Below are 57,671 nucleotides of genomic sequence, written 5' to 3'. Positions count from 1 at the left end.
CTTGAATTTGGGTGGCATCTCCAGACTCATCTTGCAGTCGCCATACAAAACCTAAACTCGCCTCCGCAATGCCATTGACCTCATCAAGATTATCAACAAAGTCTTTCATCTCTGGAGCTTCTAGTGGGTATTTACATTTTGCGATATTTAACTGTGCCAGTTTCATTTGCAATCTATTCCTTTAGCCTTCTATTTTTTAAATAACCGATTCTTTTGGCAGCCACAACTTAACGCTAAGTCCACCTTGTGCACGATTTTGCATGGTAATATGACCGCCGTGAGCTTCTACTATTTCACGACATAAAGGCAGGCCAATTCCGGTACCTGACTGTTTAGTTGAATAAAACGGTAATAACGCTTGAGACAGCACTTCACTCGACATACCGCTACCATTATCTTCGATAGTGATAATAATGCCTGCTAGAGGATGATTTACCTGTTGAAAGCTTAAGCTGACTTTATCTTTATCAGCTCCCGATTCATGGGCATTTTTAAGTAAGTTAATCAGTACTTGTTCAAGCTGAACGCAATCTAATTCAATTGCCATTGTTGGTAAATCTGAATTCAATTTAAAAGCGTATTGCTCAGCTAATTGTTCAATCAAGTTATCCCAATTGACAATGGTTTTTCGAGGTAAGGGTAATTTGGCAAACTCTGCATAATGAGAGATAAATTGACTTAAATGTGCCGTACGGTTTTCGATGGTGTCGAATATCAACTCAAGCTTGTCGTTATTAACGTCCTTGGTTAACACTCTTCCTGAATTCACCATAGACGCTATAGGTGCTACTGAGTTGTTCAATTCGTGGCTGATAATGCGGATAACCTTCTTCCACACCGCCACTTCTTGGCGATTAAGTTCTTTGGTCAGCTGCTTTAGTAATATTAAATGGTGTTGTTGATTGTTTTGGCTGAACTTGCCCCGTGAGATATGCCAGGTCTCAACGTCATCATCACTACTATTTGGGTTGTCACCATCAATTGAAAATAGCCCTTCATGCTCGCTATCGAGTGCTTGCTTGAGCGCATGAGGTAGCTCTGCAATTAAATCAGATAACAACATACCTTCAATGCGTACACCTTGGTTAAATAAGTGTCTTGCAGCGTCATTGGCATAGATAATTCGTTGATTGTCATCCACCAGCAACATAATGTTGGGTGAGTTTTGAATAACTTTATCGAGCATCAATTCACGTTGATAGATGAACTGCCGTTCATTACGCAGCTTTTGCGATGCTTGGTTATACAGCTCTGCAATGGCGTCTAATTGTGGTTCGCCATAGCCATGTAACGATACGCTAAATTCATTATCTTTAAAGTTGAGTAAACCCACTTCTAATGCACTTAAACTATCGCTCAACGTTTGAGTAAGCCACATACTGATTAAGAAACAAATTCCCGCACTAATGACAATCGCCAGCCATAATTGTTCAGGGCCAAATGAAAACCAAATACTCCAACCACATAGTCCGCTGACAGCCAGGCTTAAAAGATTACCAAGCACTAACTTACTTCGAAGTTGCAGCGTATTTTTCATTATCTATGTTCACTTTTATTCGCATTTAATAAAGTCATCGCCATGGGCTACTTAGCAGAAAGGCCGTATTTATCCATACGGCGATAAAGTGCTTGGCGGCTTAAACCTAAAGACTTAGCCACCCTCGCAATCACACCATTATGAGCGATAAGCGCTTGTTCAATTTGCAACTTATCGGGTTCAGATACTGGCATATTCTTAGTTGATACAGGCGTAATCTCTTGAACTGTTGTATTGACGATTACAGATGTCAGCCCTAAATCAGCGCTGGTTAATACGGCATTTTGTGTCAGTAAAACCGCCCTTTTGCAGACGTTTTCAAGTTCTCTGACATTGCCAGACCACGGGTGTGATAATAATGCTTGCTGAGCAGGTTTATCAAAGCTAAACCCTTCACCAACAAAATGCAGTGCTAACGGTAAAATATCATCCACGCGCTGATTAAGTGGTGCTAATGGCAGCTCAATCACGTTTAAGCGGTAGAATAAATCTTCTCTAAACAGGCCATTGGCAATATCATCTGCTAAGTCTGCATTGGTTGCGCTGATCACGCGGACATTCACTCTACGAGTTTGATGACTTCCAAGACGTTCAAATTCACCAGTTTGCAGCACGCGTAATAGTTTCACTTGCCCAGATAACGGCAAGTTACCAATCTCATCTAAAAATAGTGTTCCGCCGTCAGCGGCTTCAAAACGGCCTATGCGAACTTTGTTTGCACCAGTGAACGCGCCAGCTTCAGCGCCAAATAATTCGGCTTCCAGTAAATCCATTGGCAATGCGCCAATGTTCACTTTGATAAATGGCTTATGACTTAATAATGAGTTGGCTTGTAATATATCAGCAATTTTATCTTTGCCTGCACCATTAGGGCCCGTAATCATCACGGACACATCAGACTTGGCCACTTGTAATGCTAAATCAATACAGCGCTGCATTACGCCGCTGCCAAATACCATACCGCACAAGTCAGCATTGTTAATGGCACTCATGCGATCAGAATCCACGCGGGTCAGTTGATTATTTTGCTTAGAAAGGTGATAAATCGACAACAGATTATTGATGCTGGTGAGCAGCTTGGCGTCATCCCAGGGCTTGCCCATGTAATCGGCAGCGCCTGCTTTAACCAATTCAACAGCGGTTTCTAATTGTGTCCACGCCGTCATTAAAATAATCGGTAAATTGGGCTGCTGCTGGCGTAAGGCATAAAACAGCTGCTTACCTTCTTCACCAGAAGTTGTATCTTGAGTAAAGTTCATGTCTTGAATAACAAGACTAATATCTTGTTTAGATACAATATCTAAGGCTTGCTCTGGCGTTTCACAGCTCAATGCTCGATAGCCATGGATGTCTAACATCAACGTCAGTGCGCTGCATATAGCATGGTTGTCATCAACCACTAAAATACTATCCATGTGTATTATGTGTTCTCTTTGTATGTTCTGGCGTTATGTAATCCAGATAACGTTACTGTAAAAAGGTCTCTTTTGCGAGAAGCTTAAGCATGTATCAACCTAAGTTAGCATAAGGCCATAGGATTATTTTGAGGTTAATGGCGACGACTCACCATTAACCTCTGATGTTAGTTAAACGCTGCGAGTTGCCATTGCAGGTGATATTTTTGCCGCCTTCAACGCGGGGAAAATCACTGCCAATGTCGTCACGATTAACAAGCCAGCAATAGCGGCAATAGGATAAGTCATGGGTAACATGGGTAAACTATATAAACTCATTAATTGTTGACCTAATTGCAATGACAATAAGCCACCAATCACTCCACCAGCAAGACAAATCATGTAGTTTTCAACCATAAAGAAGTTAACAATATCGCGTTTTTTCGCCCCTAAAGCACGGCGAGTGCCAATCTGCTTAGTACGACGCTGAATATTGAACATCACCATCCCTGTTAACCCTAAAGCAGTAATCAACAGCAATAAAATCACCATCATGCTGAGTAAGGTTGCCATTAATCTATGGTTGCTATAAGACTCTTTCTTCATATCGAGTAGTGATGAAAAACCATCAATAACGCGATTAGGGTTTTCAGCATGAAACGCTTTGACAATGGCTTCTTCTAGAGCGGGAATATGTTCAGGTAAAGCACGTACCATATAGGTTTTATTCTTCAACCCACCGCCAAAATCAATATTTTGAATCACGCTATATTCAAAATTCTCATGATTAACCCAAGCCCCTTGTAGCTTTTCAATCACGCCAATAATTTCGATGGTTTGTGCACCTTGATACATGATTTTGCCAACGGGAGATTCATCTCCCCAGAACTCTTCAGCGAGAAGTTTCGATACCATCGCTACCATGCCGCTTTGATCAAGTTGAGTATTGATTTCTTCAGGACGAAAATTACGCCCTTCGATAAGCTTAGCGCCCATCACATTGAGTAAATGTTCATTACCTAAATACAAAGCAAAGCCAGGCATACTTTTGGCGGTGTCTTCATCGGCACTATCAACATAGCGATCCATCCAACCGCTACCACTGAGTGGCATCATGTTGGTTGAACTGGCATCAATGACATTGGGTAGGCCACGTAATATTTGTTGGTCGATAACATTTTGCTGAATGTTATCGATAGCAGGGTCAAAATTATAAACGTTAAAGCTTAAAACTTGCTCTTCCATTAAGCCCGAATCACGCTGCATCATGGTTAAACGTTCATGAATAATAAAGCTGGCATTAGCCACAATCGCAACTGACAAAATAATCTGTAACAGCAACAACACAGGACCACTTTTGCTGCGCATTAAACTCGATAAAATAGGTTTGATATGTAACATGTTGAATTCCTTTCTTTGCTCACTACTGCGCTTTTAAATACACGCTAGGCTTAGTGCGGCACACTACCCAAGCAGGATATACACCTGCCAGTACTGCCGTAGATATGGCAATTAGTGGTGTGATAATCCACATGCTGGTATCTAACCCTGTGACACTCGGGTCGACATTAAACTCGGCATGCAGCACAGTTAATGCCCCCCAAGCCCACAACAATCCTACAATGCCGCCAATAAAACCGATTAAGCCCACTTCCACCATATACTGGGAAAATATCTGCCCACGGCTGGCACCAATGGCGCGGCGAACACCCACTTCTGGCGCGCGTTTTAAAAACTTAGTTAGCAATAAACCTAAAATATTGACCAAACACACACTCAAAAACAGTACGCTGAGGCCGACTAAAATTTTGTTATCTCTTGGCACTACATCATTATTCTCAAGCCATAGCGCCACATCACTAATTTGAAAAGACTCTTGTGGAGTTTTAGCTGTATCAGTGAAACGACCAAAGCTGCGTTGTTGTTCAACATACTGAGCAAGCCAAGTTTGCAACTGTTGCTTGTCGGCAGCCGTTGGTAATAACGCCCAAAACTGAATCCAGGTTTTTTCAGAATTTAAGCGGTCTTGATAGGTCAACATTGGCTCAAATTTCCAGCCACTGGTATTGCCCCAAACATCAAACTCTTCTTGCTCAGTCAGTGAGAATGGAATGAACACCTCTTCAGCATCATTGAATGCACCGTTCAGAGGATCATAGTATTTAGGTTGTGGATTCCATTCTTTAATCACTCCCACCACTTGGTAAGGCTTACGATTAAGGTAGATGGTTTTACCGACACTGTTTTGTCCATCAAAAAACGTTTGATTGAGTTTCTCACCGATCACCACTTGATAAGCAGGCTGACTATCGACCGTTTTACTCCAACGTTCACCATATAAAAATGGCACCTCGAAAATGCTAAAAAAGTCTCTGTCTGTGATTCGAATACTTTTTAACACAGGCTCAATATCTTGATTATCAGATTGCATCGCCAGCCCAGTGCGAAATGATGCAGCCTTAAGCGCTAACTCGTTATTATTACGTAGATTAATGGTATCTGTGTAAGTAATATTTGACTGAAAATCATCCCAGGTATCTAAGCCTTGGCTCCAAAGCTGAATGGAGTTGATGCTATCACTTCTGTCTCCGGCAGGATTATATGACATGGTTTTGTAAACATTGAGCGTAGTAATCGTAATCCCAATACCAATTGAAATCGCTAAAACCATTAGCATGGATAGCATTGGGGTTTTCTTGATGCTGCGCCAAGCAAGATCGCAATAATATAAAAACATAAGCTTATCTCCTACTCAGATTATCCATTGCTACTTGCAGCTTGTTGTAAGCCAGCAGCTTGCTGTAAATCGGTTACAACAGATTGATCGGCTTTTTGATACATAGAGAAGTCACACACTTGGCCATCAACGATTTGAATATTGCGCTGGGCACGTCGAGCCAATTCTGCATCATGGGTCACCATAATAATCGTGGTTCCCGTTTGATTGATGTTTTCTAGTAGCTCCATCACTTGGCGCGCCATTAAGCTGTCTAAATTACCCGTTGGCTCATCGGCTAATAGAAACCTTGGCTCGCCAGCTAAGGCTCTAGCAATCGCAACACGTTGCTGCTGCCCACCTGACAATTGTGACGGTAAATGCTTCATACGCGCTGCTAATCCTACTTGCTCTAACGCTGATTCCACCCGGCGATTACGCTCAGCGCGATTAAAACCACGATAACGTAAAGGCACTTCAACATTTTCAGCTAAATTAAGATCAGGGATAAGGTTAAAACCTTGGAAAATAAAACCAATTTTCTCATTTCTGACTTTAGCGCTGTGGTTATCGCTTAAGTTAGATACATTGACACCATCAAGACAGAATTCGCCAGAGGTAAACCCTTCAAGTAAACCTGCAATATTCAAAAAGGTGGTTTTTCCTGAGCCTGATGGCCCTGTAACCGCAACAAACTCCCCCTCTTCAACTTCAAGATTAAAGTCACGTAAAGCATGAGTTTCTACTAAGTCCGTTTTAAATACTTTGCTAATATTTTTCATTGATAACATGTGTTCTTTCCTTGTTTAACTAGCTAATGCTTTAGCGCTAGTTATCATTATTTATTCTATAAGTTGGTTAATAAAATGGTTCTTTACAGTGCTAAAACTGCACAATAATCTGTATGGCAGTGGCAAAATCTAATTCAAATAGCACCTGCACTATGTCGCTGCTTAATCCATAACTAACCTGATCTGCGAGTTGATCTGTTAGGTCAATAATTTGAAAACTAAATGACAACCAGTTAAAGCTTTCATCTATGCGATAACTCACCGCTAAACTCAAAAACATCAACGCGATAAAGCCAGTGATTGGTTTTGTTTGAGATAATTTCATTGTGGTGTCCTTACTTAATGCTGTTGTAATCCAATAGGGTTAACATTTATCTAATTTGAATCTGTTCATCGTTTCTAAATGCTTCGGTGCCAGACACCACCCATACATCACCTTCTTTACCACCGTCGACGATTTCAACTTGGCTCATGCTTCTAGCGCCTAGTATCACTGGCGTTTTAACTGCCATATCTTGATTCATCACAAATGCAGTTGAACCACCACGATTTAAAAAGTCACCACGTTTTACCATTAATACATTCGGGCGATTCTCTAATAACACCCTTGCTGATAAACGTTGGTTTTGACGTAGTGATAAGCTCGGTTCAGGATTAAACCTAACTCGCGCGGTTACCTCACGATTTCTTACTTCAGGTGAAATAGAAGACAAGTGACCCATAACATTGACGCTGCCAAAACTCAGTTCCACTTCCATGCCAATACCTAAATCGTCTGCGTAAGACTCAGGTACAGCAAGCTCTGCTTCAAAGGCGCTTAAATCCACAACCGTTAAAATAGGCTGACTGGCACCAATTCGTGCTTTTTGTTCAACCAACCAGTTACCAATAATGCCCTTAACCGGTGCCTTAACTTCTAATGCTGAGATCTGACGAGCAAGCTCAGTCACAACCAAGGCTTGTCTATCGACTTCCAAAGCGCGATTTTTCAGTTCGAACGTTAAGGTATCGCGCATCAAATCGACTTCTTGAATCGCATGCTGATGCATTAAATTAGCTTTGCGTAACTCATCTTTACCTTTCTCAAAATCAATTCGGCTAATCAAGCTGTTTTGAATCAATTGATCGCCTCGGCGGCTTTCTCTGTCTGCGGCTTCCAAATCAACTTTCGCCATATCCAGTATTTGGGTGACTCGTAATTGCTCACGGCGTGCATCTAACTTGGCGCGCTCTAAATCACTTTCCATTGCGGCATATACCGATTGCTCTTGTTGAAAACGACTGCGTAATTTAGGGCTATCGATTTGAGCAACAACTTGGTTGGGTTCAACTTGATCACCAGGCTGACTCAATAGCGTCACGACACCTTGTTCAGTGCTATACAAAATAGGCGCATTGGCCGCAACGATTTTACCTGTGGTAGCGATATCACGAACCAAAGTGCCACGAGTTACCGTGGCTAAACGTAAGTCTTTGCTTTCAATTGAACGAATCGATGAATCATGTCCAATGCTTGCCCACACTAAGGCGCTCATTAACACACCTACTGTGCCAATAATGACTGGCATACGGAGTTTTTTAGAAGCACTTGGCTTAACGACAGTATCTTGTCCGCTGGTATCTTTAATCATCTCAGTTCCTTGAAACTCGCTAGATAATGTCCGTTAGATGGTTATCTAGTCCGCTAATTCGATATTGATACCTAACAGATAGCACAGGGCGTGCCAGAAAATTAAAAACAATTAAAATCATAAACTTAATTAAATTGTAGTTCTTTTAACGCAATAGAATGTGTCCGCGGACACACTGAAAAAGTGTCCGCATAAAAGGAAAGTGTCCGAGCGGACACTTTATTGGCAATAGGTGAATCACAACAGGAAAGGTTATGTCTTATACTTTAGAGCTTGGATCTTATCTCGCTGTGTTTTGATAACAGCTAAACATATCGCTTGTGAGTATAAATCAGATGTCATTGCGCTCTGACGTTATCTAAAGCGTCACAAAGTGCTTGCACACCTAGTATGGCTCTTGGGGAAGCGCGATGCAGTAAATCCGCATTAAGCTGATAGATATGATTATTTTTTACTGCGGGTAATTCAGGCCACGTTGACCAATCGACACCAATCACATTACCTTCATCTTGGCTTTGAAGAATCACTTCTGCACCGGTTAACAGTACATTCTCAACGCTTATCTGTGGGTATTCACTGGCAGCATCGATAAATACATTCTCGCCATGACAAGCACTGATAATATGCTCTATCCAACTGCCCTTTGATACCGTCATTAATGGCGTTGACCATAATTGATAAAAGACTTTCACAGCAGGCTTTTGTTGGTTTTCACTGCGAATGAGCGATAACTGTTTGCGGTAATCATTAGCCACTCGCTTAGCTTGCTGTTGATTCCCTGTTAGTTCACCTAATTGTTCTAGCTCTTTGGCCACATCATCTAGGCTTTTAGGATCGCTATTAAACACATTAAAACCTAGCTGTTTTAATTGACCAATGTCTTCCATTTTATTGCCACTTTCCCACACCACAATAAGGTCTGGATTTAGCTCAATCACTCGCTCCATCTGAATGCCATAATAGCCGCCAATACTCGGGATATTCTTAGCTTGCTCAGGAAAGTCTGCATGATCAGTGGTAGCAACAATCGTCTCGCCAGCTCCTATGGCATATAGCATTTCTACTGCATGAGGAGATAACGCAATCACCCGTTTAGCAGGAATACTTTTATCTACTAAAGCTTTGTTTACTATGTCTTTGTTTACTATATCTTTGCTCACTAAAGCTTTAGTTGCTAACACTTCTGTAGCCACTGCATTGCCACAAACGCCTAGTACCGATAACGCTAAAGTGAAACTTAAGGTGAATATAAATCGATGAGCAACAAAATGAGCCACTAAAAATCCTTTGATAAGTGAAGTCACGGTTAATGTAACCAATAACGTAAAAATGAATCCAGTTTTAATAAACCAGCGCTAAAACGCTATTCTAGCAATTTGTTAAGACTATTGAATGCGTTATAACACGAGTTCACTGGGCCAGCCATATTGCTCGATTAAGTCTTGAAGATTCTTAGGTCGGTATTTGGGGTCATTATCCCAACGATCTTTTACCGATTGATGGATCAACATTGGCAGACCCATTGGGGCCATATCTCGATACAGTTTACGTTTAATACGATAAAAGCTACGTCGCGAGTTATGCAATTTAGCTAAAGGGGTTGGTGAAACCTGATTAATTAAATGTGCCTCAATACTTAAGCTATTCGCTTGAGCTTCAGACAACATCCATAACAAAGCATTATCCGATAACATTTGCCCATTCTTGTCAGCTTGGTAGCTGCCACCAATATTACTGTGGGCCCCCGCAAACCAAACTTGTTTCATATCCATGGTATTTTTAGGTTGCCAAATTGTCGGCTCGAAATCTTGTCGATGCTCATCAATCGCCAGTGCATGGCGTGCCACTTTGACATTGCTGCCAATTTTCGTGTCATAAAACTCATCTTTATCTTCAAACAAGCCTAAAAACGAGCTGGGGATCCCCATTGCGCCCACCGTGTCCCATACACCAACAAACTCAATATCTCGCGAAGGATGCGAATGCTGCTGCCTAAATGCCAATGACTTCGCGCCATCTGGTGCATATGCTGAAGCTTGGGTTTTATAGTGGTCAAAAGCTTGTTGAATGAGCTTGGCATCAGGGCGTTTTACGATGCCGCAGTTATTAATCAGTCCACACAAGCAGCGCATGGTATACGAGCCTCGGCTGAAGCCAAATAAGTAAATGGCGTCACCCGCTTGATAATTTTGCACAATATATCGGTAGCCATCGACAATATTTTTATGCAGACCTCTTCCGGTTGCGCCACCAATGATGCCGTCGTAATAAGAGCCTACTCCCCAGTCATAAAATACCTGTTGGGGAGTGCCATCGGCAGCGACGGGGCTAATGGCTCTCGCTAGACGCAGCACATTGGTCGCTTGATCTTGGTTAATGTCTTCTTCAGGTCGGTTCCAAGTACCGTCGGCACATATAATAATTCGCTTGTTCATTACTCTTCCTTGAAGGCCCAGTTGCAGCTCTATATCGATATCTGTATCTATCGCAATAGCAATAGCAATAGCAATAGCAATAGCAATAGCAATAGCAACGCAGTCATAGCTGCTTAGCTATATCGATAGCAATAGCAATAGCAACGCAGTCATAGCTTATTAGCCATAGCCATAACAGCATCACCGTATTAGATTTACAGGATAACTCACTTACCGTTTAACGCTGATTAAGCTTGTTCGACTTTTCGACAATAGTCATTAGTGCAAAAGTATCGTTTACTCAATATGACTCATACACCTAATTCTCCAGTAGTAAGGAATGGCCATGTTAACCACAGATAAATCGGTATTAGTGATCATTGATGTTCAGGGTAAACTTGCCCAAGTCATGCAACAATCTCCCGAACTCCACAAACAACTGGGCATTCTTATTCAAGGAGCGCAGCTGTTTGATATGCCAATTTTATGGGTTGAGCAATTGCCCGATAAATTGGGCGGCACCACAGAGGAGTTAGCTGCACTACTGAGTAAAACGACTCAAGTTATTCCAAAGTCATATTTCAGCGCTTGGCAAAGTCCAGAGTTTCAGCAGCAGTTAGCCAGACTTAATCGCACAGATATTATTCTTGCCGGTATTGAAACCCACGTTTGTGTTTACCAAACCTGCCAAGATTTACTCTCTAATCGCTATAACGTCCATCTTGTCGCCGATGCGGTATCTTCACGCACTGTTGAAAACAAACAACTGGGTATTCAAATGATGACGCAATTAGGCGCACGAACAACCAATACTGAGTCATGCTTATTTGAGCTACAGCATCAAGCCAGTGGCGAGCGATTTAAATCACTGCTAAAGCTGATTAAATAGCCGTTAATAAATATAAAAACGCCAATATATGACTTTTGTCATCTGAACCCATGACAGTTCTCACTTATTTAGATTTACCTTCTTTTCTACACTGGCTGCATCTGAAAAACAACGTGACAGCCGTTAAGTTGGAACAAAAAGGAGCTAAACATGGGTTGGGAATATGTCGCAATATTAAGTCTTTGTGTTGGTGCTATTAATCAAATAGTGCCAGTGATTTTAGCCATAATCGAAAAAGACAACACGGATAGTTAAACTTACTATATTTGTTTGCTAACAATCGTTAATAGCAATTGTTAATAGCAATCGATAGCAGATTTATTTGTTAGGAATAGCTAGTCGAAATAGCCAGTAGCGGTCGCTAAGATACAATATAAAAGAGCACCATAATGTGCTCTTTTTTATTTTCAAAAGCCTAAAAATGAGAATAATTCAAAGCAACTGTCAGCCAAAGTGGACATTCAGATTATTAATTTTGTATTATTTTTATTCAATTTGAACATCTGAATTTTGTAATAAGCTAAACTAGTTGATAGTTTTATGGAAATGATTGTATTTCTGTTATTATTTATACCCATGTTACCTCAAAATGCTTTGTCAGGCACAAGCTCGGATAACAATGCAAGGCGTAAGCTGAGTTAATTGCTATTCACTTTTCAAAGCTTACAACGTAGCAATGGTTTTCGAGCTTGCGCCCCGTAGGGCAAGGCAAATAGCACCAATCTGCGTTGTTATAAAATATCTATGTAGAATAACTATACTTCAATTTTATGCCTAGCATCTTGGCACTATTTGCCTTGCTGACTTTGCATCTTGAAGTATCATGGGTATACAACCAAATAATCATAATTTAATGGATTAGCATCAGTCTATCCAAGTTCATATGCCATAGGTAAAAATATGATTAACCACTTCACAGTCCTCGGTGTTAAAGCCAGTGCCAAAGAAGACGAAATAAAAAAAGCCTATAAACGTTTATCAAATAAGTTACACCCCGATAAACTGATTAATGCTTCAGAAGAAGAAAAACATCTTGCAGCGCAGCAGTTGCATCGGGTCAAAAATGCCTATGATGTTTTGTCTGATAAAAAATTAAGAACTGCCTTTATTAAAGATTTTAATAATGTCATCGTGACCAATCCTACAGCGGCAATGACCGAGCTGTGGGACCAATTTTATTCTTGAGAAACCCATGAGCAAACCACTTAATATCTCACGTATTAATGAGTTAAAAAATAATGCCTATGACAATATCGAGTCGTATAACGATCCCGATAGCCCTGAAGCATTAGCTAAATTTACTGACTCAATGAAAGCGATCTTATTAGCGGATCCTTCGATGCTTGCCGCTGTGCCAGAATACTTACCTGTGGCGCTATTCAATCGAGTTCGCTTTTCAGATGCTGCCAAAACCAAGTGGGCAACATGGATTGATACTGCGACGATGCCGTCGTGGGATGAGTTTAAAGTAACGATTCAATTTAATAATGATGATGTGCCTTTAGTGCTGGCAGTACGCAAGTATAGTGAAGAATTACTGATTGAGAGCTGCGCCGTGGTGTACTTACTTAACACCCAAGATAATGTGGTAGCGCCGAGTAAATCATTCAGTAGTGCTTCAGACTCAGATTCATCTGACGACGGTTATGATCCATACAATGATGATGGTGATTATGACGACAGCGATGAAGAAGGCTATTACGATCAATATGATGACGAGGAGCGATAATGAACAACCTTATTGAACTCACAGCAGCAGAGATTAAAGATCTTGCCGATGTCGAGCCGCAACAAGCCAGTAAGCGCTTTGAAATTATTGCTAATACCATGTCGGATGATCAACTGGTTGATGTTATTGAGCACATGGATATTGTGACCTTAACGCAAATTAACAGTCACCATGATATTTCATGTCCATCAATCATGTCTGAGTTGATGTCGCCAGAACAAATCCGTGACATCGTTTGTCAGCAGCCACTGTATTGGGAAGAGCAAATTAAAACCAATGCCGATGAGCTCATGCACCATACATTTGAGTTTCTGACTTACCTCATTCGTATTCAGGGAACAGAAGAAAAGCAAACCGCTATTTTAGAATGTATTGCTGAAGATCCAGCTGGATTATTCTACTTGTCAATTCCGTTTATTGAGCTAATCCTTGCACCATCTGGCGAGCAAGATGGTAATTCGATTTACGAGAGTTTCGATGATGAAGATGATGGCGAAACTGTAGGCTACAGTAACTGGCAGGCAGATGAAGAAGCTCACAGCTTAGCGATGGACGACCCACGCAGCTTATTCGCCCTGATTAAACAACTTGCACCTAGTGTGGCTTCATCAATTAAGAACTTGCTACGTAATGAAAGTTCTGGCTGGGAGCAAATCATCGGTAAATTCGTTAATGAGCTTGTTCTACAAGCGAAAGAGAAAAACGAAGTAGCTGATGAATACGCTGAAGTCGATGACATGTTTACTTTTCTTGATTAAGGAATCGACTTAATGCAATTAGCATTACGTGATAATAACCAAGGTCCCTATTTTAGTCGTGTACTTGAATATGGACGTGCAGAAGAACGCTTAACCGATGAACATGTGACTCAAATAAAATCCAAAGCGATTTTAATGAGTTTGAAACTGGCAGATAAGTTTTATAACAAACACAAAATGCATTTGCTTGAGCATGCCGCTCACGATGTCATTGGTGTCGTAAGTATAGGACTTATTGCGCTAACAGGTGAAGAACCTGTCGCTTCAGTCGCTTTACTGCAAACGCCCGATGGCGTACTTAAGTGTTTTCAAAAAGGCTGGAGCATGCTGACAACTGTCAGTAAACACATGCACGGAAGTGATAATTCGCTTTACGGTGGTATCAATCAGCTCTTGTTAGAGAAAATCTCTACTCCACCCGATACTGAAGAATGGTTAGGCTGGCAAGATTATCAAACAGCGCTGAAAGATCATCAAAACCAAGAAGCCACTAAGGTTTTATTAGAAACCTTTTACGCTAAAGTGGAGCTTGATCCTTTATTTAGCTTGGGCTTAGAAAGCGTATTAGCTGAAGCCGTTTTGTACCGCATTATGTTTGATGACGCCAGAGTGCGTGAAGACATGAAAAAGCGTTTACGCAAAATTGAATTAGATGAAAAATGGTTCAGTGTTGATACGATTACGCTCCATACTGAGCGTGCGCTAAGTCATTTACCCGACGCTTTAGCACAAACCATACGCGAAGACTTAGGTAAGCATTTCTATAAAGAGTTATTGCGTACCCTCAAGTTTGCCAAGAAATATCGCGAGTTAGCTCTTGATGATGCAAGCCCTGAAAAACTTGAACGATATGAGCAAAAACATGGCATGCAAGGTGTACTTTTAGGCTGGCAAGATACTATTGAATTCTAGAGACTGAATTCTAGAAATTGAATTCTAGCGATCAAATGCTAACTTCGGAAATCAGCTAATTACTGAGACAAACTTTAAGGACAACGAAGCTAACTTCGTTGTCCTTTTTTATTGCGTATTCAATTTGCCGAAAGTATCTCACTCACTATCAGGTTGATCTAAATCCAGTTAACCACGTATTCTTAATAAGCCGTATTATTGAAGCAGATGAATGAAGAATGAGTCTTCAGCAGTACCTCTCTTTCCTTCAAAATGAGTTGTCACTATGAGTAAAGAAGTAGCCAAAGTTCCAAGTAGTCGTTTTTCCAGACTGAGTAAAATGGGTGGTCTTGCCTCACGTTTAGCTGGAAATGTATTGCTGGAAGGGGCAAAGCAGCTCAGTAAAGGCCAATCACCTAAACTTCAAGAACTGGTTCTTACGCCTAAGAATATTTCTCAAGTAGCAGAAAAGCTCGCCCAACTTCGCGGCGCGGCGATGAAAGTCGGCCAAATGATTTCAATGGACACTGGGGACTTATTACCCGCAGAATTAAGTGAAATCATGGCAAGGCTGCGTGATGATGCTAAAGCCATGCCTCATAAACAATTGGTCGAAATACTCAAACAACAATGGGGAAATGATTGGTTATCGCCATTTGCCCAATTTGAACTGCGCCCTTTTGCCGCAGCATCAATTGGCCAAGTGCATCTTGCTTATTTAGATTCAGGGGAAAAGCTAGCGGTTAAAATCCAGTATCCAGGCATTAAAGACAGTATTGATAGCGATATTGATAACGTTGCTACCTTACTTAAAGTGGCCCAACTTATCCCAGACCATGTGCAATTTGATAAATTACTCGCAGAAGCAAAAGCTCAACTGCATCATGAAGCCGACTATGAATACGAAGCTCGCTTTTTAATGCAATACCAGCAATGGGTTGCGGGTAATGAACAATTTATTGTACCTAGAATCTACCAGTCATTAAGCACGGACAGTATTTTAGTCATGGAGTTTATCGAAGGTGAAGCCATTGAAAATGTCGCTAAACTTGAGCAAAGCATTAGGGACAATGTCGCCACCCAATTACTAGCACTATTTCTAGACGAGCTATTTGAGTTCAAGTTAGTACAAACAGATCCTAACTTTGCCAATTTTATGTATCAAAACCAAAGTGACAAGATTGTATTACTGGACTTTGGTGCCACTCGTTCAATATCAGATGACCTGTCTGCAGGTTACCGAAAACTCATGCAAGGGGCGATGACCAGTGACAAAGCGTTAATGACACAAGCGGCCTCAGACATCGGTTTCTTTCAAAAAAATATCACCATAGAGCAGCAACAACTGATCGTTGATATTTTCCACCAAGCCTGTGAACCATTGCGATGCGACGGAGAGTATGACTTTGAAACCAGTAACCTTGCAAAACGCGTCACTGATGCCGCGAAATCAATGAGTACCAAGCCAGATGAATGGCATACGCCACCTACTGATGCAATTTTTGTTCATCGGAAATTAGCCGGAATATACTTACTAGCCTCACGTATAAAAGCAAAAGTTAACGTTCAAAAGCTGTTTTTAAAACATCAATGAACAGGTGACCGAATGCAACTGACAAGTGCAGCAAATTAGTGAAGCTAACAATTGCAGCAAACAAGTGCAGCTTTTGAGTTAAGTCTAATGGCAAATTAACAAGGTTTAATACCGACAACATATTCTAATCTGCGTAAATTATGGCAGTATTAAACACGACCTTTCATCATTTGAGTATTTTTATGTTCAACCGAACCACTCGCAAATCTATTAACTGGTTACTTATTTCACTTTGCTTCAGCGCTTGTTTAACCACGACATTGTTGTCAATGTCAGCCAAAGCAAACCCAAAGGCAGAGGCAGAGAAAGAAGCAGAAAAGCCTTCCTTGCAAGTTAAAGGCGAGTTAAGCATTACCCCTTTATCAGACACATTGTTTGTCCACGAATCCTTTATGCAAACCCAGCAATACGGTTTTGTCGGCTCTAACGGACTCATTTTAATTGATGATAACAAAGCCTATTTAATCGATACCCCATGGAGTGAGGCTGATACGATCAAACTAGTCAGTTGGATTGAAAATCAAGGCTTCACTTTAGCGGCCAGCGTATCAACGCACTCACATGAAGATCGCACTGCGGGGGTGGATTACTTAAACCGAATCGGCGTGACAACCTATGCATCTGAACATACGAATAAACTCCTTAAACAAGCAGGCAAACCTACCACCACAAATAGCTTTAAAGCAGGTCAATTCGACTTTGTAGAGTCTAAAGTCGAAGTCTATTTTGTCGGTGCGGGTCACACGGTTGATAACTTGGTGGTCTGGTTTCCTCAATCCAAATTGCTATATGGTGGCTGCTTAGTCAAAAGCCTTGGCAGTAAAAGCTTAGGGTATTACGGTGAAGCAGACTTAGACGCTTGGCCATTCTCAATTAAGCAATTACAAACACAATTTACAGACACCGACAGAGTGCTTCCTGGCCATGGAAAAATGGGAGATAAACAACTCCTCAGCCATACTATTTCACTGCTTGAGCAACACGCAGAACAGCACTAAGACAGCGTTTACAACAAATACAGTAATATAAACAATGTATAAAAAATAAATAACCCCTCTGGATTTCCTAAAATCCAAATTGATAAAACACACGGAGAGTTAACTATGTTCAGTCACGTTATGATTGGCGCCAACGACATCGACACATCAAAGGCGTTTTACGATGCCACTTTAGCAGCATTAGGTCACGCACCAGGTACGATTGATCCGAAAGGGCGTTGCTTTTATGTCACTGAAACAGGTGTCTTTGCGTTAACTAAGCCTATCAATGGTGAAAGCTCAAGCCATGGTAATGGCACCACAGTTGGTTTCTCGGCTGCGAATGAAGAACAAGCACTTGCATGGCATGCTGCAGGGCTTGCTAATGGTGGCGTCACCTGTGAAGAATTGCCAGGTTATCGAGAATCACCAATGGGGCCACTATTTCTAGGTTACTTACGCGATCCCGCAGGTAACAAAATTTGTGTACTTTACCGCCCTAAATAACACCTGATTTATATCAATAGAATAAAGCCGTGACCCCACGGCTTTGCTCTAGCTTCTCTTTAGCTAAACGTTTCTTGCTTACGTCTCTCGCTAACGTCTCTAGCTAGCGTGTCTTGCTAACGTCTCTTGCTAGGGTGTCTTGCTAACGTCTCTAGCTAACGCCTCTTGCTAACGTGTCTTTAATCCAACATCTATTCTAGTTAACAGCACTAGTTAGCAGCACTAACGCCATAACGAACCTGCGCTTGAAAGATCTTTTCTTAAGCCGCGACTAATGCCTTTTGACATCAATCAAGGTAAACTTATGCAGCGTAATAATTAACAAGATAATTTGCCATAATCGAGCGGTTAAAAGGCTTACAAAGCCATCTGTGTTCGTTTTAATGATTAACAATGGCTTTATCCATAATGTTATATCCCTACTCTTGCTACTTAGATTAGCTAATCAACAGTAAAACGGTTAAGGCTTTCCTTCATGTCACAATTCGATCCCCTTTTTAATCAGTTCAATGAATCGATTGCTGATATTCCTTTACCAGACAAATTTACTTTCCCGTTTTATTATCAGCCTCACCCTCTTGCTGTCATGGCTGCTGAGCAATTACAGCGCCACCTTACTCAGCAAACAGACTGGGCACATAACTTTGGTGTTGAAGATAAAACAGATTCGCCTCAACAGCGACAAAAGACAAAACTAAAGCCTGTTGGTAAAATGTTTGGTGTATTGGTCGTTAAAAACAACCAAGGAAAAATAGGTTTTTTAGCTGGTTTTTCAGGGAAAATTGCCGAACAAAATATCTTGCCCCATTTTGTTCCGCCAGTGTTCGACATGCTAAGTAGTGATAGCTTCTTTAAGCGTGAGTATGAAGAAATAAACCTAATAAGCCATAAACTAAAAGCGCTAGAATCAAATCCTCAATTAACCGAATTTGAGCAAACTTATACCAGCGTAAAATTAGCAGCCGAACAACAAATAGCTCAACATCGCGAGTTGATGATTGAGAACCGAAAAGCGCGTAAAGCAAAACGTAACAACTTAATTGGCCTAACTGATTCTGAGCAAACCGTATTATCCATTGAGATGAGTAGGCAAAGCGTTAACGATAAGCATCAGCTAAATGCATTAAAACGTGAATCCGATACTAACATTGCTCAAGCTCAACAACGACTCAATGAATTAACCAATCAAATTGATGCATTGAAGCTGCAACGCAAACAAGTTTCAAATGCACTGCAGCAAAAATTATTTGCTCAATATCAATTCTTAAATATCAAAGGTGAGTGTCGCGACTTAAGTGATATTTTCCAAGACGCACCAAATCATCAACCGCCTGCTGCTGCGGGTGAATGCGCGGCCCCTAAGTTACTCCAGTATGCATTTAAGCACCAATTAACTCCTATTGTAATGGCTGAATTTTGGTGGGGAATATCGCCAAAATCAGAGATCAAACAACACCAAAACTATTACCCTTCATGTCACGGTAAGTGCCGTCCTATATTGGGTCATATGCTTGATGGTATGAACGTAGATGAAAACCCCTTACTGACGAATCCAGCCGAAGGGGTTGAGCTGCCAATTGTTTATCAAGATGACTACATCGCCGTCATCAATAAACCAGCAGAGTTTTTATCAGTGCCAGGAAAAAACATCAGCGACTCTGTTTTTAGCCGAATGAAACAAAGGTTTCCACAAGCGACTGGGCCTTTGATCGTGCATCGCCTCGATATGTCGACTTCAGGATTAATGGTTATCGCACTGTCTAAAGAAGCGAATAAACATTTAGTTCAGCAGTTTATTAACCGAACGGTGACTAAACGTTATATTGCAAAAATTGACGGTGTGTTAACAGAAGAAAGTGGCACTATCAGCTTACCTCTTAGGGTGGACTTAGATGATAGGCCAAAGCAGCTGGTATGCTATGAACACGGTAAGCATGCTGAAACATTTTGGCAGAAAGTCGCTATCGAAAACGATACTAGTTTGGTACACCTTTATCCAAAAACAGGGCGAACCCATCAATTAAGAGTTCATTGTGCGCATCATAACGGATTACATATGCCAATTTTAGGTGATGATTTGTATGGTAAAACAGAAAAGCGCTTACATTTACACGCCCAGTTTTTATCACTTAACCACCCACACTCCAATCAGCCAATGACATTCGAAGTAAACGCCAACTTCGAATAAAACAACCGTTTCAAACAGCCATTTAATAGTCAAAAAAATGGCTGCCCTATCTGAGTGCAAAAACTTGTAAAATTAACTATTTCTAAGTAGATATGTTAACCAATATAAGTTAATGTAACCAGTTCGTATGATATACGGTTTTATAAACAATAACCCTGCGAGCTGACGTTTTCCTTCGTTGTATTTTTGAAATCACCAAAAGCTGTTGATTGTATTCATAAAAACATTAGCTTACTACACTATTAAGGATAAGAGTGGACTATGAAAGAGTGGTATTTCTCAAATAATGGTGAAATCAGTGGACCTTTGGGCTTAGCTGATTCCAATAAATTTATCGCATCAAATCCTGATGTCTATGCTTGGCACCCGTCTTACGCACAATGGGTGCCAGTGAGTCATGTAGAAGAATTTGACATCATTGTGTCTCCGCCACCGCCTCCTGCGGAGATCCCACAGCAGTTGATTGAACGTTTTACTGCAAAAGAACGTGAACTCAATTCTGCTTTAGGTCGAATTGATAACACACTAAAAACGATTAATTCTTCAATGTCAGATATTGGACGAGATTCGAGCCGTTACAAAGTCACGACCAAAGAATTGAACGAAAAAGTAGAAGCGACGCTTCGTAGCGTTAATGAACAATATGCTGCCCTTCAGAAAACACTTTCAGGTGTAGGTTAAGTTAAGTTTTACCCGACTTAAATACTTAATAATCTGAGTAGCATATGACAATTGTTGTTAACTAAATAAAAAGAATACGACTATGAAAAAATGGTATTTTTCCAAAAATGGTCAAGTAACAGGGCCGTTAAACGAAGTTGAAGCAAAAGAATTCTTATTGAAAGATGGTGACTGTTACGGTTGGCATCCTTCTTTTACACAATGGAAGCCGGTAAGTTGCATTAAAGAATTTGCCCACATTGTGCCAGCAATGGTTCCACCAGCATTGATTCCTCAAGCATTAATTGAAGAATTTGCAGCCAAAGAAAAGGCACTACAAGTAAAAGTCGCTAGCATGGAAGAAAGCGTACTGTCTACCAAAGGTGTTCTGGTTGAATTCGAACAAGAAATCAATACATACAAAAAATTAACCATCAATTTAACTGATGAAGTTAAATCAAACATTGATCCTTTTGAAAGTAAATACAACACTTTCAAAGGTTCATTTGATGAGTTGATTTCAGCGCTATCGATTGCCAAAACTGAAGTGAATGAAGTCTCTACTGACTTCAATCAACGCGTTGCAAAACAAAACGCTGAGAACACTAACACTATAAGTGCACCAACGGTTGCACCAGTGGCTGCTCCTTCGCCTGCTAAAGCAGACAATGGCAGCATATCGCCAGACAACGTGTCTGAAATCAGCAACCAGATCCAAAAAGCACTTGCAGAAAGCATGCTTAAATCTGCTGAAGAAGACAACGCAGTTGCAGAGTTAACTGCTGCTAAAACGGTTAGTGCGACTAAAAGCCTTGACCCAGTGGCAGTCGCCCCTAAAAAACCTAAACCGAAAATTGATAAAATTGAATTTTCTGAAGATATCTCTGAAGACAAAGCTGATGATACAGCCGGAACTACTGGCGGTGTAACAAGTATCATTAAGTCTGTCTTCAAGGGGGACACTAAGAGAAATGAAAAAAAGTCCGAAACGCCGGGTGATGTAGATCAACTGGCGGCGAGTACAGAAGAAAAAACGACAGCTAAAACTGACCAATCTGCGGATTCAGCAAATGATGGAACAGCAGAGGAAACTGAAGAAGAAAAAGAAGGTCGTATGAGACGTCGTAGAAGACGCACTCATTACATTGCTTCTTAACTTAAGAATTGGCTTCTTAAAAATTGGCTTCTTAATTGTCTCTTCAAAGTAGCTTTTTAATACGTTGTAGTAATCGTACTCGTGCAGAAATCTGTGTTTGAAAGTCAAACTGATGTATAGATTAAACAAAAAGGCTTATCTTGCGATAAGCCTTTTTTGATGTCTAAAGCTGATACATATACTAACTAGCAATCAATTAACCACTATCACGCCATCTGACTCAGTTACTGTGCTCGCATCAGCTCTATCAATAATTTTAATCAGGGCCGTTTGAATCACTTCATCTTGCCTTGCATCAGCAGTGCTTTTAAATTTTTCCTGCTGCGCTTCAGCACCTTCCTCAAATATAAACTCAACCACAACCTCTTCGGCAATATCAGCTGTTTTTCCCTGATAGATAATATTGATCAGTGGGTAGCCTTTAAAGCCAGCTTTGACTTTCTTAGCGATTCTTTTTTTAGACTTATCTAAATTCATATTTATTTCCTGAGGAATGCATACTGTAATGACAATGGCTTAGTTCAGCTTAATCAACTCATTAATCAAACTAAGCAGCAAGATGTTAAACAAAGTTCACTTATAGACTTAATAACATATGGGACAATAATCTGATAGTGATTAATTTCGCTTATGATACTCAACAAGAATTAAACATGAACGCTTAAACACGATCGTTAATAGCTAATGCGTTATTCATTAACGGGCAAGCGCTTACCTTACCTCAGCAATCGACGCAAAAACACCCTGGGTTAACACTAATAAGTCTTGCGCAGATAAGCCGATTTCTAGTCCTCTTTTTCCTGCACTCACAAAGATTTGTGCTTGGTGTTCAGCAGATTGATCAATCACTGTCCTGAGGCGTTTCTTTTGCGCTAATGGACTGACCCCACCTAATACGTAACCCGTGGTTTTCTCAACAAGTACTTTGTCAGCCATCAGCACTTTTTTAACCCCTAAGGTTTTAGCAAGAAACTTCAAGTTAAGCATTCCAAGCACCGGTACAACAGCCACGACTAACTCTTTGGTGTCTAGCTGAACAACAAGGGTTTTGAATACTCTCTCTGCTGGCAGCTTTAACTTATCAAGTGCTTCATTTCCATATGATGCCACTGCTGGGTCGTGGTGATATGACAGCACTTGATGGAGTACCTGGTTCTTTTTCGCTAGATTAATCGCTGGTGTCATTATCAGTTAGCCTTAGCAATATCATCATAATCAAAGCTGGTAATCTCATAAGGATTTCCATCGGGATCGCTAAAGTAAATCGACCAGGTAATTTGATGATCGCTTACATTAAATTGAACCTCGTTATCGCTTAACTTTTGTTGCCAAAGGCTGAAATTATTGGCATCGACACCAAAGGCGACGGTAGTGCGTTTAGCAGCACTTGATTCAAATAGCGCCAGATGTAAATCATCATGGGCAATGACTAAAGGGCCATTATCTACCGCCCAAAAAGATAAAGGTGCTACAGGTTCAAAGCCCATTACCTCTTGATACCAAGTTAACGCTTTTGCTCTATCTTCAACGTAAATATGGATATGATCAAAACGGTGTAACTTAGCCATAAAGCTCCCTTTTAAAAATAATTAACGACATCACTAGATATCAGTATCAATCTGTTTCAATTTATTGACTCATTTATCAAATTTATATAAAACAGCACTTTACACTATAAAATTGCCTTGTAATATAACCCTGTCAATTTAAACAAGGACGTACAATGTCATCAGAGCCTGTCGCAGATGTTAACAACGAGTCTAGTGAGAAACCCGCGAACAATAAGGCATTAAGCGCTTTTTTGAAGCAGCTTAAATCCCAAGTGATTCATTCTCAATCTATTGATGTCGTCAAAGAGGCACTAGATAGTGCTATCGCTTATCCAAATCAATTATCTTATAAGAATAGCAACATACTTATCGCAGGGTTAATCGCCCTTTTATCAGCCGTTGTTTATTGGTTTTATCTTGAGCAACAGGGAAGCTATTATCGCTATTCTGAACTTGATTTTGGCATTTTTATTATTTGCATTGTCGGTCTAATATCAGCGATAGCAATATACCTTTCGCGCCGTACGAAACTTAAAAAAGTCTCCACACTCATAAGAGATGAAACCCTTAAGCATCTGTATAATATGCGTAGTTGCGACGCTGCTTTTCTCAATAATGCAGAAAATAAATTTGTCGATTTTAACCGAGGAAATCACTCGCAAGATGTTGAGTGGGGCAAAGAAATTGACTTTCATTCTGATATTGGTCTAATCCGCGCCAGTGTGGTTTATCATCATTATGTCGACAGAAGAACTGAGACCTATACTGAATCAGATGGTAAAGGCGGTACGCGCACTCGCACCAGAACTGTCTATGACCATTACTATCGTCAAGGTGTAATATTTCCCCCAATTAATAAGACCACTCATTTAGTGTTAAGTGAATCAAGATTATCCAAACAATGGCAACAAAGCTTTATGCCAGCTTCTAGAGAGTTTGAAAAGTCTTTTCGCGTGCAAGCAGATTCTCAGTTTGACGCGGCAAAATTTCTTGAACCTGTTGTCGTGATTGCTTGTGAGCAACTTAGCCGTAAACTCAAAAATGTAACTATCGAATTTGCACATGATGGCAGTTTATTGATTAATCAGCACAACACTAATTTACTTAATCCCGAAATGGAATATGACATCACAACACCTGAGAAATTCAAACAAGAGTTGCTAAATGACACATCACTGTTCACAGTGAACAGTATCTTTGGCTTCGTTAATCAACTTATTAAGCACACAACTTAAGCTTCATAGAGGAAAAATCATGGACATGTCTTATATTTTCTTAGCGGTAATTATCCTTGGCGCGATCATTATTTTCAGTATTTATAATGCCATTGTTAAAGAGCACAATGCCGTTCAGCGTGGTTGGGCTGACGTATTAACTCAAGAAAGGCAACGTAGCAGAATTATTCCAGAATTAGATAGAGTGTTACAAGAGCATAAAGACTATGAAATGGAGTTACTGCCGAAGATTACTGCACTACGTAAAGGGATAAACGCACTCCAAGACAATAACATCGACACTAAGTTACAAAGTGATGTTGATAAAGCCTCACAGGAGCTGATTAAAGGTATTAATGTCGCGGTTGAAGCCTATCCAGAACTTAAAGCATCAGAGTCTTTCTCAAAGTTCATGAGTGAGATTACAGAACAAGAAGAAAATGTCGGTGCTGCAGTTCGTATCTTTAACCAAAACGTGGCTAATTTTAATAACTGTATTCAAGCTTTCCCGAATAATATGGTTAACGGTATGTTCAATAAAAAGCAGGTCATTGAAGTCTTTACTGACAGCAAAGCCCAAGCTGCTTTTGAATATAAACCAAAGTTCTAGCTAGCATTACACCTTGTAGTAAGCACGGGGCTTAAATTGACTCATTTAAGCCCTTTATTAATTTAAAGTTTTGATGATAATAAAAACTTATTTTAGCCAAATGGGTGTACCGAACGTTTGTTGCTTTTTTCCATTAATAACCACAGCATCGGTGTCTTTACAAAGCAATAACTCATTGTCGCTTTGCAACTTAAATGTCTCTATTTCTGACAGATTACTAATGGGTTCACTCACATGAGGAACCATTAAAAATGACACTAAATGTAAGCCTCTAGTATCAGTTAAACCGACTGTATTTTCATCGCCACACAGTATTGCTGAATCTATGCTCGGCGTCATTATCATTGCCCCTGCACTCACTCCAACTATCGCTGTACCTTCTTCAGCAAGACACCTTAATTGCTTATCAATACCGCGTTGCTTTAACCCAGTTAAAAAACGGTATGTATCACCACCAGATAGATGAATTAAACCTGCTTTTTCTAATAGTGTTGACGCATTAGCCTGAAAACCATCCTCGAGCTCGATATAGTCAACCTGCTTAAAACCTAGTTGCTGATACATAATCTTAATAGGAGTAAAATACACTCGCTTAGGATCAGGCTGAGATGCAATATAAATCACCGGTAATGACAACAAATCCTTTGATAAGTTACCAATAAAAAATGTCAGTGCATTCATCGCTTCTAAGGAAGCTGTATTACTTAGTAGTACAAGGTTCATTGTCCATTAACGTCCTGTTAAATTGATTAAACTCGTTTTCATTCTCGTTGTGAATTATCTACTATTAAGCCAAGCTGCTACTTCTGAATCTTCAGCATCAACGTTCATATCAACCCAGAACACTGTCTTAATAATCAAAACCCAGTTGGGCTTTTATGCCATCGTTAAAGGCATGTTTGATGGGTTGTACTTCACTAACCGTATCTGCAAGTTCGATGATTTCACGGTGACACGCACGGCCTGTAATAATAACGTGCTGCATTTTAGGACGATTCTTTAGCGCCTCTACAACACGTGCTAATTCAATATATTTATAGGTCACCATGTAGGTTAACTCATCAAGTAGCACCATATTAATAGATTCATCTTTGAGTAACTTTTCAGCATCTAGCCAAGCGGACTCAGCTGCAGCAACGTCCTTCTCTCTATCTTGAGTTTCCCAGGTAAAACCTGTGCCCATGACATAAAACTCAACACCCACTTTTTCAAGTAAGTTACGTTCGCCGCACTCCCAGCCACCCTTGATAAACTGAACCACTGCAGCTTTTTGTCCATGGCCAACACAACGGGTTACCGCGCCAAAACCGGATGTTGATTTTCCTTTACCGTTACCTGTCAGCACCAATAAAATACCCTTCTCTTCTTGAGCCGCTGCAATTTTAGCATCTACGCCTTCTTTGAGTTTTTGCTGGCGCGCTTTATGACGCTCAGCTTTAGTATCTACTGCTTCATTGTTATCTAGGTTATTGTCAGACTGTGTCATGCAAGACTTCCTGTTAATTTGTCCATATCAAGATGCGCTTCTAGCACATCAGCTAATCTATCTAATTGCTGCTCTCTTATCTGATTGATATCCACCGTTTGAGCCTGTGCTAACCCTGCCCAGGTTAATATCAATTGGCACGCTGTTGGGCTATCGAACAGCCCATGAACATAAGTGCCCAAAATTTGGTTATCTGCGGTTACACAACCTTCTGAATAGGCTTGACCAGCAACGGCTGTGGTTGTAGTTGTCGTTGCGGGTTTGGTCGTGGTTTTAGTTGTGGTTTCTGTTTTGGCAACATCGTCAATTCCAGTATTATCTTGCGACTGCAAAGATAAAGGCTGACTATCATTTGGGTTAATGAACTCGCTTTGCCCACAGTGGATTTCATAGCCATTGACACTAGCCAGCTGGCCATCCAAGGTTAATTCTCCACTGACCTGTTTAAGAATTTTATGCTCGCTAAGCACGGTCGTCATGTTGATTAATCCTAGGCCGTTACTGCTACCAGCGACATCTTCGATACCATTTGGGTCGTCAATCTGCACGCCTAACATCTGATAGCCGCCACAGATCCCAACCACTTTACCGCCATAACGTAAGTGCCGATTGACTGCTTTATCCCAGCCTTGATCACACATAAAAGCTAAATCGGCGCGGACATTTTTACTGCCAGGAAGAATAATAAAATCGGCACTTGGAAACAGCTTATTACTCGCTTGGGTTTGCATACTCACATATTGAAAGTCCACATAAGGGTTTAATCTCAGAGGGTCAAAATCGGTATGATTGCTTATTCGTGGAAACACTAATACCAGCACTTTAATTTTCTGTTGCGCTTGCAACTGATTCGATGAGCTTGGCGAAGACTCATCAGTAGATAAATCTGAATTAGGAGCATCAACGGAAGCATTAGGAGCATCAACCAGGGCATCTTCTGCATCAAGATGTAAATCATGTAGGTAAGGTAAAACGCCTAACACAGGTTTATTGGTATAACTTTCTAGCCAATCAATGCCTGACTGTAACAAGCTAATATCACCTCTAAAGCGATTAATCACAAAGCCTTTAACTCTCGCTTGCTCAGACAAACTTAATAACGCTAATGTACCAACTAGGTGAGCAAATACGCCGCCTTTATCAATGTCAGCGATAATAATCACTGGGCAATCTACTGCTTCAGCAAAGCCCATATTGGCAATATCGCCTTCGCGTAAATTAATTTCTGCAGGGCTGCCTGCACCTTCAACAATCACCATTTCATACTGAGAAGTTAGCCGTTCAAACGACTGCAATACCGCGTTCATTGCAACCGATTTATAGTTACGGCTTTCTGGCCCGAAAAAGGCTTTGGCTTCAAGTGTGGATAGCGCTTTACCGTGGATAATAATTTGCGCGCCCGTATCTGAGCTGGGCTTCAGTAATACAGGATTAAAGTCGGTATGAGGTTCAAGGTAGCAACCCACAGCTTGCAGCGCCTGAGCGCGACCAATCTCACCACCATCACTTGTCACAGCACTGTTTAATGCCATATTCTGTGGTTTAAATGGCGCGACTTTAGTGCCCTTTCTGGCAAATAGCCGACACAAGCCAGCCACTAAGGTGCTTTTACCAGCATCTGAAGTTGTACCCTGCACCATTAAGGTTGAGGCCGCCCCAGCCTGATAACTATGATCAGTAACATCATTACTAAACTCGCTAAGGGCTTTTTCGTCTTCAGCCAGGGTTGAGTTTTCTCGATTGCTCATTGATGCCAATCATCCTTCATGCTTTGCTGTTTATGATGCATTTATTACCAATAATTCAACGTCGATAGGCAATAAGTTGGGGATTATTTTTATTAAATAACTGTTTATTTAAGCGCTAATGGCAAACCCGCGACCACTAAAGTCACTTTATCAGCTTGCTCGGCAATGGCTTGATTTAGCCAACCTGCTTCATCGGCAAAACGACGTGTGAGTTCACCTAATGGCACAATGCCAGAACCCACTTCGTTACTGATAAAAATGATATGACCTTTGAGCTGTGGTAAAGCGTTAAGCAAAGCAATTTTTTGTTGCTGCCATAAATCATCTACACCATTGCGGTGGGTTTCTTCGCTAGCAACTAAATGGTTGGTTAAATAAAGCGTTAAGCAATCAACCAGAATGACCTTATCATCAGCACTTTGTTCCATGAGGGTGGATGCTAATGCCAGTGGCGACTCAATCAATAACCAATTCACTTTAGCATCAACACGGTCTTGTTGGTGACGTGCGATACGTTGACTCATTTCTTCATCTAGAGCAGTTGCTGTGGCGATATAAATACAACTGGGGCTTTGCGCTGAACATTGCTCAGAAACCTGCTCAGCATACGTTGCCGCTAAGGTTTCTCCATAACGACTTTTACCTGAACGCGCGCCACCTAAAACAAGATGGATCATTAATTCAATCCTATGGTTAACATGATGCAATAACACATCAGTTCACTAATTTGTTGAGCTGCACCTAAGGTATCGCCTGTGTATCCACCAATTTGACGATTAAAACCCCAAATCAATAATTGTCTAAGCGCAACTAATACCAGCAACAACACAAATGCCACAAGGCCATTTAAACAAGCTAAGACGGCAAAACCACTAAGACATAAAATCAATAAATCATTAATATGCTGGTGCTGTGCTAACGGCTTAGATTTACTATCATCATCTTCAGTGACATATTGCTCAGAGAAAATCATACTTGCGGCAACGACTCGACTTAAAGAATGTGCCACAATCAGCGCAATAGCCGCTTTAAGTGGACTATAAAGTGCAATTTCAACCAATAGTTGCCACTTTAACAGTAAGGTTAACCCCACTGCCAAGGTGCCATAAGTGCCAATACGGGAGTCTTTCATGATCTTTAATTTGTCAGCAACTTTCCAGCCACCACCAAAACCATCTGCGGTATCTGCTAAGCCATCTTCATGAAAACCACCAGTCATTAATACGCTAGTAATAATGGCTAAGATCACCGCAACACTATTGGGTAAAACAAACTGACTTAACCAAAATACCAAAGCACTCGCAGCCCCCACAATTAAGCCCACTACGCCAAAGTAACGGCTGGCTTTATTGAGCTTATCGCTATCAAACTCTACCCATGCAGGAATAGGAATTCGAGTAAAAAAACTCATTGCGATAAGCAGTAAGTTTAGTTGTTTCCTGAACCAGCCCATATTGAAATAGGAGCCGATATCTGAACCCTGAGACATTCTCTAATCCTTGATAGCGTTAATGTTAATAGCAGCCTAAACCACATTGCTCACGCCAGCATTTTCAAAACTGGCCATGTCATTATAAAAATTAACAGCTGATTGAATAATCGGTATCGCCAGTGCTGCTCCCGTCCCTTCGCCGAGTCTTAGCCCTAGAGATAAAATCGGTTGAGCATCTAACGCTTGCAGCATTTTGATATGACCTTGCTCATCAGACTGATGGGCAAAAATTAAATAACCTCGCGCATCAGGGTGCAGTGCTACCGCTGCTAATGCTGCTGCAGTCGCGATAAAGCCATCAATCACCACCAGCATTCTCTTTTCAGCCGCAGCTAAAATAGCCCCAGTCATCTGCACAATTTCAAAGCCGCCCAAACAAGCCAAAACATTAACCGGATCATTAAGATTATTACGATGTAGGTTCATCGCCACAGTTAATAACTCGGTTTTTAATGCAAACGCTTCATCGTTAATACCCGTACCTCGGCCAACACAATCTTTAATATCTAATTTCAATAAAGCTGCCATCACCGCTGCGGCAGATGATGTATTACCTATGCCCATTTCACCTAAAGCAATTAAATTACAACCTGAATCATAATGGCGCTGCACCACTTCATTGGCATAACTAAAACCATCTTTAACCGACAATAAGCTCATCGCAGGCTTTTGATGAATCGCTTTTGTGCCTGAGCCGAGTCGATGGTTAGTCACGCTAGGCGCATCACTTGGGGTGAGCATCCCGCAATCAATCACTTCAAGGTTTAAGCCCATTTGACGACAAAAGACATTAATTGCTGCGCCGCCAGAGGCAAAGTTTGCCACCATTTGTTTAGTCACTTCACTCGGCGCAATAGACACCCCGTGGGCTGCAATACCATGATCCCCTGCAAACACTAACATTGCAGGTTCTTTAATCGACAATTTGTGTCTGCCATTAAATTGTTTGGCAAACTGCACTTGAGCAATTTGCTTTGCCAAGGTTTCTAAAAGACCTAGCGCGCCCAAAGGCTTAGTTTTTTGGTTTATTTTATGTTGGATCTGCTCATCTATATGATGGTTAACCGGATCTACTGCAAACATTTTTATACTCCAAAACAGCGTCTTAACGACGATGGCGTAAAACAAATAGGAAGAACACACTACCAATAGCAGCCGTAATAATCCCAACAGGTAATTCTTGGTTAGCCAGTAAGCAACGGGCGAGTACATCTATCCACACCATAAATAATCCACCGACAAGTGCGGTAATTAAAATAGGCTGCTGCCCAGGGAAAAGTAGCCTAACAGTATGGGGGATCATTAACCCCACAAAGCCAATACCGCCGCAACTTGCCACGAGTACGGCGGTGATTAATGAACACAATACCAACATATACAAACGCAGCTTGGCGACATTTACCCCCAATGAGTGGGCACTTTCATCGCCAGCCTGTATCGCGATAACTTGACGCTTAAATGCCAATATAATCAATATACTGGCTGATACCACCACAGCGGGTATCACCAGACCTTGCCAACTTGCTTTGGCAAAACTGCCTAAGCTCCAAAACAGCACTGACGCCGCAGCTTGCGGGCTAGAAAAATACAATACCAAGCTGGTCAGTGCGCCAAACATGAATGAAGTAGCAACACCGGATAACAGCATTCTTTCAACTTGGCTTGCGCGGCCAAAACCCGATAAAGACAACACCAATAACACTGAAAAACACGCACCAATAAATGCCCCTATGGGCAAACTGAGTGATGACCATGACCACCAGGCATCATGACTAAACCAGCCAGAACGCAGTATCGCCTCGGCTAAGTGGCTACCAGACTCCGACAACCATTGCTGCACTAATCCTTGGCTACCAAAAAAACTCAGCACCAATACTGCGCCAAAAGAGGCTCCAGAACTTATACCAAATAAATAGGGATCTGCTAACGGATTTCGCGTGACAGTTTGCAACACACTGCCCGCGAGCGCTAAACCTGCGCCAGCAATAAAGGCTAATGCAATTCGAGGTAAACGTAACTCAAACACAATTCGTTGCGTTAAGGCATTAGCGCTGTCAGCGTCAGCGCCCAAAAACGGTGAGGTAAATAAGCCAAGTACTTGCTCAAAACTAATGTTTGCAGCGCCAAAGCTTGATGCTGCAATCGGTGTCATTAGGGTTAATAATGCGGTTGCAAAAATTAATAGCTTATATTTCATCGATGATGCAGCTAGGGTCATAAACTTGCCTCTGCTTCATCATCTTTACTATGACCACCACTTTGATAGCCATAAAAATAGGTAATCAAAGGCTTGCCGTGTTGAGGGTGTTTGGACACTTGGCAACATACCCCGAATACATCACCAATAATGGCTTCAGTTAACACTTCATCTGGTAAACCTTGCGCAATGCACTTGCCTGCATTTAACAGTATTAAGCGATCGCACACAGCACTGGCTAAATTCAAATCATGAATAGAAGCAATCACACTGATCCCAAGTTGCCTAACTAGCTCTAAAATTTGGATTTGATAACGAATATCTAAATGATTGGTCGGTTCATCAAGAATCAGCAGCTGAGGTTTTTGCACAATCGCACGGGCAATTAATGCCCGTTGTTTTTCGCCACCTGATAACTGCTCATATTGCTGCTTGGCCTTTAATTGCAAACCAACTTTGGTAAGTGCATCGGCAATATCTTGTTTATCCGACAGAGAATCACTTTCAAACAAGCCTTTATGGGGCGTTAACCCCATTGCGACAATTTGCTCTGTGGTCATTTCAAAATAGTGCGGAGTTTCTTGCTGAACGACTGCCACTTGAGTCGCCAGTTGCTTTTGGCTAAAGCCATTAATGTTACGGCCAAAAAGCTTCACATTGCCTTGCTCTGGGGTGATATAACGATAGAGACAACGCAGTAAGCTCGACTTACCAGCGCCATTGGGGCCAATCAGTCCAAGCATTTCTCCCTGATTTTGACTAAAGCTGACGCGAGAAAGGATCTGGTTATCATCAGCAGACCAACTGAGGAGTTCAACGTTTAACGCTGAAGGGATATCTGCACTCATATCTTTGTCGCCTTAGCGATAACGCCTACAGCGCTAGCGATAAAAAATGCATTAATACCTGATAAGGAAAATGAACGAATAAATAACATTAACACTCCGCCTAAGTCACCCGCTTAGGTTGCATAACGCTGTTAAACAGCAAAGAAAATAACGCTAGGTATCTGACTTAGTGGGCAAACGAACAAGCTAGCTTGCTATTTAATGCCACATCACAGTTGCGGGTACAGTTCATGCTAATCATCATAAGTAACTTATGAATGCCATGATTCCCTATTCATTTACTGGCTATCGAGTTTTACTAACGACAAAGCAGTAAATTAACGTTATTACATTTTAAACAAACAGTGATTATTAAGTGCTTGGCTTGCAAGCGGTTAAACTGTTCTCGCACTATTGTACGATATATCTCACCGAGTTTATGACCTTTTAACGATAATCTTTTAGTGATTTAGTTGCTCAAGTTTTACAGGTAATTAGTTTAACTCGGCCAATGTAATCGGTAGACGGGTTTACTGGCCGCAGGTCTTGTCATTGAATGCGTCGATTCAATTTCAGAAGCACTGTTAACTGACTGTTTAGTTACTGCCAGTTCTGGCCAATAAACATCAATCACCACTGTGGCGCCGTAATCTATCGCCAGCTGTGAATACAAACCAGCGCATTGATCAAGCCCTAAAATATGACTCATGATGCAGCGGATCACGCCGCCATGGGTGACAATCAAAGCTGTCGCTTTCTCATTCTCAGTAGCAGTGCCATTATCAAAGTCAGTATCAGGCGCTGAAGCAAGGCTTGATTCAACTGAAACTTGTTCATTTAATTGCTTCAAACTTGATAACTGAGCCGCAAGTTGACCAGACACCTCGGCAAGTCCATTAGTGACTCTAGCTTCAAACTCAAGCATCGTTTCGCCATTAGGTGGTGTATGCAGCCAAGGGTTAGTCCAATAGCTATCTACAGCTTGGCCGTCATGTTGGTATAAAGCATCAAACGTTTGCCCATCCCAATCACCAAAATCTACTTCTTGAAATTGCGGCATCTGTATTACTTCAGCTAACAAGATGGTTTGGCAATCAACCTCTCGCTTGTTAACAGGTTCATTAGCATTAAGTTGTTGGCTGAAGCTGCGGTTTTGATTTATATCAGCGACTAAATTTTGGGCAAATTGCTGGCAACGTATTAAAGGAGAGCTGTATATCGTTAGCGGAGCAGCTTGCAAAGCCCCGCCTAATTTTTTTACGCTAGCCTCCATGGTGGCCACGCCCAAAGGCGTAAGCGCAACATCGGTTTTACCACGTAAAATATTGCCACCTTCGCACTGACCATGACGCAGTAATATCATTTTGGCTTGTTGCATATTAACGCTTCACCCTTGTTTCGTTTCGTTCAGTTCAGTGCAACTCAGCTCAATTCACTCAGCTTCGTGCCTTCATTCTGTTTCGAGCCTTCATTCAGTTCAAGCATACACTCAGCTAACAGCCAGCCATTATCAAGCGTAAATCATTCACTTCTGACGATTATAAAGATTTCATAGACACTGAATTTAATCTAGCGTCCAGCTTACTTGTGTAATGCGCTTGCTCTTACAATCTATTTAAACGTATTATGGACGTCTATACGTTTAAATGTCCAAACAAATCTTGATGATGAATATTTTTGCAGGGATTTTTCACTTGTCAGCGCCTTTTATCCAATCAATAAAGGTATGCTAATGAGCGTTAATCGCACTGCCTCATCACCATATTGCTGGCCAATAGCACCAACTAATAAGTAATAAAGGTAATCAGTTATGACGAAGTCGACTTCCTACAGTCAGGTTCTTGAGCAACTTACCAATACGCTAAATGAGCGCATTGTAATCCTTGATGGTGCCATGGGGACCATGATCCAAGACTACAAATTGGAAGAAGCTGATTATCGTGGCGAGCGCTTTAAAGACTGGCATTGCGACGTAAAAGGCAACAACGACATGTTGATCCTAAGCCAACGTCAAATCATTAAAGACATTCACACCAAATACATGTTGGCTGGTGCTGACATTATCGAAACCAACACCTTTAATGCCACCACTATCGCCATGGCCGACTATGACATGCAGTCGCTATCGGCTGAAATGAACTTAGAAGGTGCTCGCGTTGCACGTGAAGCAGCTGATGAAGTGGCAGCGCAAACTGGCACGCCACGTTATGTTGCTGGTGTTTTAGGCCCGACAAACCGTACCTGTTCTATCAGCCCAGATGTAAACGATCCAAGCTTTCGTAATGTCAGTTTTGATGAACTGGTCGATGCGTATGTTGAATCTACCAGCGCTTTAATTGAAGGCGGCGCGGATATCATCATGGTCGAAACCATCTTTGATACCTTAAACGCCAAAGCCGCTTTATTTGCCATTGAAAAAGTCTTCGATAACTTGGGTGACCGCTTACCCGTGATGATATCGGGCACCATTACCGATGCATCAGGCCGTACACTCACAGGGCAAACTACCGAAGGTTTTTATAACTCACTGCGCCACATTAAGCCGCTTTCAATCGGCCTTAACTGTGCATTAGGCCCTAAAGAGCTACGCCCATACGTCGAAGAATTATCACGTATTGCAGAATGTTTTGTCTCTGCTCACCCTAATGCGGGTCTGCCAAACGAGTTTGGTGGTTACGATGAAACCCCAGAAGAAATGGCTGAAGTGATTCAAGATTGGGCCGCAGATGGCATGCTCAATATTGTCGGTGGCTGTTGTGGTAGTACGCCTGAGCATATTAATACCATTCGTGAGTCTGTGATAAATCACGACCCACGTAAACTGCCTGAGATCCCAGTCGCTTGTCGCCTTTCAGGACTTGAGCCATTAACCATTGATGGCGACTCATTATTTGTTAACGTGGGCGAACGTGCCAACGTCACAGGTTCTGCTAAGTTCCTACGCTTAATCAAAGAAGAAAAGTTTGAAGAAGCACTCGATGTGGTGCGTGAACAAGTCGAAAACGGCGCGCAAATCATCGACGTCAACATGGATGAAGGCATGCTCGATGGCGCCGAGTCGATGAAAAAGTTCTTAAACTTAATCGCCTCTGAGCCTGATATTTCTCGTGTCCCTATCATGATTGACTCATCAAAATGGGAAGTGATTGAAGCTGGCCTTAAGTGCGTTCAAGGCAAGTCGATCGTTAACTCTATTTCGATGAAAGAAGGCGAAGAAGCCTTTATCAAACAAGCGACCTTAGTGAAGCGTTATGGCGCTGCAGCCATCGTAATGGCCTTTGATGAAGACGGCCAAGCCGATACCCGCGCTCGTAAAACTGAAATCTGTACCCGTGCTTATCGCGTTTTAGTCGATGTTGTTGGCTTTCCACCTGAAGACATTATTTTTGACCCGAATATCTTCGCCATTGCTACGGGTATTGAAGAGCATGACAATTACGCAGTCGACTTTATCGAGTCGATTAAAGACATTAAAGCCACCCTGCCTTATGCAATGATTTCAGGCGGTGTTTCAAACGTCTCGTTCTCGTTTCGTGGTAACAACCCAGTACGTGAAGCGATTCATGCGGTGTTTTTATACCATGCGATTCAAGCTGGTATGGACATGGGGATTGTTAACGCAGGTCAATTAGCCATATACGATGATATTGACCCTGATTTAAAACAGAAAGTCGAAAACGTGGTGCAAAACTTACCTTGCCCTGTTGCCGACTCAACTAATACCGAACAGCTACTTGATGTGGCAGAAAAGTTTCGTGGTGACGGTAAACAAATCGCTAAAAAAGAAGATTTAGCATGGCGTAGCTGGCCAGTGGAAGAGCGTTTATCCCATGCGCTAGTAAAAGGCATTACCGAATTTATCGACCAGGACACCGAAGAAGCACGCCTACTCGCCACCAGACCACTGGATGTAATTGAAGGCTCGTTAATGAACGGCATGAACGTGGTCGGCGACCTATTTGGCGCCGGTAAAATGTTCCTGCCGCAAGTGGTGAAATCTGCCCGAGTAATGAAAAAAGCCGTTGCTTACCTTAATCCTTACATTGAAGCAGAAAAAGTCGAAGGCCAATCAAACGGCAAGATCTTAATGGTCACAGTGAAAGGCGATGTACATGATATTGGTAAAAATATTGTCGGCGTCGTACTGGCCTGTAACGGCTACGAAGTGATCGATTTAGGCGTGATGGTGCCCGTTGATAAAATCATTGAAGTCGCGGTAGCAGAAAACGTTGATATCATTGGCATGTCAGGGCTTATTACCCCAAGCCTTGATGAAATGGTGCATAACGTTAAAGCCTTCCATAAAGCAGGTTTAACCATTCCATCAATTATTGGCGGCGCCACCTGTTCAAAAATTCATACCGCCGTTAAAATTGCGCCGCATTCGCCCACTGGGGCAATTTACATTGCCGACGCCTCACGCGCCGTACCTATGGTGTCAAAACTGATTAATAATGAAACCCGTCAAGCCACCATTGATGAAGCCTATAATGAATACGATGTGATGCGTGAAAAACGCTTATCGCAAACCAAACGTAAAACCATTATATCCATTGAGGCAGCGCGCGAGAATCGTTGCCAGCATGACTGGGACAACTACACGCCATTTACTCCGAATGTATTAGGTCGTCAGGTATTTGATGATTACCCACTTGAAGACTTAGTTGATCGCATCGACTGGACGCCGTTTTTCAGAAGCTGGGAATTACATGGCCGTTTCCCTGATATTTTAGACGACAAGATTGTAGGTGAAGAAGCCCGCAAACTTTACGCCGATGGTAAAGCCATGCTTAAAACCATCATCAGTGAAAAGTGGCTCACCGCCAAAGCAGTCATGGGCTTGTTCCCTGCGAATACTGTAAACCATGATGACATTGAACTTTATACCGACGAGTCACGTACCACGGTTGAAATGACCACCCATCATCTGCGCATGCAGCTTGAACGTGTCGGTAACGACAACTTCTGCTTATCAGATTTTGTTGCGCCAAAAGACTCAGGCGTTGCCGATTACATGGGCGGATTTGCTGTCACCGCAGGTCATGGTATTGATGAACATGTCGCGCGTTTTGAAGCAAACCATGATGACTACAACGCCATTATGCTTAAGTGCCTAGCCGACCGTTTAGCCGAAGCGTTCGCAGAGCGTATGCATGAACGTGTACGTAAAGAGTTTTGGGGTTACGCTGCAGATGAAATATTAGATAACGAAGCGCTTATTCGCGAAAAATACAAAGGGATTCGCCCAGCGCCAGGTTACCCAGCATGTCCTGATCATACTGAAAAAGGCTTATTGTGGGATTTGCTTAAACCCGATGAAACTATTGGTTTAAACATCACTGAAAGCTATGCCATGTTCCCAACCGCAGCCGTATCAGGCTGGTACTTTGCCCACCCGAAATCACGTTACTTTGGGGTGACTAATGTAGGCCGTGATCAAGTTGAGGATTATGCTGAGCGTAAGGGAATGACTTTGGCAGAAGCGGAAAGATGGTTGGCACCGGTTTTGGACTATGATCCTGAATAGAGAGTGATGTTGAGTAATCACTGATTACTCTTTATTAGGATTCCAAACTTCGTTTGGATGTAGATCGCAGGGTTCCACCCTGCACTGGCCAAGATGGGGATCAACAGCAATCCCCCTCTTGAATCACCCCTGCCGCCCCAACCAAGTTGTGCTTCTTCATACTCCAATAAAAATACCTAACGGCTCAGACGGGACATCCATGTCCCCCTGAGCCTTAGCCATCATCCTGATGGCTACACGGTATTTTTATCTGCGTATTTCAGCAACTTGGAATGGGGATAGTTGGAGACTGCGGCGTCGGCGGCGAAAGTCATCACTAAAGAACCAAATGAAACTTTAAAATATTAATAATCAACTGCTAAATTATTTACTTTTTCGATTTGATACTCTAATTCCTCATAGAAATTTCGTATTTCATCAAAATTGAATTCACTAAGTTTAGATTCTGCATTATTTCGGTCAATAAATGCTTTTAATGGTTCTAAATATGAAGAAGAGTGTTTCCATAAAATGGCAGTAGGATTCTTTTTGTATGTAGTGATTTCATGGAAATCAAATAATGATTTTGAAATTTGTAAAGACATAAATATACAGCTAGAAATAGTACTACTAGAAGATGTTGATGATACTAAAGATGAATAAATAATTTCATCTAAATCAGTACGCTTTATATTTAATAATACTGACTCAGAAATATTAACTCTAGCAAAGGGAATTATGCAATTTTTATAGCTTAAGTTAGCTACTTCCTGAAGTATTCTGCTTTTCATTTTTAAATCAATATTATGATTTAAATCTAAAAAATTACTAACAGAATGTATGCACTCTTGTGGTAACTTCATTGATAATAGCAATTCTCTTTCTTGAATATATGTATCTATTGCCATTTGAATTTGGTTAAGAGTAGATTCGTCTGTTGCTAGTTTTAACTGATTCTCAAAAGCCTGTCTTGACTGAGTAGCTTCATGCCTAGTTTCCCGAAGTTCGTCAAGTTGTATTCTAATAGACCAAACTAATAACCCAATAGTAGCAAAACTTAAAATAGGATTAAGTGTTCCGCCTACATAATCGCCAAACTGAGCAAAGGTTTCTTGCGAAACTGTAGTCCCCAAAAATAAAGCTGTATATAGACCTAAAATAAATACCGCTATAACGATAAGCCCCCCAGCACCAACTTTTAATGCTTTAGGTATTGTTGTTACTCGGCTTTTCTTGTTTGCATCATCCATAAATTTTGTCTATTAAATAGAAAACCTTACAGTACCTCAATTGATGTTTTATAGCACAACTAAAATTTCTACTTTTCGGTTTAATAAAATGAAGTCAGACGCTGGATGATTCCCCGTTGGAAGTGTCCGAGTGCGTTAAGTGAATTGACGTGAGCTCGGCATGGATTCCGAGGTAGCCTCAGTTGAGCCATGGTCACTCTTTGGCATCCCTGCCATCGTGACATCAGTAAATCCGTTTACAAGCGATGGCGAATCTGAGGCGGTAGTAAATTCACTTAAATTAGCATGAGCCTAATATTTACCAAGAGCCACTTCGTCGGGGCTGCGGGGCCAATGTTTACAGAGAGTATGAGGGTGTCGCAGTACACACCTTTTTGGTCTGGTGTGGGCGAAGCGCCACGACTTACCTTGGCCGCAAGGTCATATAAAACAAAATTATTCTTACTATTACCGCAGTAAAATTAAATCTCCAGAAGCATAAGCCTTTTCAAACTTTCCTTTAGCATCTGCTTTGTGATTAACACAGTTGACCATCTGTTCATCAGATTCGTAACTTTTACAAATGTCAGGCACCGTGTAGTAAGTGCGCCACGCATCGTTTTTACGTTTTCGTTCTTTGGCTTTTTGTTTAGCTAAAAGAGATTTCCTTGCAGCTTCTTGTTTCGCTTGCTGTCGTAATTGCAACTCTATTTTCTGGCGAATTTTTAATGCTTCCAGACGAGTTGCTTCTGCTTGCTTTTGCTTCAATGCAATTTCATTAAGCCCTTGAGTCACTCGGTGCTCTATGTAGCCACTGTAGGCAATTCTCACTAACAACATAACTAATCCGGCTAACAGGATCCCCAAAGTAATTTGTAAAACTGGTTTCATCTTTATTTCCATATTTATAAGACAAAAGAAATACCGTAAGAAGATGAAGAAGTCCATTTAAACGCTCTAGTAAAGCTAATACTTCATCCTTTTTTGCTGATTTAAAATAACCTTTTATCTGTACCTTTGTCTATTAAACATTATTATTAACAGTTAGTTAATCGAATAAAAATGTGAGTGGGAGAGTAAATTCAATCTAAACCCGATCAATTCAAATAAAGTCAGACGCTAAGTCCCCCCCGTTGGAAGTGTCCGAGTGCGTTAAGTGAATTGACGTGAGCTCGGCATGGATGCCGAGATAGCCTCAGTTGAGCCATGGATGGCGAATCTGAGGCGATAGTCAATTCGCTTAAAATAGCATGAGGAACAACACTTCGTCGGGGCTGCGGGGTGTTCCAAGAGGGTGTCGCAGTTCACACCCTTTTGGTCTGGTGTGGGCGAAGCGCCACGACTTACATTGGCCGCAAGGCCAAAATAAGTGGGGTCAAACTCTTAGAGGTCATTTGGGATGCTGTTGAAAAATGCATCAAAGTCGGCTTCCTGCAGATGTCACTTTCTACCTTAATAATATCACCACTGATTAAACTATTTTTGAACATAAAAAAAGCGTCTCATTAGAGGCGCTTTTTATGTATTTTCGGTTTGCTAATTAAGAGTTAGCTAAACTCACTACTTAGGTGGTTAAAATGACTAATTGTTTATTTATCACACATATTTAAATTGAATATGTTTTGATTTATTTCTGATTTTCTTTTGATAAAAAACACCCAAAACCACTTCAAATCAAACACTTAAGGCGCAAACCAAAAACTTGGCACGTAGCTTGTAATAACCTAGGTGTACCCCATAATTGAAAAGGAAGACACCATGTTTAACTCAAGCTCAAATACAAATTTAGTCACTCGTTCAGTAGCTACAAAAACTAACCGTACATTTAAAAAATTAGCGTTAATTGCCGTTATTGCAACAGCAAGTATTGGCGCTCAAGCGAACGAATTAAGTAGTGCTGATGTCGTAAGTGCATTAGAAACACGTTTTACTGAAGCAACCACAGAAATGCTACAAACTGCGAAACAAGAAATTACTTTGAATCTGCAAAGTCACATCGCAGAGCAACTATTTGAGCTAAGTACTTCTCTTGAGTTGACTGAATCAGTAACAGAGCCAGATACAGCATTAGTCAGTAATGAGGACTAATAAATGGATTTAATGATGTTACTTAATTTAGCAGACCCATTAATCTCATTGCTTCTGCTTCCCGTTATCAGCTTTATTGTGTGTTCGTTTTTGATATGCGGGTTGCAGTGGTACCAATTTAGAAGCATCAATGCTATTTCCAAAGAGTTTGTTTCACTGGAGATAGCGGGAAAAACAGCATAACTTAACACGCCACCCATTGTTAAAAAGTAAAGTAACAACTTCTACTTGAAATGCGATGACCTTTTGTGACTATTTGCTATTCAAATTCAGTCTGACGCTAACTACTCCCCCGTAAACACTTAACATGCCACCCATTGTAAAAAGTAACGTCACTGCTTTTAAATAAGTGGGGGCAGTGAGAATAAGAGCGTCAAAGTAAACTTAATCTAAAACTCATCAGTTCAAATTAGGTCGAACCCAATGAGGTGAATGCTGTATCAATGGGTCGGCAAGACGTTTGATGCAAGAAGCGAAAAGGGAAATGTTGTTGTTTTCCTTTCGTCTAGTATGGGCGAAGCGCCACGACTTTCTCCGCCATTAAGGCCGCAACAAATAGAATAAATGGATCAGAGTAAACTTAACCTCTTTGGCTACAAGTCTATATGAAACAAGTAAAATGTAATTCAAATTTCCAATTTTTCTATACAAAGTCAACGACAAATGAATTTCACATGAAAAGTTAATTATTACCCCTAACGTTTAAAAATTAACATTAATTCATTTGAAGATTGAACAAAAAAAGCGCAACTTAACGATTAGAGCTTAAACTCTAATATAGGATATGCCTTACTCATTTTAAAATTTATGTATTTAATTTGAATAATAAACGCTAGGAGAGCTTTCATCTTCGCTTTATAGAGTCACTGTAAAGCCAGTTTCAGCTATGAAGATAGCAAAGGTATTAACAATGAAAAATCAACAAGGTTTTACGCTAATTGAATTAGTCGTCGTCATCATTATTCTAGGCATACTCGCTACCGTCGCTGCGCCAAAATTTCTCAATTTACAAGGTGATGCTAGAGTCAGTTCTCTTGCAGGAATGAAAGGCGCAATTCAAAGTGCCAATGCACTTGTTTATTCTAAAGCAAGTTTAGCAGGAGTAGAAAAATCCGCCCTCAACACAGATTTAGATATTGGTACTGGTGAAGTACTCTTTACCGCGTACGGTTATGTGCTTGCCACCAACTCTGATTTAGAAAATGTACTAGATGTAGAGTTTAATCATGCCACATCCAGTACAGATCCAACCATCACTCATAATAATAATGCTGAATGGACTATTTACGCTGATGGTAATGGCGATGCATATATATGGCAAAAAGGCGCACCTGCAACCTGTAAATTGACATATAAACAAGCTAAAAGTACGACTGAGTTACCAAGTTATCAAATAACAACTGATTCTACTAAATGTTAGAACTGGAATAGGAATAAGTAAGTCAGAGTAAACTAAACCTAAACTTTATTAATTCAAATGAAGTCAGACGCTAGATGATTCCATGTTGTAAGTGTCCGAGTGCGTTAAATAAATTAATTAATGAAAGTCTAAAAGTCTACAAGAGCGACTTTCTCAGCTTTCAGGGTGTAAAAATTGAGAATTAATGGATCAGAGCCTGACCATAACGACTCAGGCTAAATAACTAATGTTTAGGGCTAGGGTTAGAATTAGGATTAGGGCTAGGCTTAGAATCAGCGGAGAGGATTGTGTTATCTCTCTCAGTAACTCATGCAGGAAGAATGCGATGATATAAGCCTTTGCCCAATTCACAGTTAGGCTATTTTAACAGTCATCATCGACTAGAGTTAATGTTTTAGTCGCTACTCGATTTACATTATCAAGATCAACGCCATATCTTAAATAACAAGATGTTAGTGCTCTAGGCGCATCATATTCGTTATCCACAGTTCCCACATTATTAGCAAACGTAATCACATATGCATTATCTGGGCTTACACCTTGACCACCCGCCCACTCACTCTTATCTAAATCCATTGATTCAGCTTGATTGCTCCACATCTCGAATTCATAGTCATGCACAATGCCGTAGAATAGCGATATCCCTTCAGGAGTATCATAAGCAGGTGATTTTTCTTCACCTTCTATTGCTGCAGCAGCAAAATGTAGCGAATCGTTAGAATGAATTGCGCCTTTTAGACCATTTAAAGCACTAATACGTGCATCGCGTTGAAGGTTGATAAATTTAGGCGCTGCATATACCGCTAAAATACCTAAAATAATAATCACGACAACAAGTTCAATTAAAGTAAAGCCACGTAGTTTTTTGCTCATGTAACAGTCCGAAAAATAAGAATAAATAAATTATAACTCGATACATGTCGTCAAAAGGCCTTATTCCATATGGAATAAACAATATTCCATATGGGGTACTTGGATGTGTCAGGAGGGCCCCAAAGCAGAGTAAACTTAATTTAAAACCCAATAAATAAAATAGCACCAACCAGAGATTGAATGAGTAGGTGCATAATTAGTGAGATCAAAGTCAGACCTCCTTCAACTTTTTCACACTTCCCCTAACAAGCTGTTACACTGCGCACCCTAAAAATTTGTTAGCCCTAAACGACACGAGTTTATCTTGCTCTCCCCCTAAACCCGTTGTCCCTTTGAGTGTGCGAATTACCCAATAAATGATTGCTTTAGCCGCAATCAATTAGAACATGCCTATACTTAGCTTGTGTTAACAATAAGTCTCAGCGTTCATAACCCCATATACAGGTCCCAATCATGTTTAAGAAATCGAGTATTTATCCTCCGGTTTTCTTCCCTTCTGTGCTGCTTATATTTGTCATGGTATTTATCTGTGCGGTTTGGCCAGAGCAAGCCAGCATCTTTTTCAAATCCATTCAAAGCTATTTAGAAGTCAAAGCAGGCTGGTTGTATATTGTTGGGGTCGCGATATTCCTTATCTTTATCATCTTTGTCATGGTCAGCCGTTTCGGAGATATCAAACTAGGTCCTGATCACTCCGTCCCTGATTACAGCTTTAAAAGCTGGGCCTCGATGTTGTTTTCTGCCGGCATGGGAATTGGATTAATGTTTTTTGGCGTTGCTGAACCCGTGATGCATTATCTCGCGCCACCTGATGCAACACCTGAGACACTGGAAGCCGCTAAAGAAGCCTTGAATATTACCTTTTATCATTATGGTATTCATATTTGGGCGATTTATGCCGTTGTGGCACTTAGCCTAGCATACTTCTCATACCGTCATAAATTACCCTTACTGCCTCGGTCTGCGTTATATCCTTTAATTGGAGAGCGCATTTACGGCCCTATCGGCCATGCCGTTGATACGTTTGCGGTGCTCGGCACCATGTTTGGTGTCGCCACCTCTTTAGGTTTTGGCGTACTGCAAGTTAATTCAGGCTTAAGTTATTTATTTGATGGGGTGCCAAATAACCCAACAGTGCAGGTGGTTATCATTATGATGATCACCGCTATCGCAACACTCTCTGTTTTTGCAGGCTTAGACAAAGGCGTTAAACGCTTAAGTGTACTCAACCTCACGCTGGCCTTGCTACTGTTAACTGCGGTTTTACTGCTCGGCCCGACCGTGATGTTACTGCAAGCATTTGTGCAAAATACCGGGGGCTATTTAAGCGATATTGTCGGAAAAACCTTTAATTTATATGCCTATGAGCAAAAAGATGATTGGTTAGGTGGTTGGACATTATTGTACTGGGGGTGGTGGATTTCATGGTCGCCATTTGTCGGTACTTTTATTGCTCGAGTCAGTCGTGGCCGTACCATTCGTGAGTTTATCGCTGGGGTGTTATTTTTCCCTACTGGGGTGACATTCTTGTGGATGACGGTATTTGGTAATAGCGCCATTGACCTAATCAGAAACCAAGGCGCAACCTATCTATCTGAAGCCGTATCAAGTGATGTGTCAGTAGCCTTGTTTAGATTTTTTGAGCATCTACCATTTTCGACCGCATTATCAGTGTTAGCTATTTTCTTGGTGGTGACTTTCTTTATTACTTCGTCTGATTCTGGTTCGTTAGTGATTGATAATTTAACCTCAGGCGGCAATGAGCAATCACCCGCAGGCCAACGTGTATTCTGGGCCATATTACAAGGAGTTGTTGCCAGCGTATTATTACTGGCTGGGGGGTTACAAGCACTACAAACAGCTGCCATTGCCAGTGCGCTGCCCATTATGATTGTCATGCTTTTGATGTGTATTGGTTTATACAAAGCCTTGCAAGATGATCGCTTAAAACTTGAAAGCGTGCAGCAACACCATACTGGGGTTCAATTTGCCAAAACTAGCATAAGTTGGAAAGAACGAGTCAATATATTGGTGTCTCACCCCAGTAAAGAGGATGCGCAACAATTCTTGAATACTGTTGCTAAGCCTGGTTTAGAAGAAGTGGTAAAAATATTTTTAGCCAACAATACCCCTGCTGTTATTACTCAGCATGATAAACGAGTGCGGTTATTGATTGGTAACAATGAAGCATTACAGTTTGCTTATGGTTTACGTATTCGCGCATTTACAATGAATGGCGCTGATATCGAAGGCTTTGCTAGCGAGCAAGATTATTACCGAGTAGAAGTGTTTTTAGAGCACGGCGGGCAACATTATGATGTGATGGGATACACCCAAGAGCAAATAATCGCTGACGTGATTAATCAATATGAACGCTACCTGCACTACCAACATCTATCTAATTCTGAGTTAGTAACAGATTAATCGGATAGCTAAGTCAGTATGAGAATGTACTCATACTGACGCTATTGCTTAACCCAAGTATTCAGCTTGCAGGTGACATTCAGGCTATCGACACTTCAGTCACTTTACCTATCTGAATCGGTAAATTGAAGGTGATAGCCAGCCAGAACTCATTACATCTTTATGAATAAAGTTAAGTAATAAGTTAAGTAATAAGTTAAGTAATAAGTTAATCCAGACATTAGAAATGGTATTTAACGAGTAAGCTGGTTACGCTTTGGTCAGTATCAAAGCCTGAACTGCTTTTTATACCGTATTTATTCTTCCAATAATCATATTCAATACCGACTAGTAAAGCGCTATCACCTAGCCCCACTTGTTTACCTAAGTCATATTTAAGCTGTGGGTTAAAGTGGAAGTTTTTCTCATAGCTGCCATCAGAATCGACTACCCAATCAATAAAGCCATCAAACACAATAGTAGACTCGCCAACAGGCCAACTCATTTTCCATGTTGGAGTAATTTGCCATGTATCGCCATCACGGCCATCAGGCAGGCGCTTATACATATTTAATTGGAAAAAATCGAAACCTGGAATCGCTAAATCAAAGCCTGCACCAATCAAAAATGATTCAACATCGCCTTCACCAAACTCCACGGTAGTCGCAATTAATACGTCTTTTACAAAACCCATTTCTACAGGTTTATCTAACATTTTGCTAAAGCTAAAACGTGGGGCGAACTCACCGTAATAGGTTGTTTCACCATTTAAAAAATCTTCTTCGCCATTATATTTAGTAAAGTCCACAAACATGAACAAATCACCAATATTCCAGCCACTAGCATGCTCAAATGTGATTGTTTGCTGGGTTTTCGGGTTCACTTTAAAGTTATCACCATACAGATAAGACAGACTATTGTCTTGCCAATGGACTATCTCTGTTGAAGTTGCGTCATTTGCAGCAACAAAAGGAGCATGACAAAGTAACAATAAAGCCAGAAAACGTTTCATATTAAGTCCTTGTAAATATAAATTTTGCTAAACATACAGTGATGATTTTGCAAGTAAAACAGCAAACACCTTTTGTTCTTATTTCAGAACAGCTCCAACTATTATGACATTTTATTTACTCATCTTTAAGCATTGACCAGTTTAAAATCACAGACTCTGTTTTAATCCCTATTGATAAGTTCGTTGTGAATTTATTCATGATTTATATGAGGTATTTGTTGGAAGATGAAAAGGCAAAGGTGGTTTCAGCTCTTGCTCTGTTTTTGATTTGAGGTTTGAGGTTTGAGGTTTGAAAGGAAACAAAACAGCTTTCTATACTGTTTTATTCCACAGAGTCAGTTGTGTTAATAATTTCCAGCTATGACTTACATATACCATAGTTAAGTAACAGGTTAATAATTGAATTAACGGTATGTTCATTGTTCTAAAATAGCCAATAAATCTTCTTTGGTTATGCCTTTGATTACTTGATTTAAACAGTTTTTATAATCACTCAATGAGCTGCCAACTTGTAAGACTTGAAGTGTGTAGTTCGTTGGCTCTCGCAGCAAATTATCTTCCAGTTTGCGTAGTGCATTCACTTTAGCCAGTTTGATACTTTCATCACTAAACAAAGTGCCTGAATCTAATTGGCCTTTAAGATAATCTTTCACAACTATTTCTAACTCCTTAGAAGAATGATGTGATGACTCGATAATGAAAGTTAATGAAATACCTGAATCTACACTTAAATGAGTGTCTGCAATGTATGCTAGTTTTCTTTTCATTCTCATTTCTGCCTTAAATGGCGCTGCAATAACTTCATTGAGTACGCTCAACACTGCCAGATCAAAAACAGGATTATCGTTCAGCCATAAAGAATATGCAGCAGCGTTACCAGCATTAGGGAAACCAACCACTTTAGTTATTTTCGCTTTCTCATCTGTTTTCTTAGGTGTACTTTTTTTAAGATTTTTAAATGGAGGGGTCCCTTTGTTGGGAACGAGAATGAACAGATCATCAGGTAAGTTATTGAGTAAAGATTTATATTGTTTTAAAGTCATACTTTCAACAATAGATATCAATGAGTCACTCGACATAATGCCAAATTTTAGTAAGTTCATGTTAAAGAAAGCTTGTTTAAATGCCTTGTCTTCAGCCTTACTTTCCAATTCAAAAATGACCTTTTTCTTTGCTTGCAAGAATGATTCGTTAGAAATAGAAGGATTAAGCACTTCAGTTAATACTGAATTCAAATATGTCATTAAGTTTGATTTTTCGCCACTAAACACAATCTTTATAAAGTCAGCATCCGATTTAAAATTCATTCTGTAACCAGCCAGTTTGGCAAAGTAGTCGTTATCACCTAATGATGTTTCCAAATAAGCTTTTAGCATAATACTCAACGATATTTTATCAATTAAGGTTAACCTTTCATCTAACGCTATAGTGACCAAAGCGTCACTTTCTAGTCCAAGTATTTCGCCTGAAAACGTTCTTTCTTTATGAATACCTAAATTCTGTTTCTCTGTAGTTTTTGATATAAAAATATTGGGAGCGGGAAATGCTAGCTCACTTAAAGAGGCTTTCATCCAGGTTGTAGTTTGTAACGTTGAGAATATTGATTGTGAATAAATAGTCTCGTAATAAGGCGTTATAAATGTCTCACCTTCTAACTCGTTGGTAGTCAGAAACACCTGCATGTTATTAGGAGAAATATACTGTAAATACTCTTGAATATCTGACTGAGAAAGTGAGTCTTGTGAATAACCAAAAATAATAGGGTCTTCTTGAGTAAATAGCATTAAATCTGAAATATCACTTACCCAATCACCAGCATCTCGACTAATTTGTGTATTCATTGCTTGAGCCTGAAGGTATTGAAGCTCTGCATTAATATAGTCAGGATGGGGATTTGTATTCAGCATATTAATGTAAGCAAAAACAACGTTAATCACTTCCTGATAGTTTTCTTTTCCTTCATCGGTTAGCTGAATGTAAACATCCAATACTTCATTGTAGCTATCGCCCTGAAATGCTGTCGACACAGAATGTGCTAACCCTTCAGCTTTTAGGTAACTTAAAATGGAGCCTTTAGTCTCGTGACCAATTAACTCAGCAACATACCTTGCTAATGACCGATTTTTTTTATCAAATCTTGTTGGAATATTAAAGCGTATATCTACACTCGCGTTCGCAGATTTAGCATCTATTTTATAAAGGGTACTTAGTTGACTAGTATCGTGAAGGTCAACACGTTGAAGCTTCGGTATATTACCGCGGTCTAGTCTGCCAAATGTTTTGCTTACTAACTTTGCAACCTGCTTATAATTCTGATTTGTATAAATAACTAAAACCATATTATTTGGGACATAGTAAGTACTATGAAACTGCTGTGCGGCTAACCTCAACTCTTGAGAGCTGCCATTCAAAGACGCTTTATTACCCGTCCCAAAAAGCTTGGCGCTATTTGCAGTTGACGTTGTCGCTCTTATGACAGACAAAATCCGCTGCCATTCACTTGTTTTACCCGTTAAGAACTCCTCATTAACTTCAGCGACTCCGATATCTACAACATCTACGGTGAGCAAGGGCTTAAATAGTAAATCTGATAATCGTACTAGAGATTGATAAAGATACTCATGCTCAATTTGTAAGTGATATCGAGTATTGTCTGGTCTTGTTGATGCATTTGACCATCCGCCTGCTGATTTGACAAAATCGTCCCAATCAGAGGGGGCAGGAAATGCGGTACTTCCCATGAAAACAGCGTGTTCAAGAAGGTGTGGTAACCCCTGATATTTTTCTGGGCTATGCCTTTGACCTGCGCCAATATTGACAGAAATAGCACTCGAGGTGGCTCTGGGATCAGAGATAATATTAACTAATAAACCGTTATCTAATTGCAGACTATGCGATAGTTCTGATGATGCCTTGCTCGGTGTTAACAAGGGGCTAGCCGCAACTGCCGAGTTTGTAAAAAACATCAGCACAAGTAGTTTCAATAACTTCAATTAATACCTTCCAAGTTGGTAGTAGTACATCCAGTAGATTAAGTCTGCAAGCTTGTTTTCTTTAGGTGAAAATGATGGGAAATATCCACAATATTTATCAGCGTTTTAGGCTATACAATTGCAATAGGTAGCGAATTTAATAAAGCCGTTAATTGAATCATTTAATCATTCGTGATGACCACTACCGTCCTGCCAATAAAATCGTGTACTGCGCGGCGTTTGTCATTTAAAAGCATGGTGATGAATTCTGAAATGTTCCAACCTAACGCAAGTATTCCTATAAATAGTAGAGTGAAAATTAATGGTTCGATATTAGCAATATTAACTTTCAAACTAACAACGATAAGCAACAGTCCAATTAAACAAAATCCTAAGCTAACAGACTCCCTTAAAATAGATTGGTTTAAACCAATAGGAGTTTCATCTTCATGATTGACTACTTTTACGCCAGTACACATTTTACCAACTGTTTGTCCATAAAAAGCATGCATGAATATATAGTAAATAATGATCTGTAAGCCGTGTAATGACTGTTGTAATTGATCGTTTAAGTTAAATTCTACCCCGAAAATTAAGCACTCAAGATACAGTATTGGTGCTAAAACAAAACCATCAATAATTGCTGCGCCTAGGCGGTGCCAAAAGGTCGCGTATTTATTGGTGATTGCCTTTTGTTCTTCCTCGACAGCTTCTCTTGGTGATGCTTCTTTTGGAGAGGCTTCGTAGATTTGGATCAGCCTAGCGACTTCGTCAAAACGGTCTTGGTATATTGTCTTATCAATCTGATTACGCACATCTAGCAGCTCACCATACGTATATGATGAAAAATCAGGCATTCTATCCATAGAAATGGTTATTCCTTTTACATTTATTAGCAACAAATCACGCTGTATTTTTAATATCTACAAGCCATCTTTAAAATCAGCTTTGGCTACTACTTCACATGAGTATGATTTTTTACAGCATCCATTCGTTACATTTAATCAACAATTTAAGGGTGAAGTAAACGGTGCAGGTTCTAGTTGCCTAAAATTCAAACAGATATTAAATTCCCTCCCCATTACCCCCATTAACCTCAATAAATAATCGAACGGCATAATTGTTTGGTTTAACACGATCAAAAAAGGGGGAACAATCTCTGTTCCCCCTTTTGGGTCTTCGCTAATATAGGCATTCAGACTAATTTAGCCCCCCAGCTCTATGCGATATACGACGTACAATATATACGATATGCAGAACTAAGATTTAGCCACACCAAAAGCATCATCAAACGTCTGGTCTAAACTTGCGTGATCCACTTTATTGCCCTTTAATCGCTCAACCACAAGGTAATTAACTGGCACCAAAATCAAGGTGATAAAGGTGGCAAAGATAATCCCGAAGCCTAGTGAAATCGCCATTGGAATTAAGAACTGAGCTTGGGTAGATTTTTCGAGTAGCAAGGGCATCAGACCAATAAAGGTAGTTAAACTGGTCAACATAACCGGTCTAAATCGTTTTGTGCCTGCGGTTAATACCGCCTCGGCTAATGGCATACCTTCAATACGTTTTTTATTGATAAAATCCACCAGCACTAACGAGTCATTAACCACAACCCCCACCAGTGCAAGCATCCCTAAAATACTGAAAATGGTAAGTGGCGATCCCATAAACCAATGACCGAGTACCGCACCAATTAAACCAAAGGGGATCACACTCATCACAATTAGCGGCTGAATGTATGATTTAAACGGTATCGCCAATAGGCTATAAATCATAAACAACACAAACACTAAGCCCCACTGCAATGAACCAAAGCTGTCTCGTTGCTCACGCGCTTCGCCTTCAAGCGAGTGGCGCACACCAGGATATTGCTGCACTAAACCATCAAGATAGACCTTAAGATCGGCTTGAAGCACTGTCATATTGGTGTTGTCTTTATCCACATCCGCAGTGACATTTAACACTCGATAGCGATCGATTCTTCGAATACTAGATGGGCTTTTACCTGAGGTCATTTTCGCCACATGGCCAAGCGGCACTTGTGTGCCTTGACTGGTGGTAATCAATACCTTTTTAAGGTCATCCAATGACTGACGTTCATCCAATGGCAAACGTAACATTACCCGTACATCATCACGGCCGCGTTGTATACGTTGTACTTCAGCGCCAAAATAGAAACTTCTGACTTGGCTTGACACTTCCTGACGGGTTAAGCCTAAGGCTTTACCTTGCTCTGTTAACTCAATTAATAGCTCTTCTTTACCGTTAGATAAACTGTCGGCAATATCAAATACGGTCGGATAGGTTTTCAAGTGTTGTTTCACTTGGTCGGCAATTTCTCGCAATGTCTCAAGGGAATTCGCACTTAACTGCACATCAATTGGATCAGAGCTTCGGCCGATTTCAGCACGATAGGTCACAGACTCCGCCCCCGGAATATCACCGACACTACGTCGCCACTCAGTTAGTAACTGCCGTGAAGTAATATCTGACTCACGCTTTTCTGCAGGGGTGATTTCAAAACGAACGCCCCCCGCATTTGATGTGCCACCACGGCCACCTGTGGTCGCTAGAATATTAATGATCACACTCTCGCCCGTATCTTCGTCTCGATACTTTTCTTGCAGCGCCTCAGCTTTAGCGGCAATAGCAATAATATGTGCGTTAGTCACCTCAAATGGGGTGCCTGCTGGCATGGTCAAGTTTAGACGTACCGTTTCACTGGGAATGCGCGGGAAGAAGGTAAACTTGGTCCAGCCCGTAGCCAGTAACGCTGCAATAATCAGCAAAATACTCAGGAATAAACTTAACGTAGCAGTTTTATGCTTTAGCGCTATGCGCAAGAATGGTTGATAAAACTTAATAATTGCATGTTCAAACCCATCTGCGAATTTTTGCTGAAACACCTCAAACTTATTGTATTGGTCCTTATCGTTACGCAGTTTAATGTACTTAAGGTGAGCAGGCAGAACAAACTTAGACTCGATTAATGAGAACAATAAAACTGGGATAACTACAATCGCAATCTGGCCAAATATAGCCCCTCGATTCCCCTCGATAAACAACATAGGCAAAAAGGCTGTAATCGTTGTAAGAATACCAAAGGTCACGGGCGCAGCCACTTCTTGCGTACCCAAAATCGCCGCGTGTTCGCCATTGGGAGAAGTCTTAAGATGAGTATAAATATTCTCGCCGGTCACAATCGCATCATCGACCACAATACCCAGTACCAGAATAAAACCAAATAAACTGATGACGTTTAATGAAACACCAAAAAACGGCATAAAGATAAAAGCGCCCATAAAAGACACTGGAATACCAATAAACACCCAAATCGCAATGGAAGGACGTAAAAACAGTGTCAGCAATAGCAGAACCAAAATACCGCCCTGCAGTGCACTGCCTGTTAACGTGGCAATACGGTTTTTAACGATTTCAGAATCATCATCCCAGTAGCTAAGGCCATAACCTTCAGGCAGTGTTGCCTGACGTGAATCAATATAGCCTTTGACCTGATCAGCAACATCAATCGCACTTTGCTGGCCAATACGATAGACATCAATAAAGGCAGCCTGCTGGCCATTAAAACGGGTTCTTACTGGGGTTTCTTCAAAACCATCTTCGACATTAGCAATATCACCTAAGCGAATAATGGTGCCGTCTGCAGCAGATTTAATCGCGATATTGGAAAACTCATCTTTGTAATAAGCTTGGCCTTTTGAGCGCAGTAAAATATCGCCGCCTTGGGTTTTTAAGTTACCCGCTGAGATATCGGTACTGGAGGCATTAATTGCCCGCGACACTTCACTAAGGGTTAAATTATATTGGCGTAACTTGTTTTGCGATAACGCTAACGACACCTCATAGTTACGCACTCCGCTTAAATCCATTTGGGTCACGCCATCAAGTCGCAGTAATTCATCACGCACGACTTCAGCAAACTCAATGGTTTCTTTTTCGCTGTATTTACCTGTTACCGTCACTGCAATCACTTCACGCTTTCGTTGGGCAAGCGCTATCACAGGTTTTTCAGCATCAGCTGGAAAGGTATTAATCGCATCTACTCGACTTTTAATATCGGCCAACATGTCACGAGGGTCGTAGCCACTATCAACCTCAATCGTCACCCGAGATGATGACTCAGATGAACTCGAAGTGATTTTTTCAATCCCTTCTAAATCTTGCACCGCTTCTTCAATGCGAATTGTCACCCCTTTTTCGACATCTTCAGGGGTAGCTCCACGCAGCGAGACACTTACTGATATTCGTTCAGATTCAACCGTTGGAAATACCTCTAGCGGGATCTGCGTAGACAATGAACCTAAACCTAATACCAGTAGCAACAGCATCAACAAATTGGCTGCGACATGGTTTTTAGCAAACCAAGCAATCATGGTCGTTGCTCCTCTTTGGTCGGTTTATCTGCTGCCTTATCTGCGACTAGCTTAGCTTTAGGCGGCTTATCACCTCGACGCGGACCAGGTTCACCTTTATCAGACTGAGCGGCTTTACTCGTTTGGCCCACGATTGAGACTGGCGTGCCAGAACTCACTTGACCAAGGGAAGTCGTTACCAATTCATCGCCACTTTGTAAGCCTGCTCTAATTACTGAGTCTTGGCTGTTTTGCCATCTTGTGGTGATTTCTCTGCGCAGTAATACGCCGTCATTTACCACATAGACATAAGCACCTTGATAAATAGCTTTAGTTGGAATAACTAACGCTTGCTTAAGTTTTTTACCGGCAATATTAGCTGTCAGGTATTGTCCAATTTTAAGTGGCATTTGCTGACTTGCTTGATACACAAATGGGTCGTCAATTTGCGCGACAACGTAAAGCTGCTGCGAGTTACTATCGATGGCCCCTTCAGTGCGAATGAGTTCTCCTTCCCACTTTTGCAAGCCAATTAAATCCGACTCAAAACTTACTTTGGCAACGCTTTTCTTACCTTGCTCAGGGAGCTCAACTAAACCTAAATCGCTGTTGTTAATCGGTAAGCGAATTTCAACATAATCGGTTGCGTAAATAGTGGCTAACTGGCCATTGGTTGACACTACGCGGCCGACATCAACATGCTTTTCGAGTATTCGTCCTGAAAATGGTGCGACCACATGAGTTCGCTCTAGTGCTAAATTGGCTTTCTCTAATGACGCTTGATTAGATAACATCGCCGCTCGCGCTGCGGCTAATTGTGGCTCACGTAATACTAATGAGGTTGGCTCACGGCCATTACTAAGACGCTGCCAATCTGCAAGTGCCTGATTGGTGCGGGCTTGTTCTTCTAACAATTGTTGTCTCGCCAGCATTAATCCAGATTCGGCAATTTTTACTTCTGCTTGATAATCTCGGTCATCAAGCTGGACTAACACTTCCCCTTTTTCAAAAAAGCCACCTTCACGGAAGTTAGGGCTAATAGATAAGATTTGCCCTGATGCTTGCGTCACTAACACACTTTGGGTACGCGGTTTTACCACGCCAAAGCTGCTCACCTGAATCTGATAATCCTGCGGTTTAACTATCAGTGTTTCTACCGACATTGCAGCCACAGCCATTGGTTTGCCACGTTTGCTACTTGGTGGATTTGAAGTAATCACTATGATACTGACGATTGCAATCGCAATAATGCCTGCGGGGATAAGGTATTTCTTATTCATCATATTATTCTTCTTCTGTAACACTCGCATCCAGATCGCCACCTAAAGCTAGGTGCAGTCCGATACGGTTGGCAATAATTTGGTTTTTTAAGCTAATGACTGAGCTTTGGGCAACAAAGGCGCGCGTTTGAGCATCCAACACAGTGGTATAGCTGACTAGACCCACCTGGTATTGCTCAAATGATAACGTTTCAGCTTGAATAGCATTTTCTTGAGCTTTTAAAGTCGCGCGATATTGCTGCTGCAGACTGGCATCTAAATCTAGGTTGTTCTCAACTCGTTCAAAAGCGTTAAATAAGGTACTGAGATACTGTTGTTCTTGCTGCTTCAGCTTTAATTTCTGTTGTTCTGTGAGCGACGCTAATCGGCCCGCATTAAAAATAGGTGCAGTAATACCTGCAAACACAGACCATGAGCTGTAGTCACCACTTAATAAGTTGGCAATGTCACTACTGGCAGTGCCAATATCGGCCCCTAAACTCAATGATGGGTATCGCTGTTTTTGGGTATAAGCTACTAACGCATCTTGCGACAGCAGTTGGTACCAAGCGGCTTTTAATTCAGGTTTGCGTTTGACTAACTCACTGGGCACGCCAATTTTTATCCCTTGTGGCAACAATGGTAGTTTTTCATCAATCAATAATTTGCCCGCAGGATAGCCACCTAACAGTCGCTCTAGGGTTCTGACATCTTGATTTCGCTGACTGCGCTGGGATAGCAGATTGGAGTTTTCAGTATAAAATTCATTTTGTGTTAGGTAGACATCTAATGCGGCATTTAAGCCTTGCAGATAACCTGATTCAATAATCTCAAAATTCAGGCGAGCATTTTCAGTGCGGCGCTCAAACAACTTCACTAATTCATTTGATGTCACTACCTTATAATAGGCAATGACCAAATCGGCCACCAAAGCATCTCTTGCTTGCTGATAGTTAGCTTCAGCGGTTAATAAATTCAGTTTTGACGCTCTGGCGTTATCAGATAATTTACCCCAGATATCGAGTTCATAACTTAAGTTTAGACTCAGGCTATTAGCACTAGAAGAGGCATCATTATCGCCACTTCGGGAGCTATTAGCACCAAGGTTTAGCTCAGGCCAAAAGCTTGAATCGCTCACATTGAGCTGCTGCTTTTTGACCTCAACTTCTAATGCTAGCTGTATGAGTGCTTGGTTGGTGTTTAAGCCAATGCTGATAAATTCTAATAACTGATCTGTCGCTATTGGTGTTACCCAACTTTGATTGTCTTTTAACGACTCAGCATCGGTATGCCAAGAAGGAGGAAGTTGCGGCTTAACCAAAGGCTCATCGACATAGGATGAGCTGGTGCAAGCAGACAAAATGACCAGCGAAGTTGCTAAAGCCACTTTAGTGAAATGTCTTTTCATCAATTGGAAATCCATTTTCGTTATTATTATGCAATTCATTATTATTTAGATGTTACGCAATTGATTCTAAATAGTTCACATTTTAAAGAAAATAGCCAAACAATAACTTTGCATAGCTTTACAAAGCGCTTCTAGTTACCCGCCTATGAACATCAATACATCAATACAT

At 41.0% G+C, this 57,671-nt stretch carries 49 protein-coding genes and 1 riboswitch (1 of these 50 running past the window's edge); of the genes, 18 read left to right on the top strand and 31 right to left on the bottom strand.

What is annotated here, in order from left to right:
* From BCU84_RS00520 to BCU84_RS00475, 10 genes are all read right to left on the bottom strand, one after another.
* Nucleotides 1-166, bottom strand: partial view of a DUF3291 domain-containing protein gene (locus BCU84_RS00520; protein WP_102526149.1) — the start only. The gene continues 281 nt to the left of window position 1, outside the view; only the first 166 of its 447 coding nucleotides appear in the window; its start codon is at nucleotides 164-166; its stop codon lies beyond the left edge, outside the window.
* Between the two features lie 30 nt (nucleotides 167-196).
* Nucleotides 197-1,537: an ATP-binding protein gene (locus tag BCU84_RS00515; RefSeq protein WP_102526148.1), complete on the bottom strand. Its 1,341-nt coding sequence runs from the start codon at nucleotides 1,535-1,537 to the stop codon at nucleotides 197-199.
* A 47-nt stretch (nucleotides 1,538-1,584) separates the two neighbouring features.
* The gene (locus BCU84_RS00510; protein WP_102526147.1) at nucleotides 1,585-2,952 is read right to left on the bottom strand and encodes a sigma-54 dependent transcriptional regulator; all 1,368 of its coding nucleotides are present in this window, start codon (nucleotides 2,950-2,952) and stop codon (nucleotides 1,585-1,587) included.
* A gap of 171 nt (nucleotides 2,953-3,123) precedes the next feature.
* A complete protein-coding gene (locus BCU84_RS00505; protein WP_102526146.1) occupies nucleotides 3,124-4,332 on the bottom strand; it encodes an FtsX-like permease family protein in 1,209 nt (402 codons plus the stop codon).
* 22 nt (nucleotides 4,333-4,354) lie between these two features.
* Nucleotides 4,355-5,668, bottom strand: a complete 1,314-nt coding sequence (locus tag BCU84_RS00500; RefSeq protein ID WP_102526145.1) for an ABC transporter permease — start codon at nucleotides 5,666-5,668, stop codon at nucleotides 4,355-4,357.
* 20 nt (nucleotides 5,669-5,688) lie between these two features.
* The gene (locus BCU84_RS00495) at nucleotides 5,689-6,438 is read right to left on the bottom strand and encodes an ABC transporter ATP-binding protein (protein WP_102526144.1); all 750 of its coding nucleotides are present in this window, start codon (nucleotides 6,436-6,438) and stop codon (nucleotides 5,689-5,691) included.
* A 91-nt stretch (nucleotides 6,439-6,529) separates the two neighbouring features.
* On the bottom strand, nucleotides 6,530-6,763 hold the full coding sequence (locus BCU84_RS00490; RefSeq protein WP_102526143.1) for a hypothetical protein: 234 nt from the start codon (nucleotides 6,761-6,763) through the stop codon (nucleotides 6,530-6,532).
* A 46-nt stretch (nucleotides 6,764-6,809) separates the two neighbouring features.
* Nucleotides 6,810-8,069: an HlyD family efflux transporter periplasmic adaptor subunit gene (locus BCU84_RS00485; RefSeq protein WP_102526142.1), complete on the bottom strand. Its 1,260-nt coding sequence runs from the start codon at nucleotides 8,067-8,069 to the stop codon at nucleotides 6,810-6,812.
* Between the two features lie 338 nt (nucleotides 8,070-8,407).
* Nucleotides 8,408-9,217 carry a cobalamin-binding protein gene (locus tag BCU84_RS00480; RefSeq protein ID WP_277868750.1) on the bottom strand — a complete coding sequence of 270 codons (810 nt, stop codon included), beginning with the start codon at nucleotides 9,215-9,217 and terminating at the stop codon, nucleotides 8,408-8,410.
* A gap of 249 nt (nucleotides 9,218-9,466) precedes the next feature.
* Complete coding sequence (locus BCU84_RS00475; protein ID WP_102526141.1) at nucleotides 9,467-10,504, bottom strand: DUF2235 domain-containing protein; 1,038 nt, start codon at nucleotides 10,502-10,504, stop codon at nucleotides 9,467-9,469.
* 325 nt (nucleotides 10,505-10,829) lie between these two features.
* Between BCU84_RS00475 and BCU84_RS00470 the strand changes: the two genes are divergently transcribed.
* The 11 genes from BCU84_RS00470 to BCU84_RS00420 all read left to right on the top strand — a co-directional run bounded on the left by BCU84_RS00470 (nucleotide 10,830) and on the right by BCU84_RS00420 (nucleotide 21,832).
* A complete protein-coding gene (locus BCU84_RS00470; RefSeq protein WP_102526140.1) occupies nucleotides 10,830-11,372 on the top strand; it encodes a hydrolase in 543 nt (180 codons plus the stop codon).
* 900 nt (nucleotides 11,373-12,272) lie between these two features.
* A complete protein-coding gene (locus BCU84_RS00465) occupies nucleotides 12,273-12,557 on the top strand; it encodes a J domain-containing protein (protein WP_102526139.1) in 285 nt (94 codons plus the stop codon).
* Between the two features lie 7 nt (nucleotides 12,558-12,564).
* On the top strand, nucleotides 12,565-13,101 hold the full coding sequence (locus tag BCU84_RS00460) for a hypothetical protein (RefSeq protein WP_102526138.1): 537 nt from the start codon (nucleotides 12,565-12,567) through the stop codon (nucleotides 13,099-13,101).
* Complete coding sequence (locus tag BCU84_RS00455) at nucleotides 13,101-13,859, top strand: hypothetical protein (RefSeq protein WP_102526137.1); 759 nt, start codon at nucleotides 13,101-13,103, stop codon at nucleotides 13,857-13,859. The genes BCU84_RS00460 and BCU84_RS00455 overlap by 1 nt, the downstream gene beginning before the upstream one ends.
* Nucleotides 13,860-13,871: 12 nt before the next feature.
* The gene (locus BCU84_RS00450; protein ID WP_102526136.1) at nucleotides 13,872-14,771 is read left to right on the top strand and encodes a hypothetical protein; all 900 of its coding nucleotides are present in this window, start codon (nucleotides 13,872-13,874) and stop codon (nucleotides 14,769-14,771) included.
* A gap of 265 nt (nucleotides 14,772-15,036) precedes the next feature.
* Nucleotides 15,037-16,344: an AarF/ABC1/UbiB kinase family protein gene (locus BCU84_RS00445; RefSeq protein WP_102526135.1), complete on the top strand. Its 1,308-nt coding sequence runs from the start codon at nucleotides 15,037-15,039 to the stop codon at nucleotides 16,342-16,344.
* Nucleotides 16,345-16,526: 182 nt separating this feature from the next.
* Nucleotides 16,527-17,342 carry a subclass B1 metallo-beta-lactamase gene (bla, locus tag BCU84_RS00440; RefSeq protein ID WP_157936177.1) on the top strand — a complete coding sequence of 272 codons (816 nt, stop codon included), beginning with the start codon at nucleotides 16,527-16,529 and terminating at the stop codon, nucleotides 17,340-17,342.
* A 105-nt stretch (nucleotides 17,343-17,447) separates the two neighbouring features.
* A complete protein-coding gene (locus BCU84_RS00435) occupies nucleotides 17,448-17,828 on the top strand; it encodes a VOC family protein (RefSeq protein WP_102526133.1) in 381 nt (126 codons plus the stop codon).
* A 475-nt stretch (nucleotides 17,829-18,303) separates the two neighbouring features.
* Nucleotides 18,304-20,016, top strand: a complete 1,713-nt coding sequence (locus tag BCU84_RS00430; protein ID WP_102526132.1) for an RluA family pseudouridine synthase — start codon at nucleotides 18,304-18,306, stop codon at nucleotides 20,014-20,016.
* Nucleotides 20,017-20,277: 261 nt separating this feature from the next.
* On the top strand, nucleotides 20,278-20,697 hold the full coding sequence (locus BCU84_RS00425) for a GYF domain-containing protein (protein WP_102526131.1): 420 nt from the start codon (nucleotides 20,278-20,280) through the stop codon (nucleotides 20,695-20,697).
* A gap of 82 nt (nucleotides 20,698-20,779) precedes the next feature.
* Nucleotides 20,780-21,832, top strand: coding sequence for a DUF4339 domain-containing protein (locus BCU84_RS00420; RefSeq protein WP_102526130.1), 1,053 nt, complete (start codon nucleotides 20,780-20,782; stop codon nucleotides 21,830-21,832).
* Between the two features lie 192 nt (nucleotides 21,833-22,024).
* Here the strand turns inward: BCU84_RS00420 and BCU84_RS00415 are convergent, their stop codons facing one another.
* The 3 genes from BCU84_RS00415 to BCU84_RS00405 all read right to left on the bottom strand — a co-directional run bounded on the left by BCU84_RS00415 (nucleotide 22,025) and on the right by BCU84_RS00405 (nucleotide 23,400).
* Nucleotides 22,025-22,309 carry a hypothetical protein gene (locus BCU84_RS00415; RefSeq protein WP_102526129.1) on the bottom strand — a complete coding sequence of 95 codons (285 nt, stop codon included), beginning with the start codon at nucleotides 22,307-22,309 and terminating at the stop codon, nucleotides 22,025-22,027.
* Nucleotides 22,310-22,543: 234 nt separating this feature from the next.
* Nucleotides 22,544-23,017, bottom strand: a complete 474-nt coding sequence (ybaK, locus tag BCU84_RS00410) for a Cys-tRNA(Pro) deacylase (RefSeq protein ID WP_102526128.1) — start codon at nucleotides 23,015-23,017, stop codon at nucleotides 22,544-22,546.
* A gap of 2 nt (nucleotides 23,018-23,019) precedes the next feature.
* A complete protein-coding gene (locus BCU84_RS00405; protein ID WP_102526127.1) occupies nucleotides 23,020-23,400 on the bottom strand; it encodes a VOC family protein in 381 nt (126 codons plus the stop codon).
* A gap of 155 nt (nucleotides 23,401-23,555) precedes the next feature.
* Between BCU84_RS00405 and BCU84_RS00400 the strand changes: the two genes are divergently transcribed.
* Nucleotides 23,556-24,617: a DUF3137 domain-containing protein gene (locus tag BCU84_RS00400; protein WP_102526126.1), complete on the top strand. Its 1,062-nt coding sequence runs from the start codon at nucleotides 23,556-23,558 to the stop codon at nucleotides 24,615-24,617.
* A gap of 19 nt (nucleotides 24,618-24,636) precedes the next feature.
* Entirely contained in the window at nucleotides 24,637-25,206 is a 570-nt protein-coding gene (locus BCU84_RS00395) for a LemA family protein (protein ID WP_102526125.1), read from the top strand.
* A gap of 87 nt (nucleotides 25,207-25,293) precedes the next feature.
* Here the strand turns inward: BCU84_RS00395 and BCU84_RS00390 are convergent, their stop codons facing one another.
* The 9 genes from BCU84_RS00390 to BCU84_RS00350 all read right to left on the bottom strand — a co-directional run bounded on the left by BCU84_RS00390 (nucleotide 25,294) and on the right by BCU84_RS00350 (nucleotide 34,334).
* The gene (locus tag BCU84_RS00390) at nucleotides 25,294-25,929 is read right to left on the bottom strand and encodes a Type 1 glutamine amidotransferase-like domain-containing protein (protein WP_102526124.1); all 636 of its coding nucleotides are present in this window, start codon (nucleotides 25,927-25,929) and stop codon (nucleotides 25,294-25,296) included.
* A 127-nt stretch (nucleotides 25,930-26,056) separates the two neighbouring features.
* Nucleotides 26,057-26,692: a cob(I)yrinic acid a,c-diamide adenosyltransferase gene (gene cobO, locus BCU84_RS00385; protein ID WP_102526123.1), complete on the bottom strand. Its 636-nt coding sequence runs from the start codon at nucleotides 26,690-26,692 to the stop codon at nucleotides 26,057-26,059.
* Entirely contained in the window at nucleotides 26,689-28,332 is a 1,644-nt protein-coding gene (locus tag BCU84_RS00380; protein ID WP_241906315.1) for a cobyric acid synthase, read from the bottom strand. The genes cobO and BCU84_RS00380 overlap by 4 nt, the downstream gene beginning before the upstream one ends.
* A gap of 212 nt (nucleotides 28,333-28,544) precedes the next feature.
* The gene (gene cobU / locus BCU84_RS00375) at nucleotides 28,545-29,117 is read right to left on the bottom strand and encodes a bifunctional adenosylcobinamide kinase/adenosylcobinamide-phosphate guanylyltransferase (RefSeq protein ID WP_102526121.1); all 573 of its coding nucleotides are present in this window, start codon (nucleotides 29,115-29,117) and stop codon (nucleotides 28,545-28,547) included.
* Nucleotides 29,117-29,893, bottom strand: a complete 777-nt coding sequence (locus BCU84_RS00370) for an adenosylcobinamide-GDP ribazoletransferase (RefSeq protein WP_102526160.1) — start codon at nucleotides 29,891-29,893, stop codon at nucleotides 29,117-29,119. The genes cobU and BCU84_RS00370 overlap by 1 nt, the downstream gene beginning before the upstream one ends.
* A gap of 72 nt (nucleotides 29,894-29,965) precedes the next feature.
* Nucleotides 29,966-31,015 carry a nicotinate-nucleotide--dimethylbenzimidazole phosphoribosyltransferase gene (cobT, locus tag BCU84_RS00365; RefSeq protein WP_102526120.1) on the bottom strand — a complete coding sequence of 350 codons (1,050 nt, stop codon included), beginning with the start codon at nucleotides 31,013-31,015 and terminating at the stop codon, nucleotides 29,966-29,968.
* A 22-nt stretch (nucleotides 31,016-31,037) separates the two neighbouring features.
* Nucleotides 31,038-32,150, bottom strand: a complete 1,113-nt coding sequence (locus BCU84_RS00360) for an iron ABC transporter permease (RefSeq protein ID WP_102526119.1) — start codon at nucleotides 32,148-32,150, stop codon at nucleotides 31,038-31,040.
* Nucleotides 32,147-32,977, bottom strand: coding sequence for an ABC transporter ATP-binding protein (locus tag BCU84_RS00355; protein ID WP_102526118.1), 831 nt, complete (start codon nucleotides 32,975-32,977; stop codon nucleotides 32,147-32,149). Before BCU84_RS00355 ends, BCU84_RS00360 begins: the two co-directional genes overlap by 4 nt.
* Nucleotides 32,978-33,111: 134 nt before the next feature.
* Nucleotides 33,112-33,306, bottom strand: a riboswitch (cobalamin riboswitch).
* Between the two features lie 149 nt (nucleotides 33,307-33,455).
* On the bottom strand, nucleotides 33,456-34,334 hold the full coding sequence (locus BCU84_RS00350; protein ID WP_102526117.1) for a histidine phosphatase family protein: 879 nt from the start codon (nucleotides 34,332-34,334) through the stop codon (nucleotides 33,456-33,458).
* A 432-nt stretch (nucleotides 34,335-34,766) separates the two neighbouring features.
* On the opposite strand from BCU84_RS00350, the gene metH reads away from it, so the two are divergent.
* Entirely contained in the window at nucleotides 34,767-38,483 is a 3,717-nt protein-coding gene (metH, locus tag BCU84_RS00345) for a methionine synthase (protein WP_102526116.1), read from the top strand.
* A 344-nt stretch (nucleotides 38,484-38,827) separates the two neighbouring features.
* On the opposite strand, the gene BCU84_RS00340 is transcribed toward metH, so the two are convergent.
* Both BCU84_RS00340 and BCU84_RS00335 read right to left on the bottom strand, forming a co-directional pair.
* Complete coding sequence (locus tag BCU84_RS00340) at nucleotides 38,828-39,712, bottom strand: hypothetical protein (protein ID WP_102526115.1); 885 nt, start codon at nucleotides 39,710-39,712, stop codon at nucleotides 38,828-38,830.
* Nucleotides 39,713-40,159: 447 nt separating this feature from the next.
* A complete protein-coding gene (locus BCU84_RS00335) occupies nucleotides 40,160-40,582 on the bottom strand; it encodes a hypothetical protein (RefSeq protein WP_102526114.1) in 423 nt (140 codons plus the stop codon).
* A gap of 867 nt (nucleotides 40,583-41,449) precedes the next feature.
* On the opposite strand from BCU84_RS00335, the gene BCU84_RS00325 reads away from it, so the two are divergent.
* The 3 genes from BCU84_RS00325 to BCU84_RS00315 all read left to right on the top strand — a co-directional run bounded on the left by BCU84_RS00325 (nucleotide 41,450) and on the right by BCU84_RS00315 (nucleotide 43,199).
* Nucleotides 41,450-41,779: a hypothetical protein gene (locus BCU84_RS00325; RefSeq protein ID WP_102526112.1), complete on the top strand. Its 330-nt coding sequence runs from the start codon at nucleotides 41,450-41,452 to the stop codon at nucleotides 41,777-41,779.
* Between the two features lie 432 nt (nucleotides 41,780-42,211).
* Entirely contained in the window at nucleotides 42,212-42,343 is a 132-nt protein-coding gene (locus tag BCU84_RS21080; protein WP_267869128.1) for a hypothetical protein, read from the top strand.
* A gap of 346 nt (nucleotides 42,344-42,689) precedes the next feature.
* Nucleotides 42,690-43,199: a prepilin-type N-terminal cleavage/methylation domain-containing protein gene (locus tag BCU84_RS00315; protein ID WP_102526110.1), complete on the top strand. Its 510-nt coding sequence runs from the start codon at nucleotides 42,690-42,692 to the stop codon at nucleotides 43,197-43,199.
* A gap of 363 nt (nucleotides 43,200-43,562) precedes the next feature.
* On the opposite strand, the gene BCU84_RS21075 is transcribed toward BCU84_RS00315, so the two are convergent.
* The gene (locus tag BCU84_RS21075) at nucleotides 43,563-44,072 is read right to left on the bottom strand and encodes a type II secretion system protein (RefSeq protein WP_102526109.1); all 510 of its coding nucleotides are present in this window, start codon (nucleotides 44,070-44,072) and stop codon (nucleotides 43,563-43,565) included.
* A 453-nt stretch (nucleotides 44,073-44,525) separates the two neighbouring features.
* Between BCU84_RS21075 and BCU84_RS00305 the strand changes: the two genes are divergently transcribed.
* The gene (locus BCU84_RS00305; protein ID WP_102526108.1) at nucleotides 44,526-46,496 is read left to right on the top strand and encodes a BCCT family transporter; all 1,971 of its coding nucleotides are present in this window, start codon (nucleotides 44,526-44,528) and stop codon (nucleotides 46,494-46,496) included.
* A 220-nt stretch (nucleotides 46,497-46,716) separates the two neighbouring features.
* On the opposite strand, the gene BCU84_RS00300 is transcribed toward BCU84_RS00305, so the two are convergent.
* From BCU84_RS00300 to BCU84_RS00275, 6 genes are all read right to left on the bottom strand, one after another.
* The gene (locus BCU84_RS00300; protein WP_102526107.1) at nucleotides 46,717-47,487 is read right to left on the bottom strand and encodes an outer membrane protein OmpK; all 771 of its coding nucleotides are present in this window, start codon (nucleotides 47,485-47,487) and stop codon (nucleotides 46,717-46,719) included.
* 416 nt (nucleotides 47,488-47,903) lie between these two features.
* Nucleotides 47,904-50,480 (bottom strand): insulinase family protein, encoded by a 2,577-nt coding sequence (locus BCU84_RS00295; protein ID WP_102526106.1) that lies wholly within the window; start codon nucleotides 50,478-50,480, stop codon nucleotides 47,904-47,906.
* Between the two features lie 161 nt (nucleotides 50,481-50,641).
* Nucleotides 50,642-51,325, bottom strand: a complete 684-nt coding sequence (locus BCU84_RS00290; protein WP_102526105.1) for an RDD family protein — start codon at nucleotides 51,323-51,325, stop codon at nucleotides 50,642-50,644.
* A gap of 393 nt (nucleotides 51,326-51,718) precedes the next feature.
* On the bottom strand, nucleotides 51,719-54,856 hold the full coding sequence (locus tag BCU84_RS00285; protein ID WP_102526104.1) for an efflux RND transporter permease subunit: 3,138 nt from the start codon (nucleotides 54,854-54,856) through the stop codon (nucleotides 51,719-51,721).
* Complete coding sequence (locus BCU84_RS00280; protein WP_102526103.1) at nucleotides 54,853-56,118, bottom strand: efflux RND transporter periplasmic adaptor subunit; 1,266 nt, start codon at nucleotides 56,116-56,118, stop codon at nucleotides 54,853-54,855. The genes BCU84_RS00285 and BCU84_RS00280 overlap by 4 nt, the downstream gene beginning before the upstream one ends.
* Before the next feature lies 1 nt (nucleotide 56,119).
* Nucleotides 56,120-57,502 (bottom strand): TolC family protein, encoded by a 1,383-nt coding sequence (locus BCU84_RS00275; protein ID WP_157936176.1) that lies wholly within the window; start codon nucleotides 57,500-57,502, stop codon nucleotides 56,120-56,122.
* Nucleotides 57,503-57,671 lie beyond the last annotated feature (169 nt).

Source organism: Shewanella sp. 10N.286.51.B7, assembly GCF_002873615.1.
GTDB classification, from domain to species: Bacteria; Pseudomonadota; Gammaproteobacteria; order Enterobacterales; family Shewanellaceae; genus Shewanella; species Shewanella electrodiphila.
This window is presented reverse-complemented; position numbering and strand designations above follow the sequence as displayed.

Bases quoted from the DNA above. Each gene is read 5' to 3' on its own strand.
- BCU84_RS00515 (WP_102526148.1), bottom strand. From the start codon at position 1,537: ATGAAAAATACGCTGCAACTTCGAAGTAAGTTAGTGCTTGGTAATCTT.
- BCU84_RS00510 (WP_102526147.1), bottom strand. From the start codon at position 2,952: ATGGATAGTATTTTAGTGGTTGATGACAACCATGCTATATGCAGCGCA.
- BCU84_RS00505 (WP_102526146.1), bottom strand. From the start codon at position 4,332: ATGTTACATATCAAACCTATTTTATCGAGTTTAATGCGCAGCAAAAGT.
- BCU84_RS00500 (WP_102526145.1), bottom strand. From the start codon at position 5,668: ATGTTTTTATATTATTGCGATCTTGCTTGGCGCAGCATCAAGAAAACC.
- BCU84_RS00495 (WP_102526144.1), bottom strand. From the start codon at position 6,438: ATGTTATCAATGAAAAATATTAGCAAAGTATTTAAAACGGACTTAGTA.
- BCU84_RS00490 (WP_102526143.1), bottom strand. From the start codon at position 6,763: ATGAAATTATCTCAAACAAAACCAATCACTGGCTTTATCGCGTTGATG.
- BCU84_RS00485 (WP_102526142.1), bottom strand. From the start codon at position 8,069: ATGATTAAAGATACCAGCGGACAAGATACTGTCGTTAAGCCAAGTGCT.
- BCU84_RS00475 (WP_102526141.1), bottom strand. From the start codon at position 10,504: ATGAACAAGCGAATTATTATATGTGCCGACGGTACTTGGAACCGACCT.
- BCU84_RS00470 (WP_102526140.1), top strand. From the start codon at position 10,830: ATGTTAACCACAGATAAATCGGTATTAGTGATCATTGATGTTCAGGGT.
- BCU84_RS00465 (WP_102526139.1), top strand. From the start codon at position 12,273: ATGATTAACCACTTCACAGTCCTCGGTGTTAAAGCCAGTGCCAAAGAA.
- BCU84_RS00460 (WP_102526138.1), top strand. From the start codon at position 12,565: ATGAGCAAACCACTTAATATCTCACGTATTAATGAGTTAAAAAATAAT.
- BCU84_RS00455 (WP_102526137.1), top strand. From the start codon at position 13,101: ATGAACAACCTTATTGAACTCACAGCAGCAGAGATTAAAGATCTTGCC.
- BCU84_RS00450 (WP_102526136.1), top strand. From the start codon at position 13,872: ATGCAATTAGCATTACGTGATAATAACCAAGGTCCCTATTTTAGTCGT.
- BCU84_RS00445 (WP_102526135.1), top strand. From the start codon at position 15,037: ATGAGTAAAGAAGTAGCCAAAGTTCCAAGTAGTCGTTTTTCCAGACTG.
- bla (WP_157936177.1), top strand. From the start codon at position 16,527: ATGTTCAACCGAACCACTCGCAAATCTATTAACTGGTTACTTATTTCA.
- BCU84_RS00435 (WP_102526133.1), top strand. From the start codon at position 17,448: ATGTTCAGTCACGTTATGATTGGCGCCAACGACATCGACACATCAAAG.
- BCU84_RS00430 (WP_102526132.1), top strand. From the start codon at position 18,304: ATGTCACAATTCGATCCCCTTTTTAATCAGTTCAATGAATCGATTGCT.
- BCU84_RS00425 (WP_102526131.1), top strand. From the start codon at position 20,278: ATGAAAGAGTGGTATTTCTCAAATAATGGTGAAATCAGTGGACCTTTG.
- BCU84_RS00420 (WP_102526130.1), top strand. From the start codon at position 20,780: ATGAAAAAATGGTATTTTTCCAAAAATGGTCAAGTAACAGGGCCGTTA.
- BCU84_RS00415 (WP_102526129.1), bottom strand. From the start codon at position 22,309: ATGAATTTAGATAAGTCTAAAAAAAGAATCGCTAAGAAAGTCAAAGCT.
- ybaK (WP_102526128.1), bottom strand. From the start codon at position 23,017: ATGACACCAGCGATTAATCTAGCGAAAAAGAACCAGGTACTCCATCAA.
- BCU84_RS00405 (WP_102526127.1), bottom strand. From the start codon at position 23,400: ATGGCTAAGTTACACCGTTTTGATCATATCCATATTTACGTTGAAGAT.
- BCU84_RS00400 (WP_102526126.1), top strand. From the start codon at position 23,556: ATGTCATCAGAGCCTGTCGCAGATGTTAACAACGAGTCTAGTGAGAAA.
- BCU84_RS00395 (WP_102526125.1), top strand. From the start codon at position 24,637: ATGGACATGTCTTATATTTTCTTAGCGGTAATTATCCTTGGCGCGATC.
- BCU84_RS00390 (WP_102526124.1), bottom strand. From the start codon at position 25,929: ATGAACCTTGTACTACTAAGTAATACAGCTTCCTTAGAAGCGATGAAT.
- cobO (WP_102526123.1), bottom strand. From the start codon at position 26,692: ATGACACAGTCTGACAATAACCTAGATAACAATGAAGCAGTAGATACT.
- BCU84_RS00380 (WP_241906315.1), bottom strand. From the start codon at position 28,332: ATGGTGCAGGGTACAACTTCAGATGCTGGTAAAAGCACCTTAGTGGCT.
- cobU (WP_102526121.1), bottom strand. From the start codon at position 29,117: ATGATCCATCTTGTTTTAGGTGGCGCGCGTTCAGGTAAAAGTCGTTAT.
- BCU84_RS00370 (WP_102526160.1), bottom strand. From the start codon at position 29,893: ATGGGCTGGTTCAGGAAACAACTAAACTTACTGCTTATCGCAATGAGT.
- cobT (WP_102526120.1), bottom strand. From the start codon at position 31,015: ATGTTTGCAGTAGATCCGGTTAACCATCATATAGATGAGCAGATCCAA.
- BCU84_RS00360 (WP_102526119.1), bottom strand. From the start codon at position 32,150: ATGACCCTAGCTGCATCATCGATGAAATATAAGCTATTAATTTTTGCA.
- BCU84_RS00355 (WP_102526118.1), bottom strand. From the start codon at position 32,977: ATGAGTGCAGATATCCCTTCAGCGTTAAACGTTGAACTCCTCAGTTGG.
- BCU84_RS00350 (WP_102526117.1), bottom strand. From the start codon at position 34,334: ATGCAACAAGCCAAAATGATATTACTGCGTCATGGTCAGTGCGAAGGT.
- metH (WP_102526116.1), top strand. From the start codon at position 34,767: ATGACGAAGTCGACTTCCTACAGTCAGGTTCTTGAGCAACTTACCAAT.
- BCU84_RS00340 (WP_102526115.1), bottom strand. From the start codon at position 39,712: ATGGATGATGCAAACAAGAAAAGCCGAGTAACAACAATACCTAAAGCA.
- BCU84_RS00335 (WP_102526114.1), bottom strand. From the start codon at position 40,582: ATGAAACCAGTTTTACAAATTACTTTGGGGATCCTGTTAGCCGGATTA.
- BCU84_RS00325 (WP_102526112.1), top strand. From the start codon at position 41,450: ATGTTTAACTCAAGCTCAAATACAAATTTAGTCACTCGTTCAGTAGCT.
- BCU84_RS21080 (WP_267869128.1), top strand. From the start codon at position 42,212: ATGCTGTATCAATGGGTCGGCAAGACGTTTGATGCAAGAAGCGAAAAG.
- BCU84_RS00315 (WP_102526110.1), top strand. From the start codon at position 42,690: ATGAAAAATCAACAAGGTTTTACGCTAATTGAATTAGTCGTCGTCATC.
- BCU84_RS21075 (WP_102526109.1), bottom strand. From the start codon at position 44,072: ATGAGCAAAAAACTACGTGGCTTTACTTTAATTGAACTTGTTGTCGTG.
- BCU84_RS00305 (WP_102526108.1), top strand. From the start codon at position 44,526: ATGTTTAAGAAATCGAGTATTTATCCTCCGGTTTTCTTCCCTTCTGTG.
- BCU84_RS00300 (WP_102526107.1), bottom strand. From the start codon at position 47,487: ATGAAACGTTTTCTGGCTTTATTGTTACTTTGTCATGCTCCTTTTGTT.
- BCU84_RS00290 (WP_102526105.1), bottom strand. From the start codon at position 51,325: ATGGATAGAATGCCTGATTTTTCATCATATACGTATGGTGAGCTGCTA.
- BCU84_RS00285 (WP_102526104.1), bottom strand. From the start codon at position 54,856: ATGATTGCTTGGTTTGCTAAAAACCATGTCGCAGCCAATTTGTTGATG.
- BCU84_RS00280 (WP_102526103.1), bottom strand. From the start codon at position 56,118: ATGATGAATAAGAAATACCTTATCCCCGCAGGCATTATTGCGATTGCA.
- BCU84_RS00275 (WP_157936176.1), bottom strand. From the start codon at position 57,502: ATGAAAAGACATTTCACTAAAGTGGCTTTAGCAACTTCGCTGGTCATT.